The sequence below is a fragment of the Nitrospiraceae bacterium genome (assembly GCA_020632595.1).
Lineage (GTDB): Bacteria > Nitrospirota > Nitrospiria > Nitrospirales > UBA8639 > Nitrospira_E.
Genome location: JACKFF010000005.1, coordinates 57672 through 115342 on the forward strand (window position 1 = coordinate 57672; position 57671 = coordinate 115342).

The 57671-nt window shown below is 49.1% G+C and carries 52 protein-coding genes, 1 tRNA gene and 1 pseudogene (2 of these 54 cut by a window edge); 25 read left to right on the top strand and 29 right to left on the bottom strand.

The features are described from left to right. Positions 1-1508 carry the 3' portion of a phenylalanine--tRNA ligase subunit alpha gene (locus H6750_11005; GenBank protein ID MCB9774838.1) on the top strand. It extends 52 nt beyond the left edge of the window, so the window shows 1508 of its 1560 coding nt (coding positions 53-1560); its start codon lies beyond the left edge, outside the window; the stop codon is at positions 1506-1508. Between the two features lie 8 nt (positions 1509-1516). Then, positions 1517-3211: a phenylalanine--tRNA ligase subunit beta gene (gene pheT, locus H6750_11010; protein ID MCB9774839.1), complete on the top strand. Its 1695-nt coding sequence runs from the start codon at positions 1517-1519 to the stop codon at positions 3209-3211. On the opposite strand, the gene rplT is transcribed toward pheT, so the two are convergent. The 7 genes from rplT to H6750_11045 form a co-directional block, all read right to left on the bottom strand. Then, positions 3208-3576 carry a 50S ribosomal protein L20 gene (gene rplT / locus H6750_11015; protein ID MCB9774840.1) on the bottom strand — a complete coding sequence of 123 codons (369 nt, stop codon included), beginning with the start codon at positions 3574-3576 and terminating at the stop codon, positions 3208-3210. The two genes, pheT and rplT, sit on opposite strands and share 4 nt — an antisense overlap. A gap of 30 nt (positions 3577-3606) precedes the next feature. Beyond that, positions 3607-3801 (bottom strand): 50S ribosomal protein L35, encoded by a 195-nt coding sequence (gene rpmI, locus H6750_11020; protein MCB9774841.1) that lies wholly within the window; start codon positions 3799-3801, stop codon positions 3607-3609. A gap of 67 nt (positions 3802-3868) precedes the next feature. After that, positions 3869-4387 (bottom strand): translation initiation factor IF-3, encoded by a 519-nt coding sequence (infC, locus tag H6750_11025; protein ID MCB9774842.1) that lies wholly within the window; start codon positions 4385-4387, stop codon positions 3869-3871. Beyond that, positions 4384-6327 carry a threonine--tRNA ligase gene (gene thrS / locus H6750_11030; protein MCB9774843.1) on the bottom strand — a complete coding sequence of 648 codons (1944 nt, stop codon included), beginning with the start codon at positions 6325-6327 and terminating at the stop codon, positions 4384-4386. Before thrS ends, infC begins: the two co-directional genes overlap by 4 nt. A gap of 117 nt (positions 6328-6444) precedes the next feature. After that, positions 6445-6519 (bottom strand) — tRNA-Val (locus H6750_11035). A gap of 81 nt (positions 6520-6600) precedes the next feature. Then, a complete protein-coding gene (locus H6750_11040) occupies positions 6601-7089 on the bottom strand; it encodes a hypothetical protein (protein ID MCB9774844.1) in 489 nt (162 codons plus the stop codon). 220 nt (positions 7090-7309) lie between these two features. Continuing rightward, the gene (locus tag H6750_11045; protein ID MCB9774845.1) at positions 7310-8797 is read right to left on the bottom strand and encodes an SLC13/DASS family transporter; all 1488 of its coding nucleotides are present in this window, start codon (positions 8795-8797) and stop codon (positions 7310-7312) included. Positions 8798-8994: 197 nt separating this feature from the next. Between H6750_11045 and rfaE2 the strand changes: the two genes are divergently transcribed. The 3 genes from rfaE2 to H6750_11060 are packed head-to-tail and all read left to right on the top strand — an operon-like array spanning position 8995 to position 13934. Then, the gene (gene rfaE2 / locus H6750_11050) at positions 8995-9492 is read left to right on the top strand and encodes a D-glycero-beta-D-manno-heptose 1-phosphate adenylyltransferase (GenBank protein ID MCB9774846.1); all 498 of its coding nucleotides are present in this window, start codon (positions 8995-8997) and stop codon (positions 9490-9492) included. A 40-nt stretch (positions 9493-9532) separates the two neighbouring features. Then, positions 9533-13012: a transcription-repair coupling factor gene (gene mfd / locus H6750_11055; protein ID MCB9774847.1), complete on the top strand. Its 3480-nt coding sequence runs from the start codon at positions 9533-9535 to the stop codon at positions 13010-13012. Between the two features lies 1 nt (position 13013). Beyond that, entirely contained in the window at positions 13014-13934 is a 921-nt protein-coding gene (locus H6750_11060; protein MCB9774848.1) for a peptidyl-prolyl cis-trans isomerase, read from the top strand. Positions 13935-14000: 66 nt separating this feature from the next. Here the strand turns inward: H6750_11060 and H6750_11065 are convergent, their stop codons facing one another. The 6 genes from H6750_11065 to H6750_11090 all read right to left on the bottom strand — a co-directional run bounded on the left by H6750_11065 (position 14001) and on the right by H6750_11090 (position 20870). Beyond that, complete coding sequence (locus H6750_11065) at positions 14001-15254, bottom strand: argininosuccinate synthase (protein MCB9774849.1); 1254 nt, start codon at positions 15252-15254, stop codon at positions 14001-14003. 115 nt (positions 15255-15369) lie between these two features. Further along, a complete protein-coding gene (locus H6750_11070; GenBank protein ID MCB9774850.1) occupies positions 15370-16548 on the bottom strand; it encodes a dicarboxylate/amino acid:cation symporter in 1179 nt (392 codons plus the stop codon). Positions 16549-16640: 92 nt separating this feature from the next. Then, positions 16641-16913 carry a hypothetical protein gene (locus H6750_11075; GenBank protein ID MCB9774851.1) on the bottom strand — a complete coding sequence of 91 codons (273 nt, stop codon included), beginning with the start codon at positions 16911-16913 and terminating at the stop codon, positions 16641-16643. A 38-nt stretch (positions 16914-16951) separates the two neighbouring features. Continuing rightward, entirely contained in the window at positions 16952-18946 is a 1995-nt protein-coding gene (locus H6750_11080) for a hypothetical protein (protein MCB9774852.1), read from the bottom strand. After that, entirely contained in the window at positions 18939-20186 is a 1248-nt protein-coding gene (locus tag H6750_11085) for an ATP-grasp domain-containing protein (protein ID MCB9774853.1), read from the bottom strand. The genes H6750_11080 and H6750_11085 overlap by 8 nt, the downstream gene beginning before the upstream one ends. Before the next feature lie 117 nt (positions 20187-20303). Next, on the bottom strand, positions 20304-20870 hold the full coding sequence (locus H6750_11090; protein ID MCB9774854.1) for a GNAT family N-acetyltransferase: 567 nt from the start codon (positions 20868-20870) through the stop codon (positions 20304-20306). 553 nt (positions 20871-21423) lie between these two features. Here H6750_11090 and H6750_11095 point away from each other — a divergent pair. Beyond that, positions 21424-22890: a sigma-54-dependent Fis family transcriptional regulator gene (locus tag H6750_11095; GenBank protein MCB9774855.1), complete on the top strand. Its 1467-nt coding sequence runs from the start codon at positions 21424-21426 to the stop codon at positions 22888-22890. A gap of 128 nt (positions 22891-23018) precedes the next feature. Here H6750_11095 and H6750_11100 read toward each other — a convergent pair whose 3' ends face one another. The 3 genes from H6750_11100 to H6750_11110 all read right to left on the bottom strand — a co-directional run bounded on the left by H6750_11100 (position 23019) and on the right by H6750_11110 (position 26256). After that, positions 23019-24221 carry a pyridoxal phosphate-dependent aminotransferase gene (locus tag H6750_11100; protein MCB9774856.1) on the bottom strand — a complete coding sequence of 401 codons (1203 nt, stop codon included), beginning with the start codon at positions 24219-24221 and terminating at the stop codon, positions 23019-23021. 420 nt (positions 24222-24641) lie between these two features. Then, a complete protein-coding gene (locus tag H6750_11105) occupies positions 24642-25319 on the bottom strand; it encodes a YihA family ribosome biogenesis GTP-binding protein (protein ID MCB9774857.1) in 678 nt (225 codons plus the stop codon). 25 nt (positions 25320-25344) lie between these two features. Then, a complete protein-coding gene (locus H6750_11110) occupies positions 25345-26256 on the bottom strand; it encodes a hypothetical protein (GenBank protein MCB9774858.1) in 912 nt (303 codons plus the stop codon). Between the two features lie 239 nt (positions 26257-26495). Between H6750_11110 and H6750_11115 the strand changes: the two genes are divergently transcribed. Further along, positions 26496-27407 (top strand): hypothetical protein, encoded by a 912-nt coding sequence (locus H6750_11115; protein MCB9774859.1) that lies wholly within the window; start codon positions 26496-26498, stop codon positions 27405-27407. On the opposite strand, the pseudogene H6750_11120 reads toward H6750_11115, so the two are convergent. From H6750_11120 to smpB, 5 genes and pseudogenes are all read right to left on the bottom strand, one after another. Continuing rightward, positions 27404-27631: pseudogene (locus H6750_11120) on the bottom strand (SsrA-binding protein). The gene H6750_11115 and the pseudogene H6750_11120 overlap by 4 nt on opposite strands. A 364-nt stretch (positions 27632-27995) precedes the next feature. Further along, a complete protein-coding gene (locus H6750_11125) occupies positions 27996-28247 on the bottom strand; it encodes an antitoxin (GenBank protein MCB9774860.1) in 252 nt (83 codons plus the stop codon). A gap of 45 nt (positions 28248-28292) precedes the next feature. After that, positions 28293-28844 (bottom strand): hypothetical protein, encoded by a 552-nt coding sequence (locus tag H6750_11130; protein ID MCB9774861.1) that lies wholly within the window; start codon positions 28842-28844, stop codon positions 28293-28295. Continuing rightward, positions 28844-29434: a ComF family protein gene (locus H6750_11135; GenBank protein ID MCB9774862.1), complete on the bottom strand. Its 591-nt coding sequence runs from the start codon at positions 29432-29434 to the stop codon at positions 28844-28846. Before H6750_11135 ends, H6750_11130 begins: the two co-directional genes overlap by 1 nt. A 447-nt stretch (positions 29435-29881) precedes the next feature. Continuing rightward, positions 29882-30361, bottom strand: coding sequence for an SsrA-binding protein SmpB (gene smpB, locus H6750_11140; GenBank protein ID MCB9774863.1), 480 nt, complete (start codon positions 30359-30361; stop codon positions 29882-29884). Between the two features lie 144 nt (positions 30362-30505). On the opposite strand from smpB, the gene H6750_11145 reads away from it, so the two are divergent. Further along, positions 30506-31063: a DUF721 domain-containing protein gene (locus H6750_11145; protein MCB9774864.1), complete on the top strand. Its 558-nt coding sequence runs from the start codon at positions 30506-30508 to the stop codon at positions 31061-31063. Here H6750_11145 and H6750_11150 read toward each other — a convergent pair. From H6750_11150 to H6750_11185, 8 genes are all read right to left on the bottom strand, one after another. Next, on the bottom strand, positions 30987-31598 hold the full coding sequence (locus H6750_11150) for a hypothetical protein (protein ID MCB9774865.1): 612 nt from the start codon (positions 31596-31598) through the stop codon (positions 30987-30989). The two genes, H6750_11145 and H6750_11150, sit on opposite strands and share 77 nt — an antisense overlap. Before the next feature lie 176 nt (positions 31599-31774). Next, positions 31775-34276: a DNA gyrase subunit A gene (gene gyrA, locus H6750_11155; protein ID MCB9774866.1), complete on the bottom strand. Its 2502-nt coding sequence runs from the start codon at positions 34274-34276 to the stop codon at positions 31775-31777. A 100-nt stretch (positions 34277-34376) separates the two neighbouring features. Further along, positions 34377-36881: a DNA topoisomerase (ATP-hydrolyzing) subunit B gene (gene gyrB / locus H6750_11160; protein MCB9774867.1), complete on the bottom strand. Its 2505-nt coding sequence runs from the start codon at positions 36879-36881 to the stop codon at positions 34377-34379. Between the two features lie 56 nt (positions 36882-36937). Continuing rightward, positions 36938-38062 carry a DNA polymerase III subunit beta gene (gene dnaN / locus H6750_11165; GenBank protein MCB9774868.1) on the bottom strand — a complete coding sequence of 375 codons (1125 nt, stop codon included), beginning with the start codon at positions 38060-38062 and terminating at the stop codon, positions 36938-36940. A gap of 22 nt (positions 38063-38084) precedes the next feature. Further along, positions 38085-39437, bottom strand: coding sequence for a chromosomal replication initiator protein DnaA (dnaA, locus tag H6750_11170; protein ID MCB9774869.1), 1353 nt, complete (start codon positions 39435-39437; stop codon positions 38085-38087). Positions 39438-39742: 305 nt separating this feature from the next. Further along, positions 39743-40006, bottom strand: coding sequence for a hypothetical protein (locus H6750_11175; protein MCB9774870.1), 264 nt, complete (start codon positions 40004-40006; stop codon positions 39743-39745). 11 nt (positions 40007-40017) lie between these two features. After that, on the bottom strand, positions 40018-40362 hold the full coding sequence (locus tag H6750_11180) for a DsrE family protein (GenBank protein MCB9774871.1): 345 nt from the start codon (positions 40360-40362) through the stop codon (positions 40018-40020). 170 nt (positions 40363-40532) lie between these two features. After that, on the bottom strand, positions 40533-41783 hold the full coding sequence (locus H6750_11185) for a histidine--tRNA ligase (protein ID MCB9774872.1): 1251 nt from the start codon (positions 41781-41783) through the stop codon (positions 40533-40535). A gap of 188 nt (positions 41784-41971) precedes the next feature. Here H6750_11185 and rpmH point away from each other — a divergent pair, with 188 nt between their 5' ends. From rpmH to H6750_11270, 17 genes are all read left to right on the top strand, one after another. Beyond that, the gene (gene rpmH / locus H6750_11190) at positions 41972-42118 is read left to right on the top strand and encodes a 50S ribosomal protein L34 (GenBank protein MCB9774873.1); all 147 of its coding nucleotides are present in this window, start codon (positions 41972-41974) and stop codon (positions 42116-42118) included. A gap of 48 nt (positions 42119-42166) precedes the next feature. Further along, positions 42167-42457 (top strand): ribonuclease P protein component, encoded by a 291-nt coding sequence (gene rnpA, locus H6750_11195; protein MCB9774874.1) that lies wholly within the window; start codon positions 42167-42169, stop codon positions 42455-42457. Between the two features lie 6 nt (positions 42458-42463). Then, complete coding sequence (gene yidD / locus H6750_11200) at positions 42464-42676, top strand: membrane protein insertion efficiency factor YidD (GenBank protein ID MCB9774875.1); 213 nt, start codon at positions 42464-42466, stop codon at positions 42674-42676. 70 nt (positions 42677-42746) lie between these two features. Beyond that, positions 42747-44489 (top strand): membrane protein insertase YidC, encoded by a 1743-nt coding sequence (yidC, locus tag H6750_11205; protein ID MCB9774876.1) that lies wholly within the window; start codon positions 42747-42749, stop codon positions 44487-44489. A gap of 49 nt (positions 44490-44538) precedes the next feature. Further along, entirely contained in the window at positions 44539-45963 is a 1425-nt protein-coding gene (gene mnmE / locus H6750_11210) for a tRNA uridine-5-carboxymethylaminomethyl(34) synthesis GTPase MnmE (protein MCB9774877.1), read from the top strand. A 46-nt stretch (positions 45964-46009) separates the two neighbouring features. Further along, on the top strand, positions 46010-47872 hold the full coding sequence (mnmG, locus tag H6750_11215) for a tRNA uridine-5-carboxymethylaminomethyl(34) synthesis enzyme MnmG (protein ID MCB9774878.1): 1863 nt from the start codon (positions 46010-46012) through the stop codon (positions 47870-47872). Between the two features lie 118 nt (positions 47873-47990). Next, positions 47991-48650, top strand: coding sequence for a 16S rRNA (guanine(527)-N(7))-methyltransferase RsmG (gene rsmG, locus H6750_11220; GenBank protein MCB9774879.1), 660 nt, complete (start codon positions 47991-47993; stop codon positions 48648-48650). Between the two features lie 57 nt (positions 48651-48707). Next, positions 48708-49475 carry a ParA family protein gene (locus H6750_11225; GenBank protein MCB9774880.1) on the top strand — a complete coding sequence of 256 codons (768 nt, stop codon included), beginning with the start codon at positions 48708-48710 and terminating at the stop codon, positions 49473-49475. Next, on the top strand, positions 49453-50310 hold the full coding sequence (locus tag H6750_11230; protein ID MCB9774881.1) for a ParB/RepB/Spo0J family partition protein: 858 nt from the start codon (positions 49453-49455) through the stop codon (positions 50308-50310). Before H6750_11225 ends, H6750_11230 begins: the two co-directional genes overlap by 23 nt. 156 nt (positions 50311-50466) lie before the next feature. Then, positions 50467-50967 (top strand): polymer-forming cytoskeletal protein, encoded by a 501-nt coding sequence (locus H6750_11235; protein ID MCB9774882.1) that lies wholly within the window; start codon positions 50467-50469, stop codon positions 50965-50967. Between the two features lie 101 nt (positions 50968-51068). Beyond that, complete coding sequence (locus tag H6750_11240; protein MCB9774883.1) at positions 51069-51545, top strand: polymer-forming cytoskeletal protein; 477 nt, start codon at positions 51069-51071, stop codon at positions 51543-51545. After that, the gene (gene mnmA / locus H6750_11245; GenBank protein MCB9774884.1) at positions 51545-52696 is read left to right on the top strand and encodes a tRNA 2-thiouridine(34) synthase MnmA; all 1152 of its coding nucleotides are present in this window, start codon (positions 51545-51547) and stop codon (positions 52694-52696) included. Before H6750_11240 ends, mnmA begins: the two co-directional genes overlap by 1 nt. A gap of 132 nt (positions 52697-52828) precedes the next feature. Then, positions 52829-53368 carry an ATP synthase F1 subunit delta gene (atpH, locus tag H6750_11250; protein MCB9774885.1) on the top strand — a complete coding sequence of 180 codons (540 nt, stop codon included), beginning with the start codon at positions 52829-52831 and terminating at the stop codon, positions 53366-53368. Positions 53369-53371: 3 nt separating this feature from the next. Further along, positions 53372-54892, top strand: a complete 1521-nt coding sequence (locus H6750_11255) for a F0F1 ATP synthase subunit alpha (protein ID MCB9774886.1) — start codon at positions 53372-53374, stop codon at positions 54890-54892. A gap of 11 nt (positions 54893-54903) precedes the next feature. Then, complete coding sequence (gene atpG / locus H6750_11260; GenBank protein MCB9774887.1) at positions 54904-55779, top strand: ATP synthase F1 subunit gamma; 876 nt, start codon at positions 54904-54906, stop codon at positions 55777-55779. A gap of 71 nt (positions 55780-55850) precedes the next feature. Next, positions 55851-57308 (top strand): F0F1 ATP synthase subunit beta, encoded by a 1458-nt coding sequence (gene atpD / locus H6750_11265; GenBank protein MCB9774888.1) that lies wholly within the window; start codon positions 55851-55853, stop codon positions 57306-57308. Beyond that, on the top strand, positions 57308-57671 hold the 5' portion of the coding sequence (locus H6750_11270) for a F0F1 ATP synthase subunit epsilon (protein ID MCB9774889.1). It continues 92 nt past the right edge of the window; the window shows 364 of its 456 coding nt (coding positions 1-364); it begins with the start codon at positions 57308-57310; its stop codon lies off the right edge, out of view. The genes atpD and H6750_11270 overlap by 1 nt, the downstream gene beginning before the upstream one ends.

The following is a 57671-nucleotide window of genomic DNA, read 5'->3' on the forward strand; positions in this document are numbered from 1 at the left end:
TCCGTGAACTGGGGAAATACCCTCAGCCACTTTCAGACCTTCAACTTGCCAATCATACTGAGCTGGCCCCCTCACAAGTCAGCATGGCGGTCGGATGGTTGCTTACGAAACAACTGGTGAGCCTGTCGTCAGAAACCACAACGACGTATGTCTCCCTCACCACGATCGGTGCCCAATACCACCAGCCGGACTCTTCTCCACTTGAGTGGATTCTTCAGACAGTGAAAAGTGCCACTCATGAAGGTTCAGCACCAACCGTGAAGGATCTTCAAGGCACGGGGAAATTCCAACCCTCCGAACTAAGCCGGGCGATCGGAATTCTCAAGAAAGAAGGCGTCCTTCAGATGGGTGCAGGGGGAGTGCTGGAGATAACCAGCAAGGACAGTGTCACCGCAAGGGACCTGCGAAGTCTGCTTAATCAGGTTCAGGAAGGTGCACAACCCCTGGATTCGTTTGCATCCGATCAGCAGGCATTGCTTCGCCAATACGCCGTCAAACGGGGTAATACGCAGGAACCCTTTCGCATCGATGATCATACCGAACGGACCTACGTCCTGACAGATGAGGGCCGGAATCTTCTGCCTCATTTACGGGAAGGGGCCGCCCAAGAAATTTCTCAATTAACCCCGGAACTCTTAAAAGACGGATCCTGGCGTCACGTATCCTTTCGTAAATACTCCATCAACCTTCGCCCCCCTCGCCTGGCAGTCGGCAGGCGGCATTCCTATCGGGAATTTCTGGATACCGTGAAGTACAAGCTCACGAGCATGGGGTTTCAGGAAATGCGTGGCGAACTCATTGAGACGGAATTTTGGGATATGGACGCCCTTTTCATGCCTCAATTCCATCCTGCTCGTGCCATCCATGATGTATATTTTGTCAAAAATCCCAAGATGGCTAAGAAAATTCAGGAGCCATTTCTCAGCCAGGTAAGCCAAGTCCACCGTGATGGGGGAACGAGCGGATCGAAAGGGTGGAAATACGAGTATGACCCTGAGCGGGCGAAGCGCTTAGTCCTCCGTAGCCAGGGCACGGCTGTTTCCGCTCGGACCTTGGCACAGAATCCCCCGGTTCCCGGCAAATTTTTTTCCATTGCCCGGTGTTTCCGTTATGACAATGTCGATGCCACGCATGCCACGGACTTTTTTCAGGTGGAGGGGATAGTGCTTGGCTCCGATATCAACTTTCGAACACTTTTGGGACTCCTGCAATTGTTCGCCACGGAAATGGCACAAGCCAAAGAGATTCGATTTTTTCCGGCTTATTTCCCGTTCACCGAACCCTCGGTGGAATTGCATGTCCGTCATCCCAAGCTTGGATGGATGGAATTGGGTGGCGCCGGTCTTTTCCGATCTGAAGTCACCATCCCGTTAGGAGTGACGGTTCCGGTTATTGCATGGGGACTCGGGCTGGATCGAATGGCCATGATCGCCCTTGGGATACAGGATATTCGCGATTTATTCACTTCCGATCTAGAAGCGGTTCGCAATATGCGCCGTCATTTTTAGCTACGCCCATGCCAACCATTTCCATTTTCCAAAAAGATTTCTGTCGACTTGTTGGTCGTGATGCCTCTCTGTCAGACATTGAACAATGGATGCCCTATGTGAAAGGGGAGGTCAAAGACGTCTCACAGGAGACTGGTGAAATGCGCGTGGAACTTCAAGATACCAATCGGCCTGATTTATGGTGTGTGGAGGGGATTGCCCGACAAATTCGATCGGTGCTGAATAAAGGGATGCCCCCTTACGCCTTTTTTTCGGAGAAGAGGGGCGCCAAACGCCGGATTCAAGTGGCCCAGGGCATGGAAACCGTTCGACCATATGTCGCGGGTTGCGTCTCGATGGGATATGCCATGACGCCTGATGGCCTCGACCAGTGTATTCAAACTCAGGAAAAATTAGCCGACGCTTTTGGGCGAAAACGTGAGACCGTATCGATCGGCCTCTATCGTGCCTCCGCCATTGCCTTTCCGGTCACCTATGGCCTCGTGAAACCGGATGAGATTCGATTTACGCCATTGGGCTTTGATGAAAAAATGACCCCCCAGGAAATCCTCACCGTTCATCCCAAAGGCCTGGAATATGGATCCATTCTCGCTGGATGCGACCGGTTGCCGCTTCTTTGGGATTCAGATGGACAGGTATTGTCCTTTCCTCCCATCATCAATAGTCGTGAACTTGGTGAAGTGCGGTTAGGGGACACGGACTTACTTGTGGAAGTCACCGGAACCGACTTAAGTATGGTTGTCTTGGCCTTGAATATTTTTGCCTGCAATTTAGCCGATCGTGGGGCCACCATCGAATCATTGGACATTAACTATCCCTACAAAACTGAATTCGGCACGACCATTAAAACCCCACTGAGCATGAATCAATCCCAACGGATTTCCATGGAAGCCATTGAACAGGCCTTGGGAATGCCACTCGGTTCGGAAGCGATTCAGGAAGCCCTTGCCTCTTATGGATACCAGGTGAAAGCGACCAGGCAGTCCGTATCCGTCACCTTACCCGCTTTTCGAAACGATTTCATGCATGTGATGGATGTCGCGGAAGATGTGGCCATTACCAGAGGCTATGAATCGTTTTCTCCCATCATGCCACAGACCTTCACGGTTGGAAGTCTCTCGATGGAAGAACAAACCAGCGATCGTATGCGTGATCTTCTGGTCGGATTTGGATTTCAGGAAATATTTTCCAATATCATGGCTTCCCATCAGGAGTTGGTGGAAAGGATGCGGATTACTGATACCGAATATGCGCAACTGGTAGAAGTGGACAACGTCATGTCCCAAACCTATGCCTGCCTGAGACCTTCCATTTTACCGTGCCTGCTTCGGGTGGAAGCCCTATCACCTCGCGCGTTTTATCCTCATCTACTTTTTGAGGTGGGAGAAACGGCTCAACTGGATTTGGAGGCCAATGTGGGTTCTCGCACGACCCTGTCCGTTGCCGCCATTAGCGCCAATTCGGGAGCAAATTTTTCAGAAATTCATAGTTACCTGGATTTATTGATGTATTACATGGCGTGGCCCTACGAACTGGAGCCAGTCACTCATCCCTCATTTTTAGAGGGACGAGTCGGCCGTATCCGCTGTAATGGGCATGCAGTAGGATATATCGGAGAGTTTCACCCGGAAGTACTCGAATCCTGGCAAATCGATATGCCAACCTCCGGGTTTGAATTCGAGATCAGAAAGCCGGAAGCTTAGGCGGCGACGGGTTGTCCGTCTCCCTTGGTGAGGGTCACAAGGTGAGCAAAGCCTTGAGGATCGTGAATCGCCATTTCTGAAAGCATTTTTCGATTTAATAACACATTGGCTTTCTTCAGCGCATTCATGAACTGACTATAGGTGACTCCTTGCGCGCGAACAGCCGCGTTGATTCGGGTAACCCAGAGCTGCCGGAAATTACGTTTTCTCTGTTTCCGTCCAGTGTAGGCATACGCTTGCCCCTTATCCACTGATTCGGTAGCAGTCCGGAAAAGTTTACTTTTTCCTCCATATTGGCCGCTCGCCAGTTTGAGCCGCTTTTTCCGGCGCTGTCGAGTTTGTGGCCCACCTTTTACCCTTGGCATGACACGTTCTCCTTAATTTTTGAAATGTTACTACTTATAGGGGAGTAATCGAGACAGTGAAGTTTGGTCTTCCTTTCTGACCTCTGCTGAACCGCTTAGTCTGGATTTGACTCCAGGTGCCTTGGAAGTGAGGATATGACGCATTCCGGCCTTTCGCCGCATCCACTTGCCAGAGCCGGATCGTTTAAATCGCTTACTGGCTCCTGAGTGATTTTTTAATTTCATTTTTGCCATTTCTTATTTTCCTTTTTCAACGACCGGCAAACTGCCGGCTTTTCCTCAACTTAGCCAATTATTTTGGCGCGACCACCATGTAAAGATTCCGTCCCTCCATTCTAGGAGGACTTTCAATATTTCCTGCGCCCTTTAACTCCTCAATAACCTTCTGAATCGCTTTGAACCCAAGCTCTTGATTGGCCATTTCTCGACCGCGGAACATAACCGTAACTTTGGTCTTATTCCCTTCTTCCAGGAAGTCCCGTATTTGCCGGACTTTCGTCTCCATATCGTGCTTGTCTGTCCGAGGCCGAAATTTAACTTCCTTAACCTGGGTGGATTTCTGGTTAAGTCGCATGCGATGTTCTTTTTTGCTCTGTTCATACTTAAATTTCCCATAATCCATAATACGGCAGACCGGAGGGTCCGCGGTAGGAGCCACTTCCACCAAATCATATCCAATTTCCCTCGCCTGCCGAATCGCCTCGGATGTCTTCAGGATTCCAAGTTGTTCACCTTCAGCACCAATAACCCGGACTTCAGGATTTTTGATGAAATGATTAATACGTTGTTTGGGTGTCACCGGACGAGTCATTCGAAAAGTAAAGAACCCTTTTTAACAGCCTCGGGCATGTCTTCCCGAATCAGCGTCACCAAATCAATAATAGGCATCGTTCCCAAATTTTTCCCGTTCCTTTGCCGCACCGCAACCATCTTTGCTTCAGCTTCCCGATCCCCCACGATAATCATGAAAGGAATCTTTGCCTTTTCAGCCTCACGGATTTTAAGGCCAATCTTTTCATTTCGCAAGTCTAAGACGACGCGACAGCCTTCCTGACGAAGATTTTTTTCAACCTCTTGAGCATACCCTTGATGTTTTTCTGAAATTGGGAGGACTGTAACCTGAACAGGGGCCAACCAGACCGGAAAGGCACCCCCAAAATGCTCCAGGAGAATCCCGAAAAATCGCTCAATCGATCCTAGTAAAGCCCTGTGAATCATGATGGGTTGATGAGTTTTACCATCATCACCTACGTAGGTCAGCCCAAACCTTTCGGGATTATTGAAATCGATCTGAACCGTTGAGCATTGCCAGGATCGGCCTAAGGCATCCTGAATTTTGACATCGATTTTAGGCCCGTAAAAGACCCCTTCCCCCGGATCTTCCTGATATGAATAGCCCCCGTTTTTCAGGGCATTTTCCAACGCAAGGGTCGCTTGATCCCACTGATCGATCGTCCCCACAGCCTTTTCCGGCCGAGTGGAGAGAAACATCTTGAATTCCGTAAATCCAAAAGTCCCCAGCATGCTCGTAATAAACTTCAGGACCTTTTGGACCTCTTCACCCAACTGGTCAGGGCGGCAGAATAAATGAGCATCGTCCTGGGTAAATCCCCGAACCCGCATCAGGCCATGCAGAACTCCGGAACGTTCGTACCGGTAGACCGTTCCCAATTCCCCATAGCGGATAGGCAGATCACGATAACTGCGCAAATGTGATTTATACACCATGATGTGAAACGGGCAATTCATGGGCTTTAACTGATATTCACTGGACTCGACAGGCATGGAAGCGAACATATTTTCTTTGTAGAAGTCCACATGCCCGCTGGTTTTCCATAAATCCAACCGAGCCACATGCGGCGAATAGACCAACTCATACTGATTGGCTAAATGTTGTGTCCGCCAGAAATTTTCAATCAGCAGACGGATTTGTGCCCCTTTGGGGTGCCATAAAATAAGACCGGGTCCGGTTTCGTCCTGAATACTAAATAAATCGAGGTCTTTCCCGAGCTTTCTATGATCACGACGTTTGATCTCCTCTAAATTATCCAAATGAGCCTGCAAGGCTTCTTTAGAGGGGAATGATGTGCCATAAAGCCGCTGCAACATGGGATTTCGTTCATCCCCTCGCCAATAGGCTCCTGCGCTATTTAGAATTTTAAAGGCCTTGACATAGCCCGTGGCCGGGAGATGGGGGCCACGACAGAGATCAACGAAGTCCCCTTGGGTATAAGCAGATACCGGTTCTCCATCAGGAAACCCTTGAATAAGCTCTACCTTATAGAATTCACCACGATTTTTAAAAAATTCTATTGCCTCTTCCTTGGAGAACTCACGTCTTGAAACCGAAAGATTCCGTTTGATGATTTCCAACGCTCGAGCTTCGATTTTTTCTAAATCTTCCGGCGTGAACGGGCGCTCAAAGGCAAAGTCATAAAAAAAGCCCTCTTCAATGGCCGGACCAATTGTTAATTGTGCGGAAGGAAAACACTCCTTCACCGCTTGGGCCATAATATGCGTACTACTGTGCCGATAAATTTCTTTGCCTTCTGGGGAATCAAACATCAACGGCTGCAAGGTTGAATCGGTCTCAAGGGAAGCCAGGAGGTCTATTTCCACCCCATTGGCCTTCACAGCAAACACCTCAGGTGGCACGGCTCCCTTCAGCCTCTCTAGTGCCGCTTTCGCCGAAATTCCTTTGGGAAGAGGCTGGCTACTTTCGCCTTGCAGTGATACCTGAATAGATTCCATTGGAGTAAAAACACCTAATAAAAAAGGATTTACATTCCCTGATAAACGCAAGAAAAGGCACCATTCCCCTCAATCAAGGAAGCTGGATACCTGTCAGGCTTTTTTGGAGAAAGATAATGGTAGGCGCGGGCGGTATTGAACCGCCGACCTCTACCGTGTCAAGGTAGCGCTCTCCCCCTGAGCTACGCGCCTATATCTTACCGGCCATATGCTAGACTGCATTGCCGAGCTTGTCAAGAAATGGTTATTTTTCAAGGGGAAATGGAAAGACGATCAAACAGAATCCGATTCCGTCTTTTTGCGTTTTCCGGCAGTAGATTGCTTTAACTGATTGACGGAGATTTGAAATTCTGTAATCTTTTTCCTGAGAGTATTGCGATTGAGGCCAAGAAGCCGAGCCGCTTTGATCTGATTGCCATGCGTTTCTCGTAAGGCCAGTTCAATCAGGGGCCGTTCAACGGCTCTCATTAAGGTAGGATAGAGGTTTTTCCCTGATCCGACATTCATTGCTCGAACAAAATCCCCCAATTTTTTTTCCACATAACTGGCCAAGCTCACATCTTTCGGATCGATAGCCCCCTCTTTCGATGGTTGATCTCCCATAACCTGCCGGATCTGATTCATGGTACTCCAGGCGGGCAAGGGACCGGCATAGATAAATGTCTTGGACAAATTTAATTGGCCATTCAGTGCCGACAAGGCAGGAAAAAATTTCTTTCCGGATTCATCCAGAATCACGCCGGTAAATTGTTGAGAGCGCATGGCTGCTTCCAGAGAAGAGCAGTCATCCAACACCGTAATGGTGTTCTGGAGATCAGGACCTTCAACCCGCGACCTGAGATCAGGATCCTGGGTTAATAGAGCAAACCGTATGTGAGAAGGGTTCACAGACACGTTATTAGGGTCAGGTGAAATGCAAGCGAGGATTATGTCGGAACATTATTTAAAAATCAATTGAGGTCTATCTCCTAGGTTGAGAAACTCAAGCAATTCCCAAAAGTGGACCCACTATACGTAATGTGCCCCAAATCAACACGCCACCAATGGCATCCAACAACAATCCGGCTTGCACCATTCGGAGAATCGGAATTTTCCCCGTTCCATACACAATGGCATTCGGAGGAGTAGAAACCGGCAACACAAATGCCAGACTTGCAGCCATACACGCTCCAAGGACCGGAGGGACAGGAGAAAAATTGGCCGTGTGGGCTATGGCGATGAGCACCGGCACAATCATGCTGGTGGCTGCGGTATTCGACGCAAGCTCCGTGAGAACCAGGGCCGTCAGAATGGCCACACCCGTTAATCCCCAGATAGACTCGATCCCAAACATAGCCACCATACCCTGGCCAATCGCTTTCGCCAATTCGGTTTCCACCATCAGCTCCCCAAAGGCGATGCCTCCTCCGAATAACAGGATCGTTCCCCAATGAATATTGGCGGCTTCTTTCCAGGTTAAGGTGAATTTCCCCTGCCGAAAGTCCAAGGGCAGAAGAAACAAAAGCCCGGAGGCAAAAATAGGCACCAATTCTTTCGGCAAATGAGCACGAACCCATTGCACGACGGCATGATCCCCTTCCAACCATATTGAGAGCATGGCCGGGAGTAGCCACAGCAGGACAGCCAGCACAAACACCGCAAACGTATATTGCTCCCCTCGAGTCCAGGGAAGAGGGCCCGAAATCTTGAGAACAGAAGATTCTTCATGAAAAGACGACTGAGAAGGGGGAGGATGTAACCAATACAAAAGAGTAAACATCACGAGCAGCATCACACTCGCCAACGGCAATCCAATCAGCAACCATTGGTCGAATGAAATCGTGAAATTGGCTTGCTGGGCTAATAGCCCCACCCCGATTAAATTTGGCGCGGTGCCGACGAGAGTGGCCACCCCTCCAATACCGGCGCCATAAGCCAGACACAGCAAAAACCCGGTCTCAAAGGTGTTCAAATTAGGATGGCCCTGCCGAAGCGCCCGCAATACACCAAGCGCAATGGGTAGCATGACCGCCGTTGCCGCAGTATTGTTAATCCACATAGACAGGCCGGCAACAGCCAAACTCATAGCCATCATAATACGAATAGGATTGGAACCCACACATTTACGTGACAACAGCCAATTGCCAAACCGGCGGTCCAACCCATGCACGGAGAGGGCCTCCGATATGAAGAAACTCCCAATAAACAGGAAGATGATAGGGTGGGCATAGGCAGAAAACACGGATTGCATGTCTCCTAACCCTGCAACGACACACAATCCACAGCCCAGCAAAGCGGTAATGGGCAGAGGAATAGGCTCCGTAATCCACATCACCACGACCCAGCTTAAAATTGTTGCCAGAATTCTCGCGGGGTCGGACAGGGATTCGGGAAGCAGCACAAACATCAACCCGGCAATGAGCGGGGCGGCAAAGAGACCAAATTGATGCGCCGGAATGGCGGTATGGGGACCTTGACCGGATTGGCTCATGCAGCTCTTGAAATGGACGCGCTCAGGCTTAGGACATCCGGTTTGGCCTGAGACCGCGACCGCATATCCTGTTTTCCTATGTGCCGAAGTGGCTTGTTGGGTAACCTCTCTAGGATTTGGCGTATACAGCAGGTATCATACAGAAATGGGGATATGTGAGATAGGGACCCCGGGAAAGGATTCAACAATTTATCCTTATGCAATCAAAAATTCATACCTTGGACAGTCTCTTACAACGCATTTCGATTCATCAGCAGGCGGGGGAATCCATTGTCTTTACGAATGGGTGTTTTGATTTGCTGCATATCGGACATACGCGATATCTGGCGGAAGCCAAACAGTTGGGAGACCGATTAGTGGTCGGAGTCAACAGCGATCGTTCAGTCCGTCACCTGGGTAAGGGGGCGAACCGACCAATCCAAACCGATGCCCAACGGGCAGAGGTCATTGCCGCATTAGGTTGCGTAGATTACGTCATACTCTTTGACGAACCGGACCCCTTGAAACTCATCAAAGCCATCCAACCCAATGTCCTTGTAAAAGGAGGAGATTGGACTCCGGAACGGATTATCGGAAAAGATTTTGTGGAGGAACGGGGAGGACGTGTGCGAACGATTCCACTTGTCTCCGATGTTTCGACCACAACGATTATTGAACGAATTCTCACCACGCATGGAATAAGCCCATCCTGCTAGTCCGCACGTCGAGAACCTTTTTCGTGGTGTATATCAGATTATGAACGTCCCTTCCGTCTTCCATCATTTTGCACACCAGCTCCGCACGGTCGTTCCAGCGATCCCGGAACAGACGCCCCCGCCCTGTCTGCTTAGTACGCAACAGGCCTGCCTCGCCCTGGCCATGACCCTGTTCACACTTCCGGAGAAAACGACCGCCGGCCCTGACAGCCAAACACACCTCATCATCACGCCCACACAAGAACAAGCCGAAGAATTGTATGAAGATTTGGAATTTTTCTTCTCGTTCATCAGGCGGGATCGCGAGACACTGGCATTGTTCCCTCCATGGGCCACCATTCCCTATAACCCGGCACTGCCGGCCCACAGCGTTATTTGTCAGCGCGTTCGGTCTCTCCACCGGTTGTCTCGGGGTGCAAGCACGGTCGTCGTGAGCTCACTCCCGGCCATCTTGCATAAACTGCTTCCGCCGGAAGTCTTCGCTCAAGCATGTTTTTCCCTCAAGATAGGGGAGACGTGCGAGCGTGAGGTGCTTCTTCGTTCCTTAATCCGGCTAGGGTATGAACGTGGATCGTTGGCTGAAGTCCCCGGCGAGTTCAGTGTACGTGGCGGTATCGTGGATATTTTCTCCACAGCACAGGACCATCCAGTCCGGGTTGAGTTTCTTGGGGATACGGTCGAATCCATCCGGACGTTTGATCCCTCAACTCAAGAATCCATCACCCATCTCAAGGAAACCTGGGTCTTACCCACTCGGGAGTTCATTCCTCCTGATTCCGGGCAACCGGATAGCGCTATCGAACACATTCCGGCAAGCATTGAATGGGATCTTCCCCGGTATTATCCAAAACTTGTCACACTGTTTGAGTACATTCATACCCCGATCACCGTCTCTTTCTACCGACCGGTAGATCTGGATGCTGCGGCAGCGCAATTTTGGAATGCATTATTAGAAACATGGGAACACCTCCAGCCTGGCCAGGGGGGCACCTCCGCTCACGCTGACCCCGATCAACTCTATGAAATGTGGGAAACCATTAAAACCTATACCAGCATGTGTCCAACCGTATGGTGGGATAGCGTGGCTCCTGATACCAGCACCATGCCCTGTGTGCCTGTTTCCTTACAGGCTCAGTCTCCCGGCAGTGTCGGAGTAGGCATTCGCGGGCTTCCCTTTAAGGAAACCCTTTCCAAGCTGGACCAATTGCGGGCAGACTCCGAGATCTTTTTTGTCGCTCGCAGCCCGGGACAGGTGGAACGCCTATTGTCTCTCTTGCATGACCACGGCTTCCCCGCCAACAAGTGGCAACACCCCTTCCCCCAACCGGCGACGGATGCCCGCGCACCCTTTTACTGTCTTGAAGGAGACCTCTCGGCAGGGTTCCTCTCACCTGACGGACACATCGCGTTCGTCACCGAGGAAGAGTTATTTGGGAAGGGCATCCGGCATCGTCCCCACACAAAATCCCCCACCGCCAAATTTTTCTCCTCGCTGGAGGATCTGAAAGAAGGCGATCTCGTCGTCCATCTTCAACATGGAATTGGACGGTATCTGGGTTTGCGCCGGTTGGAAGTGCAGGGCTTTACCAGTGATTATTTGCTCCTGCAATTCGGTGGAACCGATACCCTGTATGTCCCGCTGGACCGCCTGAATCACATCCACCGCTATCGGGGAGCGGAACAACGGGCCCCGCGACTGGACCGCCTGGGAGGCACGGCTTGGGGCAAAACCAAGGCGAAAATCAAAAAAGGCATCGAGGATATGACCGAGGAACTCGTTGAACTCTATGCCAATCGGGAAGTCGCCAGACGGAGCGCGTACCAGGAGGATACGCTTCTGGTTCAGGAATTCGAAGCGGGCTTTGAATATGAAGAAACTCCGGACCAACTGCGAGCCATTGAAGAAATAGGACGGGATATGGAATCCCCAAAACCCATGGACCGCCTGGTCTGTGGAGATGTGGGATACGGCAAAACCGAGGTCGCGATGCGTGCCGCCTTTAAGGCGATCCAGGCCAACAGGCAGGTGGCCGTCCTGGTTCCCACGACCTTGCTGGCTCAACAACATTTTGAAAATTTTTCAATACGGTTTGCCCCATTCCCGGTCAAAATCGGCATTTTGTCACGCTTTCAGTCAGCCAATGAGATCAAAGCTACACTCAAAGACTTGGCAAGCGGGGTGATTGACATTGTGATCGGGACGCACCGGGTCGTGCAGAAAGATGTCGTTTTTAAACAATTGGGCTTGGTGATTATCGACGAAGAACAATCGTTTGGTGTCCGCCATAAAGAACGGCTCAAGCAACTCCGGACCCAGGTCGATGTTCTCACGCTGTCCGCGACCCCTATCCCCCGAACTCTGCAGATGGCCTTTTCAGGAGTCAGAGACCTATCCGTCATTGAGACCGCGCCTCCGGGTCGTTTGGCGGTGGAAACCCAGGTCCTCCGGTTTGATGCGACCGTGGTACGGGAGGCTATTGCCCGGGAACTCGCTCGTGGAGGGCAGGTATACTACGTGCACAATCGAGTGGAAACCATGGAGCAGACGGGTGCCTGGTTACAAGATCTGGTTCCGGAAGCACGGGTATTGATGGCCCACGGCCAAATGAACGAACATTTATTGGAACGGGTGATGTTACGATTTTTTCACCAGGAGGCCGATGTGCTGCTGGCCTCGGCCATTATCCAATCAGGTTTGGATATTCCAAGCGCAAACACCATTCTGATTGATCGGGCGGATTTATTCGGGCTCTCCCAGCTGTATCAACTTCGCGGACGGGTCGGGCGAAGCGGACAACAGGCCTTTGCCTACCTCTTCATTCCGAACGAGGAAACTCTGAGCACCGACGCACAAAAACGCATGAACGCCATTCAAGAATTTGCGGAACTCGGCTCCGGATTTCGGATCGCAGCCGCTGACCTGGAAATCCGGGGTGCGGGAAATTTACTCGGGAAACAACAGTCCGGCAATATCGCCGCCGTCGGATTGGATCTATACTTACAAATGGTGGAACAGGCTGTTCAGCAGCTTAAAGGCCAGGAAGTGGAAGAAGAATGGGAACCCACTCTTCAACTTGACGTTTCGGCCTTCATTCCCGAGGAATATGTGGAAGACCCCTCCCAGCGCCTGGGACTCTACAAGCGGTTATCCGGGAGTGACCGGTTAGGGGATTTGGCTTTATTATATGGGGAGACACTTGACCGGTTTGGATCGCCTCCTGCCGCCATGGAACGACTATTTGAAGTCATGCAAATCAAAGTGTTGGCCAAGGCCCTGCAACTCGAGTATGTCGAAGTCCGGGGAGGACTGATGAGCCTGCGCTTTCATGAACGGGCCAAACTCCCGGAACAGGGAATCCGTGCTTTGATGGACAAATGGAAAGATCGCCTGGACTGTCTTTCACCTCGTGCCTACCGTTTGACCCTGCCGGAGCAGGATTGGGCATCCATGTACCCCAGGGCCAATACGATTTTACAGGAACTCCAGCAGTCGATGGCCAAAGAGGAAGTGAGAACATGACGTGAAGAACGTGTGTGTATGCCTGAAAGACCGGCCTTTTCAGACGCTCACCATCTGGGTAGTGGCGAGCCTTCTCTTCTTTCCCGGGGTTAGCTTGAGTCTCACCGACCGCATTATTGCCGTGGTGAATAAAGAGGTGATCACGTGGTCTGATCTTGAAAAAGAATTACGCGATGAGTATAAGCGCCTGAACGCCAAATATCACGGAGAGGAACTGAACCGGCGATATTTCCAGAAACAACGAGAAGTCCTGAACCACTTGATTGATGATCACCTCATGATTCAAGAAGCTCAAGCCAAGGGGCTTTCTGTCACTCAGGAGGAGATCGATGAAGCCTTACGGCGAACTCCGCTGCCACCCACTCAAACCGAAGAAGAATTCGGGCATCAAATGCTCCTCAAAAAACTCTTTGACTTCGAGATTCGCCGGAACATTGTCATAGAGGAAGAAGAAGTCCGGCGGTATTATGAGGCCAACTCATCGCTATTTCTCTCACCGCCCCGGTACCGACTCCAGCAAATTCTGTTAGCCGGACAGGAAGGCTATGAACGGGAGAAAGCCAAGAATAAGGCCCAAACCATGTATGCGGCCTGGACACCGAATACGACGTTCGAGGATTTCGCTACCAGGCATTTCGAGCGAATTCATGAATTAGGCTGGATGCAGGAAAACGAATTAGTAGCCCCCCTGAAGCAGGTGGTCAAGGAATTGAAACCGGGACAGATCTCGGCCCCGATTGAAACCCTCTTAGGTTTCCACCTCATCATGGTAGAAGAAATTCAAGAACCCCAGCCGTTCCCGCTTGAAGTCGTGGAGCGGGATATCCGTGGGATGCTTACTAAGCAACGATCCGAGGAAGCCTATCGAAATTGGCTTGCCGATATCAAACAAAAAGCCTTCATCGATGTGAAGCTGAAATAGAGGTATTCATTTCCCCGCTGATCGTTTAAGACCTTCTCCCGTCACGAATCCCTGTCATACGCCTTCTTACACCTGATCTAAGCGCCGATAGGTCTTTTGGGCCAGATTGTAAATCTCAATAAAACCTGCAGACGCATTCTGGTTGAAACTCGCATCTTTATTAAAAGTGGCCAAGTTGGCATCGAATAAGGAATAGGGGGATGTCATCGCGACCACATCAGCTTTTCCTTTAAACAGCTTTACCTTTACCGTTCCCTTCACACGCTGATTGGCGGAATCCTGAAAGGCATGGATGGCATCCATTGACGGATCAAACCATTTAGCGCCATAACAGGTGTACGCCCACTTTTCATCAATGATTTTTTTCAGTTCGTTTAAATCTCGGGTATTGACGAGTTTTTCCAGATTAAAATGCGCTTTGATCAGAATTTCTGCTCCCGGAGCTTCATACACACCACGAACTTTCAATCCCACCAAGCGATCCTCCGTCAAATGCACAATGCCTATCCCATGCCTTGCCCCTACCGCATTGGCACGTTCAATGACCTGGCAAAGGGGCAGATCCTTACCATTGATTGAACAAGGGATTCCTTTGTTGAACCCGACTTCGACAATTTCCGGTTCATCCGGTGCCTGTTCCGGGGGAACGCACACCTGCAGAAACTTTCGTAAATCAGGAATGCGGGCCGGATCCTCGATATCCCCTCCCTCATTAGTCGAGCCCCACATATTATCATCATGGGAATACAGGTACTCTTTAGTTTGTTTAATGGGGATATCGTGTTGTTTGGCATAATCAATTTGTTCATCCCGGCCCATACTCCATTCACGTACGGGCGCGATCACTTTCATCGTGGCATCCAATGTCGTGATGTAATTTTCAAAGCGAACCTGATCATTTCCTTTTCCCGTAGAGCCGTGAGCTATGACCTTGATTCCCCGTTCCTTGGCCACACGCACGGCAATTTCCGAGAGTGTCACTCGGGCAAGGGGAGTCGACAGAGGATACCCTCCCTGGTAATCCGCATTGGCTTTAATGGCGCGAGACAGCAGTTTTTCAGCAAATTCCTCCCTGGCGTCAATGACCACCGCCTCTTCCGCACCGAGCCTGATCGCCTTGGCTTTTACCGCCTCAAGATCCTCATGTAATTGGCCCACATCGACCGTAAGCGCCACGATGGAACAGGCATACGCTTCCTGAATCCATTTGAGCATAATGGAGGTATCCAGCCCTCCCGAGTACAGCAAAACACACTTATCAAACGTTCCCTTTTTGGCTTCGTGAGATGCAATTTTCTGATACGTAATTTTTGATTCCATGCCGTGTTCACCTAAAATGAGGTTGTGTATATTTATTCAGCCCTCACCATTTGTTCAAACGGAAGAGCTCACTGTTGAAGGGGATAATAACCCAAGAAGATGAGGGAATTCGATATTAGGCGGTGATATATCGATCGACTACGGCGGCCCCAACGGCATCCCCCCAGACATTGACTGCGGTCCGAAACCGATCGATCAACCAGTCAATGGCCAAGAGGAGCCCCAGGCCCTCGAGGGGAAGCCCGACTGCCTGAAAGACCACGACCATCGTCACAAGCCCAGCTTCAGGGATCCCTGCAGCGCCAATGGCAGACACCGTCGCCACCACAAACAGGACAATAAGCGCTTCTCCACTTAATGCAATCCCCCAGGCTTGGGCGATAAACACTGCGGCCACTGCTTCATATAATGCCGATCCATCCATATTGACCGTCGCACCGACTGGAAGGACAAACCGGCTTGATCGACTGCTCACACCGGCACTTTCGACCCCCTCCATGGTCAGAGGCAAGGTTGCAGACGAGCTGGCCGTGGCAAACGCGCTGGTGAGGGCCGCGCCCAGGGAACGCATAAAGGCCAAGGGATGACGTCGACCGGCCACATGCAAAATAAGCCCAAGAATCATTCCTGCATGGATCGCCAATCCCAGAAGTACCGTAACCGTGAATAACCCTAAACCAACTAAGAGCGCGACAATTCCGTCAAGTCCACCGGCACTCGCTAAACGCCCTGCCACCAGGCCAAACACACCAATGGGACCGATCCACATCACAAGGTGAATCAACTTCATAATCGCCCCGAATATCCCTTCAAAAAATCTGAGCACCAATGTCCCAGTTTCCCCGACCGTCGTCAGAGCCGCCCCGAATGCCAGAGAAAAGATGACCAATGGCAGCAATTCACCCTGTGAAGCGGACGCGAATAAATTCGGGGAAAGAAATCCCTTTATGAGATCCAGCCATCCGATGTTCACCGCCGCTGCCAATCCGGCAGGGGCCACCGCTGCGGCAATATCGGCTCCCACACCGGGTTTTATAAGACTGACCAGAATCACCCCCAGCAAAATTGCCATGCCTGAGGTGATCAAATAGTACGTAACTGTCGCTCCTCCCAATTTACCCAATTGGCGAATATCGCCCAGGGATCCAACCCCCTGGATAATCGAAGCCACAATCAAAGGCACCACCAGCATCCGCAACATCCGCAGCCAGAGTTCACCAAGGACTTCCACATGGATAGCGGCTTCCGGAGCCAGGGCCCCGAGCACCCCGCCGGCGACCGCACCGGTCACCATGAGCCACACAAGGGGACCATGACCATTTCCACGAGCTACAGGAAGGAGTTGTTTGGTAATGGGACGAACCTGAATTTAGGAAGAGATAAAAGTTACTTGGTCTTTTTAGCTATTTTCGATTCCGCCACTCGGGTACCCGAAGTGTTGATATTGGTCTGCCTCACAAGGTCATCGAAATTATCGAGGGAAATAATGGGCTCGAGCTTGTGATGCAAGAAAATCAGAGCCCTGGAGGGTTCCACACCAATCTGCCAAATAAGATCCTGGTCCGGTTTAATTTCTTGCAAATAGGCAATGGCAGCGGCATTGATAATTGTCTTGCGCTCCCCTGTCAGTGTCGATTGCCTGACTTGTAAAAAAGACATACTTCACCACCCCTTCCAAAATTCAGAGGCCCATAAAATTATAACCAGGTGAAGGCCTGTCCCCATCCTTCCTTCGCATGTGCGGTCACATCGGCGATGATTTCGGCCGGAACGGCTTTGGGGTCCCCAACTTCCATCTGATTATAGTGAAACGCATAGATATGAGCGGCAAAATGCTCGAAGGGCAATGACGATTCTCCTGGAATTTCCCAGTGACCGACCACAGACGGCTCAACCCCTCTTCCCCAATTTTGACGGCCCTCGTTGTTGGGATTGAAAAAATAGACACGAACCTTGCCTTCTTCATCCTCGGCCACACGCTGGATGGAGACGGCATGATAACCTAAAAAAACCCCGTGAACATTAGTAATGAGAAGCCCGACAGGATTGGGATATACCAAATCATGACCCCCGTCATACAACGGGTGATGAGTGGCATAAAATAACCGTAAAAAATCTTCGTACCCGGAAACGGTCTGATTAACCATCGTAATGGAAGCCAGACTGGTCGCCACCCATCGACCGTACAAAGCCGGATTCACCCATTTGTGTGGGTCCTCACCCCGTAAAGCCGCACGCTTCATCTTTTCATCGTAAATCCGGTCGAGGTGAGGCACCAGAATGCGTGAGACTGGATCGACCTTCAAATCAAATTTTCCTTCCGCAACTCCTCCCCCGATTTTGCCGGATAAAATCGGCGCTCCCTCAAACATAAACTCAACCGTGTCATCCCGAGCCGCGCTGGTCAGTAATTGGAGCAAATATCCAGGATCATGGAGACTCCAAAGACTCAGGGCTCGAGCACCCTGACAGGTCGGATTGTTTCCCTGCCCCACTCCCAACGGCTGCCCTAACATGGCGATGGCACCACCCACAATGGCCGCATTAGCCGTAATCCCACTCCCGCGAGGCAGATGTTTCTTGGTCACTTGTTGGGCAGTAGAACATAATTCAAGATTAAGCAATTTGGTCAGACCATCAGCGACCTCTGGTCGTGCCAGCAGCATTCGCTCCAACATCTGTTGAAATCCATAAATGATCCAACTGGTGGCGGGATGAATGGTCAGGCGCATCAACTCAAAGACCTTTTCCCGATATTGTTCCATATGGGCCTGGGCAACCTCGGTTAAATCCAAGGCAGTTGCCAGGATCCCAGTTTCCTCTCGTTTGAGGGCATGCTGAAGGAACGCGACATGGTATTCGCTGGATAAACCGGTCAGGGTCAATAATTTTCCAACGACCTTCGCCTCATTTTCTATCTCATGTGTGGTGGCTTTGGCCAAGAGTTTGAGATAGTTCGTGGGAGAGCCGGCTTTTTTGGCCAGTGGTGTGGGAGGACCCGTGGCCTTGAGGTATCGGTCGAGTCTGGCGGCTAACTTGGGATCAGGATCCCCCTTGATGTTTTCTGCCTGCTCGATCATTTTGAGGGTGAGGCTCACATCAATTGGTCGCTGAGCCACTCGCGCATCGATGTCATCAAGAACCTGTTCCAGCAACCCTTCCGAGGAAATCTCATGCTTAATCATGGCTAATATTCTGTGCGCCCGTGCATGGACCTTCGGACGAAGACGAGACTCCTCGGTCTCACTGCCATACAACAAATCTAGATTAAGCCCCATGACTGTCCGTAAAAAGGTTAGGGCTTGCTCTGCGGAAAATTTCGGGTGCGTCGAGTCACCTGCTGCAATGGCTAAAACCCGAAGTTCACTCAGCATTTCCAAAGACGAATACTGGCCTTCGGCACGTAGTCCCGCGCTCACTAACCCCGGCAGAAGCCGGTCGGGGTGTTCCCAGGGTCCGGCATGAAAGACCCCAGCGGAGTCAAAGCGATGGGCCTGTTCTCTCACGAATTGCAGGCCTGCGTCGGTTTCAAATAAATCCGTGGCACGCCGAATGACCTCCGGCTGGTATTTGGCCTTCACAAATGGGGTCGCCTGTTCCAAGGCCTCAAGGGCCTGAAGTAAGGCTTGCTCCTGTCGCGCAGTAGCGGCCTGCAATTCAGTCTGAGGGGAGCCCTCGGGGGAATCACTCATAGAAGTCATACTCCTCATAACGCTGGACGAGCTCACGCAGGGTTTCCGGATCTTCTCCAGCCAGGAAAACGGTTCCATAATGATTACCGAATCCCACGCGCTCTGCCACTTTGGCGGTAACAGGTTCAAACATGGTATGCCGGTCCATATAGGGATGGGCTTCCAATTCCTTAGGAAACTGAAGTTGATGAACGCTGGCTTTCCGAGGATACACCATTAAGTTGGCCGCAAAAATTTTATGGTCTTTTTCCTTTGGGAAAAACCGGTCTAATTCTGTTTTGGAGGTATTGGGATCGGAACATAACAACAGAGCCGCATACGGATTAAAGCCATGGGCACGCTGAATGAGTTCGAAAATATGGCCGCCGGGAACACGGGCCGCCACCTCCCCGAAGTGTAACTCCCCTTCCTGGTCCAAGAAATATTCCGGATGAATCATACCATTCACGATGCCAAATGCCTTCATGAGTTTTTCAATCGCCTTACGAATTTTTGTCCGGTGCTTACTGAGCCTTGGCGTTTCCGGCACGATCTGGGAATAACCCAAATGCACGTACTCGGTAATATTCATAAATTCGATTTTCCCTTTATGGATAAAGGCTTCGACCGAAAATTCCTGCCCGGCCAAATGGCTTTCGGCCAGACACGGAAAGGCATCGTCGGGAAGGGAGGTGATGTCTTCTCGGCTGCGAACAAACACATGGCCCACACTGCCTGCCGCCGATAGAGGTTTCAGATGAACCGGTTCTGGCGCTTCCTCCTGCAAGCGGAGTCTTGCCTCATTGATGTCATCAAAAAATGCGAGAGCTTCCTCCCGCGAGCGAATCTCCTCAAACACGCCCACTCGAATACCGTTCATTTGGGCATTGCGCTTCATCATGGCCTTGTCACGGAACAAGAGAGCCCGTTGAAAGGCACGAGGGTCTTTAAGCAGCCGTGTATTGAGTGACCCGGCCCATTCCACCGTTTCTTCATACAGGGGCACAGCATGACTCACCCCTCGCTCAAGCAATTTTTCATAGAGTCGGTCGGAGTTCTGATTGTGGACATAATAGTCCCAGGTCACCACATCAACTCCATCCTCTTTCAATGCGATATCAAAACCCTCCGGCACCACGGCGACGAAGGGAATATTGTGTTCCTTTGCGGCTTCCATCGTTTCCAGGCTATAGCCGAGCAGAGCCACCGGCGCCCTCTTTCCTACCTTGGATTTCTTGACCACTGGTGCGTTCTTTTCCATGCAGGCCTCCTTTAGTGGGGGACATATCGAATAGACTCCTCCATCCTGTCCCCGCTTGCAGACAAATGGAAGAACCCATCAGCAATAATGATTCGCTCGTTTGTGAGGAAAGGTGTGTTAGAACAGATATTGGTACAGTTCAAAACCCTCTTCATAGTAGGGTTTCAACCAACCGCCCCGCCACTCTAAGACCTGGTCACGAGTGGTCGCAATGCATTCAAAGCCGAACCGGCGATAGGAGCGCGTGGCCCAGAAGGCCTTGGGATGGGCAATTAACACCATGCCGCGTTTTCCCTCGCGCCAAGCCACATCACGGACGTGATTAAGCAATTGAGGCCCAAACCCTTTGCCGGTTTGGTGATCATAGACATAAATATATCCGATATAAAACATATCTCCGACTGACTGTGTAGACACGATGCCTACCGGTGCCTGCTCTTCCCGCCCGATATAAAACTGCCGCCGCTCAAACTCTCTTTCTCCCCAGGATTCATCCACCTCATGCTGTGCCATATCCTTTTCATGAAGAAAGGGCCGGTACCAGTCGGCAGAAGACCTGAGGATATTGGCCGCAATCACCATCTCATGACGTTTGGCCGGCTTAATGTCCAGGCCTCGATGAATGATTCTCCTTCCGCTTCTTCGATGTAGCCGTTCCCCAATTTCCGTTTGATTTTGCATCATGAAGATCGATCCTTTTTTAAAAAAAAATTGTACCGCGGGCTCATACTCCTCACGAGTCGAGCCTGAGATTTATTGCCTATTGGTGTACTAATTCTTAGAGGAAAAATTGGTGTGAGCATCCGTTCGTTCACACCGGTATTTTCACATTGCGTAAGATCTGTCAAATTTTGAATGTTTGTGACGAAAACAGACGGCCCACATCACTTCGTTTTCGTAATTTAGGAGGGCGAATGGGAATGTGCTGCATAGCATATTCCCACTGCCCCATCACAGGTTTTCAGGCGCAACCAGTCAAAATGGTCTTGGCCCGATCACCGAATTGCATTTAAAACAGACCCCTCACAGACAGTCAGACCGTTCATGTTTTGGTAATTTCTTATGGCAATCGAGAAACTTACTCGATCCATACCTCAATATACCTATACATCTCGCAAGACCTGTTCCATCAGTTAACCCGTTGATATTTGTGATTTTGTGGAATTTTGGGACTGTTGTGTCCCTATATTTGGGACAGACTTGACTCATTTAAAAATTATGAGACACTATTGTCTCAATGACAGAAACTTCTTCCATAGTAATCATGGGTTCCCCGGATCTGGAAAAGGACTTAAGTCGTGAAGGCCTTGGAGTGGTGCGGCTGGAAACCCCGGAAAATGTGAAAACCTTGGAGATTGGTTCTCAGACACGCCTGGTCATACTCGATGGACAGTACCTTGGAGACTCCCTTGTGTCTGACATGATGGTGACCATACAAGAACACAGACCCTATCTTGATGTCTTGGTGTTTAAACCGGGAGCCGATGCAGCCTATGTCCATTCGGTTCTGAAAAACGGGGCATCGGATGTGATTTATGAGGATTCACATGAAAAACTGCATCAAGCCATAGAGGCCATTCAGACCAATCAAAAGTTTTCTCCGGATACACCGGATTTGCGTGATACCCGCAAAAGACTGGGCAGCTTTGAAGGCATTCTCAGCCGTAACGGAGTCATGTGGGATATTTTTGAAACCATTACCCGCACGGCGAGCTCTGACGCCACCGTATTAATTGTGGGGGAAACCGGAACGGGTAAAGACTTGCTGGCCAGGGCGATTCACCGGCAGTCGGGGCGAACCGGGAGATTTGTGGCGGTCAATTGCAGCACGATCAGTCCGGAAATTATTGAATCGGAACTGTTCGGCCATGAACGCGGGGCTTTCACTGGAGCCCACCAACAAAAGCAGGGATTATTTCGGTATGCCGATGGCGGCACTATCCTTCTGGATGAGATTGGGGATATGCCGGTTCAAACCCAACTCAGTCTTTTGCGGGTATTGCAGGAACAGACGGTGAGACCGGTTGGATCTCATCATGAAGTGCCAATTGATGCGCGTGTCATTGCCGCGACGAACGCCTCGTTGGCCAACGCCGTTCAAACCGGTTCCTTTCGCGAAGACCTCTTTTACCGGTTGGATGTCATCCGGTTAGAAGTGCCGCCCCTACGGGAACGACGGGAGGATATCCTCTATATGTTCGGGCATTTTCTCAAACGGGTGTGTGCCGACTATGGAATGGACTGTCCTGAATTGCACCAATCCTTTATGGATCTGCTCTTAGAGCAGTCCTGGCCAGGCAATGTGCGACAACTGGAGAATCTCACCCAACGCCTGGTGTTAAAAGGACATACCCGGGAATTAACTGCAGAAGATCTGACGGAGGTGCTGTATTCCCAGGATATTCCCGGGTCTTCTTCGGTTTCCACCGTCTCTGAAACAGAAACCGTCAATCAACCTCTCCAAAGCCACGATGGTCCCTCTCCCTCCATTAACCCTGCCCTGACGCTGGCGGCCTACCTCGAGCCACATCTCACCATTCTCGAGAAAGAGTATTTGGAAACCGTGCTGTCCGAAAATAGTGGTCGCATTGCCGAGTCGGCCAATCAGGCCGGTATAAGCCGACGAACGCTCCTGCGCAAGCTCAAGGCCTACAATATCGACAAACAATATTTTCGACAAAAGAATTCAGGATCAAAAGAATAATCTTATTTTCCAGGATGCTGAGGATGCTGATGTGGCGATACACCATTTCCTTCGCTTAACTGGATGTTTGGGGTGGAACAGGGAGGGTCATTATTTGAAGTTAGAGACCCGCACACCTGGCTTCTCGCTCAACGCTTGTGAAACGCCTTCGCGAGATTCTCACCGGCTTGTTTGAGGACCTGGCTCGTTTTGGCAAAGGCAAAACGGACGAGGTGTTGTCCCAGATCTGTCGCCTGGTAATAAAACGCGCTGCCTGGAACCACCGCCACCTTCGCCTCGGTAATCAACCGGGTGGCAAACGATTGGGAATCACCCTGATGTTCCCAAGGCCCATAGTCGGCTAAAAGGTAATAGGCCCCTTGAGGTACATAGGGCTTAAACCCACTGTCGGTCAGCATCTGCATGGTGAGGTCCCGACGCCGAAGGAATCTCGCTCGTAGGTCGGTGTAGTAAGTCTCGGGTAAACCCAAAGCCGTAACCGCCGCGTATTGAAAGGGCGTCGGCGCGCAGATTGTGAGGTAATCATGAACCGTGCGGATCGCCGTTGTCACATCCTTTGAAGCCAGGACATACCCTAGACGCCATCCCGTCGCCGCGTAGATTTTTGACAGGCCTCCGGTAACGACCAGACCTTTCCAGTCGGGCGCCAGCGTCGCCGGGGCAATATGCCGATAGGGTTCGTAGTACAAATGATCGTAGATTTCATCGGTTACCACATAGATCCCATGCTGGTCAGCCAGAGCCAGGATGGCGTTCAGTTCCTCCCGCGTGAACACATGGCCGGAGGGGTTATGGGGAGTATTCAGAATTATGGCTCTGGTGCGAGGGCTGATGGCTGACCGAAGTTCATCCAGAGGTACCGCGTAATCAGGGGGACGGAGCGTGACAAACCGTGGCGTCCCGCTTGCAAAATACACAGCCGGAACGTAATTTTCGTGGGCAGGTTCGATGATAATGACCTCATCGCCACTCTCGACTAAGGCCAGCATGGCCGCCACGATCGCTTCCGTCACACCACAAGTAATGGTGATCTCTGTCTCGGGATCAAAAGTCAAACCATGGCGTTCATGCACATGATCGGCAATGGCTTCCCGTAACTCTGCCAATCCCCAGGTCACCGAATATTGATTGTAATCATGGGCAATGGCATCGATTGCGGCTTGCTTCACCACAGGTGCGGTGGGAAAGTCGGGACGGCCTTGAGCCAGATTAATCGCCTCATACTCCATGGCAATCCGCATATTTTCGCGAATCTGCGATGGCCCGATCCGATCAAGTCTGGAGGGAGGGTTGAAGGTCATGGGTGTATTGGTATCACCAAACAATGGCATGGCTTTCCTTCATATTGAGAAATAAATAAATACACAGAAAAAGCTGGCGATTCCATTCGCCGGCCGTGCATGAATACACAACATATGGAAAATTAAAGGACCCGTCAGAATAGGAGATCTCAGGCAGGTTCTTCAACTTCGACATGAAACCAGAAAGGAAGGATTAGGGGATAAATTCAAAAAGAATGTCCTTGGGATGCTGTTGAATTTTTCTCATGTCTTGCATTTTCATCACTTGATGAGTGACAGAACCCCGAACACGGAAAAATAAGGGAGTATTCAAAAAGGCGCGTCCAGACCTGCCCTGAGTCCTGCCGAAGGGAAGGCCGCAGCCGTTTGGGCAAGCGGAGCGTACGGAGGAGTACGTGAGCACGACCACGCGGCGAGCACGCCGCTGGCGGCCATTTTCAACACTCCCTTTTAGGGAAGGGGAGCGTCCAGGGTAAGCACCTCCCGCAACTGGTCAAGCAGCTCTTGCCTGCCTTCCCCGGTGTAGGCAGACAGGAAAAGCGGATCCTCCTCCATGCCCAAACCCTCACGCAATTCACGAAGCGCAGCCTGGCGGTGCCCCCTTGTGACCTTATCCGCCTTGGTGGCCACCACCATCACGGGTATTTTCAACCGCATGAGCCACTCGACCATCGCCCGATCCGATTCCTGCACCCGGCGGGAATCCACCAGCACCACCACACCCTGTAAATTCTTGCGTGTCCGCAAATATTCTTCAATCAGGGGACCCCAGAGCTCTCGTACCCGTTCAGGCACTTTGGCAAATCCATATCCGGGAAGATCCACCAGCATAAACCGGGGACCGTTCGTGGCAATCTCAAAAAAGTTAATGGTTTGTGTTTTCCCCGGAGTCTTGCCGACCTTGGCCAACCCTTTGTGATTCACCAAACAATTGATGGCCGACGATTTCCCGACATTGGAACGGCCGACGATGGCCACTTCTGGAAGGGTCGGTTTCAGAAATTGCTCGACGGTCCCGCAACTCGCCTTAAATTCAGCAGAAAATATTTTAAACGCTCCCACGAATCGTTCCTCTTTTTCATGTACACAGACTAACAGAAAAGTTCTCGCCCATCCTCCGTGGCCCATCGACAACCCATGGGGCCATCATATCTTAGGAAGCCACCGTTTCCCTATACCATTCGTTAAACAACCGGCTGCCTGCTGAAAGCGTGGCTTCTTCATCTCGAATCCAACGACTGACCAGTCCCAACGCACAAAGCGTATCGGCAACGGGTTTGATCGTCGGCAGTCCAAGCGCCCGCGCCACCTCTCTTGGGTTCACCGGTTTGTCGCCTTCAATCACATAGGCCAGCACTTGATGTTCGAGGGGTTCCCGCAGTTGATCGAGACAATCCTGGAAAAAGGGGTAAAGAGAAATTTTCGCCTCGCTGACAATCTGTTCCGTCGAAACATGGAGTCCTTCACGCAGGAATGCAGCCTGCAACAGCTTGAAGTTATAGGGATGGGTCCCTGCATAGGTGAGGATGGTGGAATGTTGTTCGGTGGACAGGTCCGGATTGAATAACTGTTGGGCCTCTTTTTCCAAAAATACCGCCAACGGGATCAACTTCAGTGTGTGTGGCAAATCGCCTCCTCTCACGACCTCCCGCCATGCCCGTCCTCCGGCAAAGACCGTGGACCCTCCCGGCAAAAGATCGATATCTGAAAGCGAACGAGCCTTCCCTTCAACCAGTTGGTCACAATTATCAAGGAGAAGAATGGTGTCAGGATTTGGCGGGCGGGAATGGAATCGTTTCCAATCAGCCTCGTCGGCCACATCAACATACAACGCTGACGGCCCAGGGGACTTGGAAGATGGCCCCGCATGATTCAATTGCCAAGCGAGGTGAAGCAATAAAGAAGTTTTTCCTAACTTGGGGCCCCCAACAAGGCTCAAAGATTCCCCTCGTTCCAACCGCCGTAACATATTGCGGACTAATCCCTCTCGACCCCTGAACGCTCCAGGCCGAAAAACCGGCGCCGCCGGATCCGGTGAAGAGAGCTGATCATTGGGGTTGGACATAACAGGGAGTGTAGAAGCTCACGCCATGGTTGGCAACGAAAAGCAAAAGTCAGGAGATCCTGTGTATGCCGCAACACGTATCAAGGGGGATGGATGAATTATCAGAAATCCACCATAAAATACTCTATAGCGCTCTTTTCGAACAAGGTTGACTGAATCGAAACTTTGTAGAAAATTCTCGACGATGGAAGTGACTCCACTGTCGACTGAATCATTTTTCATAAGTTATATTACTAACCATGTCACTTCTGGAGGATATTCAAACAGCTGCAGTTGATGAAAGAAGCGACTTAGGCACGATACTCAGAAAGTGCAAACTCCTAGCGGCTCGCTTAGGCAGTCAGCCTTTAGAAAGCTGGCTCATTTATGAATCAAATGGATATCCCCCAGAAGTTCAAGTTCCTGACTATCGAGTATGGTGTCTTAACCTCAAGGGCCACTTTTTTGGATCATTTGGTTCTGCTGTTCAGAATGCTCCCATTCCATTGATGTGTCTTCCCGAGAATATAAGGAATAATTATAAAAACTATGAATGTAGACAAAGCATTGCCAGCCTTGAGGCAATGTTAAAAAAAGATGATGGTGGAGGGACATTCCAGCTTGGCACAGGAGACTTAGCTGTAATCCTTGGAACCAAGGTTTATGAAGGGCAAAATTGTGTTCAGGCTTGGGCAGAGGTTGGCCCCGGAACTATCATTGAACTTCTAAACGTAGTACGCAATCGGATCTTGGATTTCACTTTAGCCATTTGGAAAAGCGAACGCCAGGCAGGTGAATTAAATCAAAATCCCGAGCACCAAATTGCACCGGCAAAAATCGAACAGATCTTCAATACAACAATTTACGGCGGTTCTGCCAATCTTGTAGGTACAGCGACCGAATCCTCGATCGTATATAACATTGTTAATAATGATTTTTCTTCCTTAGAGCGCGCGCTGCTGGACAAAGGGGTGCTCACAGAGGACATTATAGAGTTAAAGGCCGCCGTAAATTCCGATCCACAACCTGTATCCAAAAATGCTTTTGGCACTAAAGTCTCTCAATGGATTGCAAAGATGGTACAAAAAGCGGCGGACGGAAGTTGGGATGTGGGAGTTGGCGCAGCAGGTGGTTTATTGGCTCAGGCAATCGCTAAATACTATGGCTTTTAAAAGTATGATCTAAAAACAATCAAACTTGCCATATGATTAGGACAGACTTCTAGGAGCGAGACTCTTTCATCGCGCGGTCGATTTCGCGACCGGCTTCCCGCTTTTTTGATGGTCTCCCGCCGGTCGTAATTTTTCTTCCCACGCCCAAGGGGGAGTTCCAACTTGACCCGCCCTCTGTCATTGAAATAGAGGCGAAGCGGGACGAGAGTGAGTCCTTTATCTGATTAATGGCCTGCATGTTAGCCAAAATAGGCGGTGATACACCGCCATCATGATAGTCGATTTTTGAGACGCTGCATTAAATCCATTCGCTCATGAAACACTGCGATAATTAGAGGACACTCACTATCACGGGTACAATAGAAAATGTAATGGTGCTCACAGTGGGTAAACAGCAGGTCTTGTCTGTGGTCGAGAAGGGCTCTTGGCGGAATGCGGCCGTGTGCAATCTGTTGAAATCGATTTGATAAGTAAGGTTTCGTAACTCTTGGCCTGTTGGAGTCCCCATGTGTCCTTCCTATACCGGGCGATGCCTTTTAGGTCTTCTTCAGCAAGAACGGCAAGCTCATAATCCGTGTCCTCCAACATTTAGGGCTGGGTTTCTTTATAGACTTCTTTAAAAATTTCCCCTACGGTCCTTCGGCTCACTTGTCCGGCTTTCGCGGATTCAATCCGTTTATCCAAAAGCATTTCCAGCTCTTTTAAATCCAGCTCCTCATTGGAGGATGCCGGGAACAGGCGTGAAACCACATACTCTCGAATACTCGTACCCGTGAGGGCGGCCATTGCCTTGATTTTTTGATGTTGCTCTTGGGTGAGTTCGATAGATAATCGGCTCATATCTATTTCTTCCATGAAGGGACTCTATTTATGAATATTCAGAAACTAGATAAGGCTTAACTGACTTGGAAAAGACCCAACCCTTTTCGTAAGACCAATCTTATTATCAAAAACACGTCGGTCTTCTAGGCTGCATTTTGAGAGAAGTGATTTGATATCATCCAATGATTGGATATTGAAAAATTCTTTCTTTGGAGAAAAATAGATGGCGACTTGTTTCCCGCGTTCAACAAGATTTAATGCATTATTTAGCGTGCCTTTGCTGACACCGTCCCATAACATCAAGCCATAATCAGCTTCCTCACTCATCGCGGTATCTTTAGCCGCGTAAAACTTAAAATTCTTTTCATTTCCATTGATCGAGATATGCCGTGTTTCCCATTGACCTATATTGTTTCGACATTCCGACCCAGAACAAAATACTGTGACATGCCGATAGCCCCTGTCAGCTAAATAGGTTTGCATGGCTTTATCGGCCCCATTGGCATCGCCTATCAGCACATCAAGATGCTGTTCCATCACATTTTCAAGACGCTTCCGAATCAGCTCGTTAAGCGCCTTTGTTTTACGTGAGCCACCTAAAAATACGGTTTTCATTATTGATTGCTCCTGGTCTTCGTCATAGAAAGGGCATAAACGGCTTTTGGCTGCCCTTCCTCAATAAGACAACGACAAACTTCCTGTAAGGTGGCTCCAGACCGATATAAATCATCCAATAACAAGACCCGCTGTCCTATGACTTCCTGTATGAATACTTTATACGCTCCCGTTAAAAGTTCAATTCGTTGATTATAATCTGTAACATTCTTTAGGGGTGGGAGATCTTTGACTTTCACTATGGCGGATGAAGACACAGGTACCGCAATTATGCCTCCAATTGCTTCGGCTAGTAACACCACTGGTTGTTCTTTTCGAGCTGTTGTAGCCGGAACAGAAACAATAACGTCAATATTCCATCCCTGTGAATTTATAAACTCAGCTGCCGTTACCGCCAAGGCTTTTACAGCCGTTTTATCTTTATTATATTTCAGACCATAGAGAAGTTCGCCTACCTGTGACCGCTTTGTATTGTACCGGGCATTCCCAAATTGATCCTCACCTAAATAGTCACTGCTGACCGTATGAACATCAAGTGCATATCCTTCTTTCCAAGGACCAATGAGTTTTTTGGGGTTAATATCGAGCATTTGTTACTTTCCATCGAAAGTTTATCTTATCCACCTAGGTTTAGGAAGCCGTGGCTGCCATGATCGACGACGAGGAAAGAGATTATCATTCTAAGAAATTCCTCGGTTCGATGGCGGAGATTTTCGCAACTGTTTAAAATAGCGCAATGATATTCAACCAGAAAGTATGAATCTGAAGGAAGAAATCGCGGTAACATTTAGTTGTGGTTTTCCATGTCTGATGAAGAAAAATGCCTAAAAACTGGGATGAAGCCAATCCATCTGAGGGCGTTTATCAAGACCGAAGTGCTTGTTGAACTTGAACTTAGGGTCACGAAAGCTGTGGAAGTTTTAGATATGCGCCCTTTTGGCGCAATATTCTCAAATAGCCTCAAACTGGCCATACAAGCCTCTACTAAACCGCTGCCATTGGCAAGCCAACGATTGCCGGACAAGTGCGACAAACACCTAAGACCGCGACTCTTTCATGGCGCGGTCGATTTCGCGGCCGGCTTCCCGCTTTTTGATGGTCTCCCGCCGGTCGTAGTTTTTCTTCCCTCGCCCAAGGGCGAGTTCCAGCTTGACCCGCCCTCTGTCATTGAAATAGAGGCGAAGCGGGATGAGGGTGAGTCCTTTCTGTTTGACTTTTTCGGCCAACCGTTCGATTTCTCTCTTATGCAACAGCAGGGTTCTGGCGCGTAGCGGCTCGTGATTCATTTGATTGCCGTGGCTGTAGGTACCGATATGGCAGTTGTGCAGAATAGCTTTGCCATTAATGATGGCGGCGTAACTCTCCTTCAGATTCAGGCGTCCCTCCCGTAAGGCTTTGACTTCTGTCCCGACCAGGACGATACCGGCTTCGACCTTCTCTTCTATCATGTAGTCATAGAAGGCCTTGCGGTTGGTGCTGAGGACTTTATTGGATGGGTCCGTTTTTTGTTTGGCCATAGCTAATTATATCTTGATGTATGGAATGATTTGGCTGTCATTTTTACTTTTTCCGTCCATTGCCTGCCTTGTTTAAATGATCTCTCCCTGAGGTCGAGATGACAGAATGGGTATAAACGCCAAACGGATGAATCAACACAGACGATGCGATACAATACCCGCACAATGAGTTCCTTTGAATCGATCCGGAGTCTTATTCAAGATTTTTCCAAAGGAAATCCGCTCGGGCTCAAACTGTCTGAGGCCCAACTCCAACAGGAGTGGGAACACCTTGTGGGTGCGACGATGGCCAAACATTCCTATCCTGAGAGTATCCGCTTTAAAAAATTGCATCTGGTGGCGGATAACTCGATTTGGCTTCAGCAGCTCATGTTTCTTAGGCCGGCCATTTTGGAAGCCATTCATTCGATGATGCCGGAACTGGCCCTCACGGAGGTTGTCTTACGCATCGGTTCCATTCCACAAGCCCCGCCTCAACAGGATCCACCACCCCAAGACCCTCCTGATTTTGTCGGCGAACCGTCACCCTTTGCCACCGGCTTAGCCAAACGCCTGAGTAATCCTGACCTCCAATCCATCCTCTCTCAGACTATCACTAAAGCCCTTGCTGAATCACCGCCCTCGGCTAGTGAGCCGGGGAAGAGGTCTGAGCATGAGGACTTGCCTCCTCCCACGTCTCTTGAAACACCCACTGCATCGTAAGCGTTCGATCTTTTGACCCGCTCCGGTTCCAGGGGCCGATCCATCCCGCCTGACCGTCCGCATCGGCACGATACCCGGCTCGCACAGCAGCTTCAAAGTTTTTCCGAAAGGTTTTTTCAAAATCGTCATCGACCTCATTGGCGACATACCGATGAAGGTTATCCGGCTCCGTCCAAAATGGATCTGAAAAAATGATGATTTGTAAGGCTTGATATCGTCCGCGAGGATCGTCAGGCGTGGTGGGGCGGATTTTCATGTCCGCGAAATCACGCGTGGCCCTGCCGACATCGCCAAACCGCCTAACCAGGGTTTGTATTTCGGGATCACTGGTATAGGGAGGCACGTGGACGGCCACCAGCGATCCCTCCTGGGCTCCGATACTATAGGGCGGGATGGACCGGTCCGGCCGGGAGAGGAACATCCCGAGAGAGATGACAAAAATCCCCCCGATCAAAATGCTCAATCCCATTATGACGATGGGATCAAACTTTTTGCGTCTTGGTGGTTGTTCAGGGGCTTCGTGAGGGAAATCCAACCTAAGACCTTCCCACAGGCAATCGCTTCTTACTGCTTCCTCCTGTGAGCCGGGGAAGGTGTAAGCGGGGGAGAGATTGAAGACGAACACGCAGGTGAGATGACCGTTCCTTTTCTCTGGTCATCTCGGAACACCCCGGCGTCTTCGGTTTGCTGTTCTGAGAGGGTCGCGTGAACTTATTCGGTTGGGGCGGCCGGTTCATCTGGCATCTCGCCATTGAGGTCATCCGGTTCGGGTAGATCGCCTTCATCTGTCTCGGCGAGCTTGGCGACGCCCACCACACGATCGTCATCGGGCAAGTGGATCAGTCGTACCCCTTGGGCATTGCGTCCGATTTCTCTGATATCTCCCATGCGGGTGCGAAGGATCATGCCCTCTGCGGACATGAGCATGATTTCATCGGATTCCCAGACTTGATGGAACGAAATGGCCGGCCCGTTTTTCTCCGTGACTTTGACGCTGATGACGCCTTTGCCGGCCCGTGATTGGAGCCGATATTCCTCTACCTGTGTGCGTTTACCATACCCGCGTTCGGTGACGGTCAGAATGGAGGATTGCGTTTGACTGGTAATCGTCACCATCCCGATAACCTCATTGCTCGCCGCCAACGTGATGCCCCTGACTCCACGGGCCGTTCGTCCCACCGGACGGACATCTTCCTCACGAAAGCGAATGACAATGCCCATTCGAGTGCCCAGGAGAATTTCTCTCGTGCCATCCGTGATATCCACGCCGATGAGCCGGTCGCCTTCCTCCAGGGTCAACGCAATAATCCCGCCTTGCCGGGGATGACTGAATGCAGCCAGATCGGTTTTTTTGATATAGCCTTTTTGCGTCGCCATCACGACATACTGGTCTTCGGCAAACACCCGGACCGGCAGGGTCGCGGTGACCCGCTCGCCCTGGCTGATGGTCAACAAATTCACAATGGCTTTCCCTTTGCTGGACCGCCCGACATCGGGCAATTGATACACTTTAAGCCAGTACACGCGACCGGCATCGGTAAAGAACAGCAGATAATCATGGGTTGAGGCGGTAAAGATTTGTTCAACAAAGTCCTCTTCTTTGACCCCCATGCCGACTTTCCCTTTGCCACCCCGGCGTTGGGCCCGGTAGATGGAAACGGCATTCCGCTTAATATAACCGGCATGCGTAATGGTCACGACGACTTCTTCCTCCGCGATGAGATCTTCCATTTGTAACTCGGCTTCGGCAGGAAGGATCTGTGTTCGTCGCTCATCGGAATATTGTTCTTTGATTTCGACTAATTCCTGTTTCACGATTTGTCGCACCATCGCATCGGACGCTAATATGGTGCGCAAATGGGCAATGCGGGAGACCAGTTCGTTATATTCCTGGGTAAGCTTGTCCTGTTCCAGTTGGGTCAAGCGTTGCAGCCGCATTTCCAGGATGGCCGTGGCTTGCACCTCGCTTAAGGTAAACTGGCTCATCAGGCCTTGCCGAGCGGTTTCCGGAGAAGACGCTCCACGGATGAGAGCAATGACCTCATCCAGGAACTCCAGGGCTCGTCTCAAGCCTTCTAAGATGTGGGCGCGTTCTTCAGCTTTGCGAAGATCATACGCCGTCCGGCGAATCACCACCTCTTTACGGTGTTCAAGGAACGCGGCCAAAATCTGTTTGAGGGTCAGCACCTCCGGACGGTTCCCCACCAGAGCCAACATGATGACCCCGAAGGTCGTTTGCATCTGGGTGTGTTTATAGAGTTGATTCAGTAAGACCGCTGCGTTTTCGTTTCTCTTGAGTTCGATCACCACGCGGAGTCCATCCCGGTCGGATTCGTCGCGAAGATCGGAAATTCCTTCTACCCGTTTTTCGTGGATGAGTTCGGCAATCTTTTCTATCAGCTTGGCCTTGTTGACCTGGTACGGCAGCTCCGTCACGATGATACGGGACCGCTCGGTACGTTCATCGACCTCGATTTCGGCTTTCGCCCGAAGAGACAGGAGACCTCGTCCCGTTTCATAGGCGTCTTTGATCCCTTGCGTGCCATAGATAAATCCGGCGGTGGGGAAATCGGGCCCCGGAATGCATTCCATGAGTTCGCGAATGGTCACCTCGGGCCGTTCAATAAGGGCAATCAGCCCGGAGACGACCTCGCCTAAATTGTGGGTGGGAATATTGGTGGCATACCCGACCGCAATTCCTCCTGCTCCATTCACCAACAGATTCGGAATACGAGCCGGTAACACAATGGGCTCTTGGGACGACTCATCGTACGTCGGGGTAAAGTTCACGGTCTCCCGGTCAATATCGACCAGCATTTCCTCGGCCAGCTTGGTTAAGCGGGCTTCGGTGTAGCGCATGGCTGCGGGCGGATCGCCGTCAACCGAGCCATAGTTTCCCTGGCCATCCACAAGGGGATACCGCATATTGAAATCCTGGGCCATACGAACCAACGTGTCGTAAATGGCTGAATCACCATGCGGGTGATAGTTACCCATGATTTCGCCGACAATTTTTGCGGATTTTCTGTAGGGCTTCCCGGCAGCCAGACCCATTTCATTCATGCCATACAGGATGCGCCGATGAACCGGCTTGAGCCCGTCTCGCACGTCCGGCAACGCCCGCCCGACAATGACGCTCATGGCGTAGTCCAAATAGGACAAACGCATTTCATCTTCAATGGCGACTTGCGTCAGACGTGGTTCAACCGGCATACGTCACTCCTCGAAAGGGCACATCACCCTTCATGATCTGCACTTTGACTTGTTTACTGTGGCTCAACATTGGGGTCACACAACAAAAAGCAGGCACCGACTAAACATCCAAATTTCGAACTTCCAGGGCATGCTTTTGAATGAAATTCCGGCGGGGCTCGACCTCATCACCCATCAAAATGGTAAAGATTTCATCCACTCCCGTGGTATCTTCCAAGGTCACCTGAAGGAGACTCCGGGTCTCTGGATTCATCGTGGTGTCCCACAATTGCGTCGGATTCATCTCGCCCAATCCCTTGTATCGCTGAATGGACATGCCCTTTTTCCCGGTTTCTAAAAACTCTGTCACAAGATCCTGACTGGTGGAAAATTCCGTTTCGATCTCTTTGCGCTTTAAGCGGTAGGGTGGTCGCCCCAGGCCCAAGGCCGAAGGAGCAATTTTTTGTAATTCCCTGAAATCTGCCGATCCCACCATGTCGTGAGTCAGATTCAAAAATTTCTGACTGCCATTCCCTGCGACCCGACACAGGATATGGTGGGCCTGATGCTCTTCATCGGTCTGAATCGTCAGATCCACGGTTCCTTCGGGGAATGCGAGGCGTAGCCGGCGTGTGGCTTCCTCGATCAATACTTCCAAGTCGCCACGGTTCTTTAACAAATCTTTGGTGAGTTCCGGAAAATCTACCAATACACGGAGCAGCGCCGGCTCTATTTGCTTTTGCCCCTGACGGGTTAAGAGCCCTTCAAAGGCCACCAGCTTATCTAATATCGGGATAAGTTCATCCCTGGTCACAAATGCGTTTTGTTCCGGAAGAAAGAGTTGAGTATCCTCCACGGCAAGATTAGACAAATAGCTATTCATCGCCGCTTCGTCTTTGAGATACTTCTCGCCCTTTCCTTTTTTGACTTTAAACAAGGGAGGCTGGGCAATGTAGATATAGCCCCGCTCGATCAGTTCCGGCATTTGCCTGAAAAAGAAGGTCAGGAGGAGAGTCCGGATATGGCTTCCATCGACATCCGCATCGGTCATGATAATGATTTTGTGATAACGGGCTCGATTGATATCAAAGGCGTCTTTATCTTCCTTGCCTTTTTCTGCATCCTCCCGTGGCCGACCGATTCCGGTTCCGATGGCCATGATGAGCGTTCGAATTTCCTCACTGGCGAGCATTTTATCGAATCGAGCCTTCTCGACATTCAGAATCTTGCCTTTGAGAGGAAGGATCGCTTGTGAACGTCGATCACGCCCCTGCTTTGCCGATCCGCCGGCCGAATCACCCTCCACAAGATAGAGTTCGCTGAATTGTGGATCCTTTTCGGAGCAGTCGGCCAATTTTCCTGGAAGTGACCCGCCATCCAACGCCCCTTTTCTTCGAATCAGTTCTTTGGCTTTTCTTGCGGCTTCCCTGGCCCGTGCGGCATCCACAGACTTTCCGACGATTTTTTTTGCCACCGAGGGATTTTCTTCCAGGTACGATCCCAAGGCTTCATTGACGGCCGACTCCACAATGCCCTTGACCTCACTATTGCCTAGTTTGGCTTTGGTTTGCCCCTCAAATTGCGGATTGCGGATTTTCACGCTCACAACGGCGGTTAACCCTTCTCGAACATCTTCTCCGCTCAGCGATTCCGAATCCTTTTTAAACAAATCATTGGCGGTAGCGTAACTATTGATAGTGCGCGTCAAGGCCGATTTAAATCCGATGAGGTGCGTGCCGCCCTCACGGGTATTAATATTATTGGCAAAAGAATACAGATTCTCTGAATACCCTTCGTTATATTGAAGAGCCAACTGGAGAATCATCTCGGGTTTTTCCACTTCCACGACAATGGGAGGATGAATGGGGGATTTGGCCTCATTCAAATGTTCCACAAAGGAGACAATCCCTCCTATGTAACAAAACACCTGCTCCTTTTCTTTGCCCGTCCGGTCATCCCGTAAACAAATCTCCAAGCCTTTATTGAGAAAAGCCAACTCCCGAAGTCGTTGAGCCAGGACATCAAAACTGAATTCAACGGTTTCAAAAATAAGGGGATCGGGCTTAAAAATAATTTTCGTTCCGCGTTTTTTAGTGATCCCTGCGACCGTTAATGGAGTCTGCGGCTTTCCACGATGATACCGTTGTTCGTAGACTTCTCCATTCTGCCAAATTTCCAACTCCAGCCATTCCGAGAGGGCATTCACGACCGATATGCCTACGCCATGTAACCCACCCGAGACTTTATAGGCACCCTCCTCAAATTTTCCGCCCGCATGAAGGACGGTCAAGGCGACTTCGGCGGCCGATTTTTTCTGGGTGGAATGCATGCCGGTGGGAATCCCTCTTCCATTATCCGATACCATGACACTGCCATCCACTTGGAGCACGACCTGAATTTCATTTCCATACCCGGCCATGTGTTCATCCACACTATTATCAACAACCTCATACACCATATGATGCAGACCATCGACCCCCGTGCTGCCGATATACATGGCCGGTCGTTTTTGAACCGCTTCCAGTCCTTCAAGGACACGGATCTGATCGGCATCGTACCGAGCATCCGAATGTTGGCGGTCTGCAGAGGGGGCAGATTCTTGGCTAGGGTTTTTTGGGGATTCCATACAATTTTAGGCTTTAACTGCGTGTGGAAGAAGAAATGTCTGTTGGGTCAAATCCGTCAAACCTTCACGGGCATCACCACGGCTTTGAACGTGGGATTACCCTGCTCCTGAATCAAACACGGGCTTAAGGGTGTTTCCATTTGAAGGGTCAGCGTTTCTGTTTCAATGACGGATAATACATCCAGGAAATACCTGGCATTGAATCCCGTGGAAAAACTTTCTCCCACAAATTTAGCCGGGATGTCTTCATCCGCTTCCCCTAAATCCGGGCTTTTTGAAGAAAGATGAATGTGATCGGGATTGATAGACAGTTTCACGGCATGGGCTTTATCTTTCGAAAGGATTGCCACTCTTCGAAGGGCACCCTCCAGATCGGACTTGTTGACGGTAACTTTTTTGGGGCTATCTTTCGGGACCACCTGCTGGTAGTTGGGATACGTCCCTTCCATAATCCGGGAGGTTAAGACCAACCCGCTTTTCCGAAAGATCAACATATTTTTCGTAAACCCAAGGAACGGTTGTTCGTCGTCTTCCTCCAAAAGTCGCCGGATTTCTATGGCGGCTTTTTTGGGAATAATGACCTTAATTTCTGCTGAGGGGATAGCGGCTTTCTCGGGAGTTACTTCCTGCTCGGCCCAGGCCAATCGATGTCCGTCGGTTCCCACCAAACGAAGCGTCACCGAGGTTCCCGAAGGGATCAGGGTGAGAAGAAGACCGTTTAACACATATCGCGTATCTTTTTCCCCCACGGCAAAGACGGTCTTTTTCAGAAGCTGCAACAATCCCTGGGCGGGGAGCGCCATCAACCCTTCCCGTTCAATAGTTGGGAGGGCAGGGTAGTCCTTGCTGGGTAAGCCCACCACACGAAATTGGCTTTTTCCAGCCTTCACGGTCACCCAATTATTTTCCCCCACGACCAATTCAATCTCGGAATGCCTGATTTCCTTCAAAATATCAAAAAGCGTTCGTGCGGAAAATGTGACCGACCCTGGCTCATGGACCGTGGCTTTATAAAGACCTCTCATGCCGATTTCCAAATCGGTGGCCACAATATCCAGACCTTCCGGTTTGGCTTCCAACAGAATATTCGCCAGGATCGGCATAGTATTCCGCTTCTCCACCACTCCCTGTACGCGTTGGAGTGCGGTTAACAAATCCTCCCTGGTTATTTGAATTTTCATAGGTGTCCTATAAACGGTGGTGTTATCCCTTGCCGATTTCTTCTTTCAGGCTTTCAATTGTGGCTCGAAGAGTAGAATCCGTTTCCTGAGCCTTCTGCATTTGCTTACAAGCATGAATAATTGTTGTATGGTCTTTCCCCCCAAAGTCTCTTCCTATTTCCGGAAAGGAGGAGTCCGTCATATCGCGGCTGAGGAACATCGCAATTTGACGGGGAAACACTAAGGTTTTCGTTCGTCGCTTCGACTTCAAGTCGGATATCTTGACATGGAACCTGTTGGCGACCACTTCCTGTATATCCTCAGTCGTGATCACCTTCCGTTTTCCACCAAGAAGATCACGGAGGATGTGTTTGGCCATGTCTGCAGTGATTTTTTGACCCGTGAGAGATGCATAGGCGCCAAGTCGAATTAATGCCCCTTCAATTTCACGAATATTGCTCTTTAAATTCGCCGCCAGCAACTGGATGACTTCCTCATTGATGGCGATACCTTCTTCCTCCGATTTTTTTCGGAGAATGGCGATTCGAGTTTCAACATCAGGTGGTTGAAGATCGGCAATCAGTCCCCACTCAAAGCGGGACCGAAGCCGCTCTTCCATTGAAGGCATTTCTTTGGGAAACCGATCACTCGACAATACGATCTGTTTTCCCGCTTCATAGAGAGAATTAAATGTGTGAAAAAATTCCTCCTGTGTCCGTTCTTTCCCTGCTAAAAATTGAATATCGTCAATAAGCAGCATGTCCACATTTCTGTATCGCCTTCTCAATTCAATCATTTTGTCATAGCGGATGGAATTAATGACCTCATTCGTGAATTGCTCCGTTGTGACATACGCAATACGAAGATCGCCATGATCAGCAATATAATTTCCAATGGAGTTGAGAAGATGCGTTTTCCCCAACCCCACCCCGCCATAAATGAATAAGGGGTTATACGCTTTGGCCGGTGATTCTGCGACAGCGAGACAAGCGGCATGTGCAAATTGATTGCTCGCTCCCACGACAAAGTTTTTAAAGGTATATTTGGGATTGGGAAGAGGTTGACGTCTCACCCGTTGAAGTTGAGCGGGCACGCGGTTTTCTCGCACTTCAGTTTTGAGTTGAGGCGATGGTTCTCCGTCTCCATCCTGCTCTTTCATGACAAAAACAATCTCTGCCGGATTTACCCCTTCGACATGCTGAAAGGCCTCTTTCAGTAAATCTTTATAGTTTCGGCCTAACCATTCCCCAAAAAATCTATTTGGAACACGGATATGAACTTGATCTTCCGTAAGACTCTCTAAAACCAACGGTTGAAACCATGTTTCAATTGTGTCATCTCCCACCCGAGGGCTGACAAAATTCAACACGTCCACCCAAACTTTATCATTGTTAATATTAGGTAAATTCAACTTATTCACAATATTATTCACAGATGTTAATAGTAACGGCACCGAGTATGAGTCTGCCCTACATTGTTAGACACTTTCTAGTTCCTATCAACACCCTCTACCATAAACTTCATGTCCTCTATCCACAACTTCCACGACGATAAATTTAAACCTCAAATCATCCTCTTTACCCACATTCAAAGGAGTTTGGAATTTCAAAAATCGTTATCCCCACTATTCCCTATCCCTACTACCACTACTCCTACTATTTCTTAGTCTTCTTTTATAACAAAGAAGAAGAAGAGGGATAGTTATATCACCAAAGCCAAATCCGCCAAAAATATTTTTTCCAAAAACCCCTGATAGGAAATAGGCTCATATGATGTAGAATCTTCTTCACTTTCTCCTTCACTGCGTAAAACAAAAACCTTAGAGCTTGGTAAGTGCTGTAAGTCCAGTCCATTTTGAAGAAGCAAAACGGAAGGATCTATTTCCGAAACAGGAGAATCCATTTCCGGAAGGAACGTATTCCAGTCGTACTGGTTTTTTGTACAGATATATAAAATGTTTCTCATTGGGGGCACCGTTAAAAGGTTAAAACGCGATCAGCATGAGAAACGAGTGAAGCTATCTGAGATGGGGATGACTCTTGAATGGTAAATTCCTGATCAAGGGCAAAGGTCTTCCCGCTCCCTATAGGGACCACAATCGGCAATTCTAAATTTTTGATAGCCGGGAGATATTTTTCCAGGATTTCGCCATCAGGAAGGTCATCGGCCTCATCAGAAATTAAATTCCTGGCATTTTCTAAAAGAATAATCTTTATCGGATTGGGACCGGTAGATAATCCCAACGCAATTCGCATAGCTTCAGAGGCCCGATGGGTACGGGTGGGGTCTTCTCGAATAAGGATAACCAGATTTTTTGGCATCCCTTATTGATACCTTGGATTATTACGTAAAATGCTGGACTTATTAATGAAATTTATGGAGGATAATTTTTGAATAAAAAATATCATTTCCTATTGAAAAATAAGAAAAAAACCCTAACATCAGGTGGGAAAAATGTCAAGAAAAAACCCAAGATATCTTGTCGCGCTTTTCATGAGGCTAAGGATTGAATTTTTTGAGAAATTTCTTTTAGGTTCACGGATTCCTGAGTTTTGGTCGTCATGTTCCGGATGATGGCCGTTTCTGAACGGGCTTCATCGTCCCCGAGAATAATGGCGTATCCGGCTCCAAGTTTATCCGCGGATCGAAGGAGAGATTTTAAATTGACACTTTTATAGTCTGTGTCTGCCCGTATGCCGAGCTCTCTGAGTTCGTTGAGAAGATTAAAAGCTATTGGTTTGGCTTTCTTTCCAAATCCGGCTACAAAAAATAAAGGAATCTTAGGGGAGGCGATTTGTTCGGGAAGAAGGAGAGCCACTCTTTCTAGTCCAACGGCAAATCCGATAGCAGGGGTGGACGGACCTTGAAGTAGGGCGACCAATCCGTCATAGCGGCCTCCAGCCCCAATGGTGCTCTGAGCCCCTAAGTGTGGTGAAGTAATTTCAAAGGTCGTGCGGGAGTAATAATCCAAGCCTCTTACCAAACGGTAGTTTAAGGAAAATGGGATTTCTATGGACGTGAGTCCATCGAGAACGCTTTGGAAATGAATGGCGGATTCGGGGGAGAGGTGGTCGAAAAGAGTTGGAGCGTCCTTTGTCGCTTCCTGACAAATCGGGACCTTACAATCGAGAATCCGTAGGGGATTCGTAATGTACCGACGCTGGCAGTTACCGCAAATCGTTTCTAACCTAAAAGAAAGGAACTGTTTGAGTTCCCGAATATAGTTTACACGATCTTGTGTATTGCCAATCGAATTCATTTGCAAAGTGAGATCTTTAAGCCCCAGCGAACAAAAAAACCTCCATAACAGGGCAATTACTTCGACATCCATAAAGGGATCTTCGGTCCCGAACGCCTCAACTCCAAATTGGTGAAATTGCCGGTATCGACCTGCTTGCGGTCGTTCATGACGGAACATCGGGCCAAGATAATACAGTTTTCGTGTAGAGGGTGATTCCAGAAGATGGTGCTCCAACACAGCTCGCACTACTCCGGCCGTACCCTCAGGACGTAACGTCAGAGAACTCCCATCTCGATCAGGAAAGGTATACATCTCTTTCTCTACAATATCGGTTTCTCCTCCAATACTCCTGGCATAGAGTTCAGTGGATTCGAAAATAGGAATACGTATTTCAGAAAATCCGGATTGGGCGGCAAGGGTATGGGCTAATGTTTCCATATACCGCCATTGCGGGGTTTGTTGAGGCAAAATGTCCTTAAGACCCTTAATGGAGCGTAACACGGTAAGCCTTATTCTGTTGAAGTAAAATAGGGAAAAGAGAATCCGACTATATCTTCCAGCCAGAATCCAGTCAACGAATCCATGGGGTAGTGTGTCAGTTTGGGAGAGAGAAAATTCGTTTGACTCTTGCTCTTTCCCCCCATAAAATGGCGTGTTCATAAGAAATTGCCTAAAAGGAGAATAATGCCGTGTCAATGACGTATCGACAGCCCTCTAATTTAAAGAGAAAACGAGATCATGGCTTTAGAAAGCGCATGAGCACTAAGAATGGGAGAAAGGTCCTTGCCCGTCGACGAAAGAAGGGCAGGTACCGCTTGACGGTTTCTGATGAGTAAGGGGAGGGCTTCCCGTTTTTTTTAAAGAAAAAATATGAATACGATGGAGTGAAAGCCAATGGGTCTGTCGTGCGGAACCCATTTTTTACCCTCCTGGTCAGTCGTGTACCCAATCATGATCCGTCTCGCATAGGAATCGTCGTCGGTCGACGACTGGGGAAAGCCGTCACGAGAAATCGGCTGAAACGGATTTTTCGTGAACTCGTCAGAGAATCGCAAGCTGGAATGGCTGGTGGTTTTCACTGCATTGTTTACCCAAAAATCATGGTTTTGGGGGTGAAGTATCAGAAGATTGGGGAAATCTGGAAGGACACCTTAGTAAAAGCCGGTATTCTATAATAACAAATGATTGGCTCAATTTTGAAAAAAATTATTGCATTCTATCAATATGGGATTTCCCCGTTCATGGGAACCTGTTGCCGTTTTGAACCGACATGTTCTCATTATGGCTTTGAGGCTATCCATAAACATGGTGCAATGAAGGGTTTGGTCTTAATGACTGGTCGAATTCTCAAGTGTCATCCATTCCATCCTGGGGGACTGGATCCGGTTCCCTGAACACTGAATATTTTGCCTCCGTTTGATTGTTAATTACCATCAGCTTTAATGGGACTCACGAGTTAGAAAAATGGAAAAGCGCGTCGTCCTTTTCCTTGTTCTTTCCTTAGGGATTATCTTTGGGTATGACCTGCTCCTGAAGGAGTTGGGATATTCTCCCTTCTCTACCAGTCCGATCATCGATCAAGAGCTTACAACCAATTTGCCGAAAAAAGGGTCGGATGTTGAAACTATCCCCTCCTCTTCTTTATCTGAACCCCCTTTAATATCCTCCTCCATTCCTTCTGCTGAGCCATTGGTTACTGAAGAGGTTGTGGTTGTGGAGACCCCACTTTTTCGAGCTGATATTTCCGGCCACGGAGGAGTCATCACCTCCTGGGAGTTAAAAAAATATCTCACTCAGACAGAGGAGAATATTCCCGTTCAATTGGTATATCCAAATGGACAGTTTCCCGGGCCACTCACGGTTCAGATCAAGGGAAACGAAGCGGAGACACAGCGTCTTCGTCAAGGGAACTTTCAGGTTCAAAAGGATTTTAACGAATTGGATGAATCGCATCCCACCGGAAAAGTGCTTTTAACCCATTCCTCTTCTGAATCCGACCTGTGGATCCAAAAGGAGCTCACCTTTCATTACGATTCCTATGTGGTGGATATCATCATTCGCACCAGGGGGATTTCAAGTGACATTGATGTGCTTTTGGGTACCAATTTTGGTGTGGTGGAATGGGCTCAAGGGTTCATTGGGTTACTGGGATCTGCCTGGATGGTCGGGGATGAAATGGAAAAATTATCTCCTGATGCCGATGCTCCGATTCTGCGACGCGATGGTCCCGTCAAGTGGTTGGCCCTTCAGGATAAATATTTTATGAGTGTGTTTATCCCGGAAAATGCAAACGGCCTGTATTCTAAGCTTGAAACAGAAATGGTTGTCTCTGCCGGCATGTCATTTCCGGGTGGATCTGGGGAACAAGTTCATAAGACAAAATTGTACGCCGGTCCTAAAAAATACGATGTCCTTAAATCTTTCGAGATCGGGTTGGAAGATACCATTGATTTTGGATGGTTTATTTATGGCAGTTGGAGCATTGTGAAAGCCGTGGCGAAACCGCTGTTTTCAGTTTTACGGTTCATTTATGACTATACTCATAATTATGGTGTGGCCATTATTTTACTGACCTTAGGGATTAAGTTGTTATTTGTTCCTTTACAATACAAAAGTTACAAGTCCATGCAAGGGATGCAAACCATCCAACCCAAGGTTCTGGCCCTTCAGGAGAAATTTAAAGATAACAAGGAAAAGCTGAACCAGGAGCTGATGAAGCTCTATAAAGAACATAAAGTGAATCCAGTGGGTGGATGCCTTCCCATGGTGTTGCAGATGCCGGTGTTTGTTGCCCTGTTTAATATTCTGTATATGACGATCGACCTTCGCCAGGCCCCGTTTATGCTGTGGGTTACAGACCTTTCTGCCCAAGATCCATATTATGTGCTGCCTGTACTGATGGGAATTTCTATGGTCGTCCAACAAAAAATCATGCCCACCACGATGGATCCCACTCAGGCGAAAATGATGATGATCCTTCCTGTAGGATTGACTTTTCTATTTGTAACCTTTCCCGCAGGTTTAGTGTTATATTGGGTAACTAATAATGTGCTGACGGTGACACAGCAGTTTGTGACCGACAGGTATATTTTGAAAAAACCGAGAGGTGGGTCTACGGATCAATCTCCCAAGGGGAGCGAACCTGCTTTGGAATCCGGGAAAAAGAAACGTCCGTCATCCTCATCTGGCTCCTCCTCTAAATCCTAATCCTGCCTCTGTCTAAGCTATGGGCTCTTTAGACGACACCATCTGTGCCGTGGCAACCCCCGTGGGCGAAGGGGGAGTGGGAATCGTTCGTGTCAGTGGCACTCACGCCTTTCCTGTTGCCTCAAGTATTCTTCGATTACGTTCGGGTAAACCTCTTGAACAGATCAAGCCCTACCAATTGTATCTGGGCCAATTTATTTGGAACCCTCGGGAAACTCGAGGAAATCTGGGAAGAGATATTCCCTCGGTATTGGATGAGGTCCTGGTTGTGACGATGCGAGCCCCACGGTCCTATACCGGAGAAGATGTTGTTGAAGTGCATGCCCACGGAGGACCGGTCATTGTGAACGGCATTTGCGAAGCCTTAACGCAGGCTGGCGCTAGGTTGGCTGAGCCTGGGGAGTTTACGAAGCGGAGTTTTTTGAACGGGCGGATGGATTTAACCCAGGCGGAAGGGGTTTTAGATACCATACGCGCCAATTCTCTTCAGAGTTTAAGGATGGCCCAAGAGCACCTACAGGGGCGGCTATCTATGGTCATCCAACATCAACGGGACCGTCTCGTGAAACTTGTTGCCCACCTGGAAGCCGGAATGGATTTTGTGGATGATGAAATTCAGTTCATTGAACAAACCGAGCTCAAATATACTATACAGGAGGTCTTGCGAGAAATATTGCAATTGTTGGATTCCGCCGAAGAAGGCCGAATGATTCGAGAAGGCATTCGCACCGTGATTATCGGAAGACCCAATGTAGGAAAATCCAGTTTGTTAAATGGCATACTGGGAACCAATCGAGCTATTGTATCTCATATTCCGGGGACAACTCGTGATGTTCTCGAAGAGGCTATTATGGTGGAAGGAGTCATGATACGGCTCTTTGACACTGCCGGATTACGAGAAACGACGGATGAATTAGAAAATGAAGGAATGATTCGCGCCGCTCAGGCTATTGAAGAAGCTGACGTGTTGATTATGGCATTTGATCGAAGTTCAGCACTTAATGAAAAGGACCTATTTTTCATTGAAAAATTTTATGAAAAGCCTTCGGTGATGGTGCTCAATAAAATTGACTTGCCGGCCAAATTTTCTCAGAAGGAACTGCAGGATATTGTCAGCCAAATTGAAAAAAATTCTGAAAATAGTCCTGTGGGGGAGAAGAGGTATGTCGAAGTCTCAGCTTTAAGCGGTGAAGGTCTTGATATGTTAAAAAAAGCCATCAAAAGCCTGGCTGTTGGTGGCCATTATGAGGCCGGTGATTCGGTGCTCGTTTCACGGCTGAGACATAAGATGTTACTTCACAATGCGGGAGAGGCCTTGAAAAACGCTTTAATGGCCATAGATGATGGGCTTTCAGCCGAATGTGTTGCATTAGAATTACGGATGGCATTGAATTCTCTTGGAGAAATCGTCGGCGCCATCACGAATGAGGAAATTTTAGATAAAATTTTTCAAGAATTTTGCATTGGGAAGTAAAAGGCTTTCCTAGAAAATTGTTGGTAAAAATTTCAGAATACAACCAATGAGTAAAGAATGTGACATTGTCGTTGTTGGAGGAGGTCATGCCGGGTGTGAGGCTGCCCTCGCGGCTGCCAGGATGGGATGCAGGGTGGTGATGCTGACCATTGACTCAAAAAAAATCGCCACGATGCCATGTAATCCCGCTGTGGGAGGGATTGGGAAGGGCCATCTCGTCAAGGAAATCGATGCTCTCGGTGGAGAAATAGGATGGAACACCGACCAGTCAGGCATTCAATTCCGTGTGCTCAATATGAGGAAAGGACCGGCTGTGCGTGCCACCAGGGTCCAGTGTGATAAACAGCTTTACGCCCATCGAATGCAGGAGACACTAAGCAGACAGGATAATTTATCAATTATTCAAGGCACAGTTGATCGGATTCTGACACAGGGCGGGGCGGTCAGTGGCGTCATGACCAATCGCGGCGAAACTATTTTCACTAAAGCGGTTGTTCTGACCTCGGGAACATTTTTGAAAGGTCTTCTGCATATTGGATTGAATCATCTTCCCGGCGGAAGGGCCGGTGAGCCATCTGCGGAGAATCTATCGGATTGCATGAGAGACTTTGGATTTGAAATTGGACGATTAAAAACAGGAACTCCTCCGAGAATAGATAGAGATTCAATTGATTTCAGCGTCATGATTCCCCAGCCTGGGGATTCGGTCCCTCGACCATTTTCTATTCGAACCACTCACATTCCCAACACACAAATTCAATGCCATATTACCTATACGAATGATGAAACACACCGAATTATAAGGGAAAATCTTGATAGGTCTCCTATGTACTGTGGAATCATTGAGTCAACGGGGCCTCGCTATTGCCCATCTATTGAAGATAAAGTGGTCAGGTTTTCTGACAAAAACAGACATCAGATTTTCATGGAACCTGAAACCCTTGATTCACGCTCATTTTACCCAAATGGGATTTCTACCAGCTTGCCGGTGGACGTGCAGCAGGCCTTTGTCCGCACCATACCTGGTCTTGAGCAGGCGGTATTTCTTAGACCCGGCTATGCGATTGAATATGATTACTTCCCGCCACGACAACTTCATGAAACCTTGGAAACGAAACTTGTTAAAGGACTCTTTCATGCCGGGCAAATTAATGGGACATCGGGCTATGAGGAAGCTGCCGCACAAGGCATTATGGCTGGGATTAACGCTGCTCTTCAGGTGAAGGGTGAGAGTCCCCTTATTTTAGACAGGTCTCAGGCCTACATAGGTGTTTTAATTGATGATTTAATTACAAAAGATGCGCGTGAACCCTATAGAATGTTCACCTCAAGAGCGGAATATCGGTTGCTTCTCAGGGAAGATAATGCTGACCTCCGTTTAACGGAGCACGGATATCGTATCGGGCTTGTATCTGAGAGAACATTTAATGCCTTGCAGGAAAAAAAGGGAAAGATCGAGCGGGAAATTCAGCGACTTCATTCCACTGCTCCAAGATCATCCGGGTTGGGCCTTGAGGATATGATTCCAATGGAAAACTTTGCCCCCAATTCGTCACTCGCGCAACTCCTTCGAAGGCCTGAAGTTTCCTATCATCATTTGGCTCAGTTTTTAAATGGAACAAAAGAGGATAATCCTGATGTAGTCGAGGCCATTGAAATAACCATCAAGTATGAGGGGTATATTAAGCGACAGGAGCAACTAATTGGACAATTTAAAAAGCTTGAGCATCGTTATGTTCCAGATAACTTTAACTATGATGATATCAAAGGGTTTTCACGAGAAGTTGTCGAAAAGCTAAAGAAAGTGCGCCCTTCATCAATTGGGCAGGCCTCACGAATTTCTGGAATGACTCCTGCCGCCATTTCACTCCTCCTTGTTGCTGTAGAAAAACATAAAAAGGCCAGCTAGTTCTATTGCCTTATCTTCACTTCGGCCAAGCTTTGGCTTAACTTCTTCAGCTATTCCAACTTACAAAGACCAATGGATTTTCCTTATTTTATGGTTCATGAAAGATGAGATGTTCCACGTGGAACAAAGCGATCAATCTTTTAATTTTCTAGATCATTTCATGCAGGGGGCTCAAAAGCTTGGGCTTTCCTTCTCCGAGGAAATACTTTGTAAATTTGGTCTGTATTTTGATGAATTGCGTCGTTGGGACCGTTCAATTAATCTGACCGGTCTTCGCACAGAACACGAGCGGACCGTTTTGTTGTTCGTCGATTCATTGGCGGGACATATGGCGCTTCGCAATGATCAAGATGCCAGGATTGTTGACATTGGGACTGGTGGGGGATTCCCTGGCATACCACTTAAGTTGGCGTTACCTGCTCTTGATGTTGTATTACTGGAACCAAGGTCCAATAAGACTGCTTTCCTTCATAATATTATTGGGAAGCTTGAATTAGTAAATGTTTCGGTTGTACAGCGTCGTTTGGAAGACGTTGATTGTATGGCGGTGTACGAGGAAAAATGTGATGTCGCCATTTGCAAAGGGGTTAACGTAGACCACATCATTCCGCATCTTGACCGAATTTTGAAAAAAAATGGAAAACTAGTTGTATTTCGATCAAAAAATATTGACAATCATTCCAGGCCCAATGGGATGGTAGTGTTTGAAGAATTATCCTATGATTTACCGTTTGGGTATGGAAGCCGCGTCTTATCTGTTTTGAAATTTGAATCATAGTCAGGGTATTTCCATGTTCCACGTAGAACAATTGCTAATGTTGTTTATTGGATTATGTTGAAACAGACCATTGCTATTGCCAATCAGAAGGGAGGAGTTGGAAAAACCACGACGTCTATCAATCTTGGCGCGGCTTTGGCTATATCTGGAAAATCTGTTTTATTAATTGATTTGGATCCCCAGGCCAATGCGACTAGCGGATTGTCAATTGAACCTCAGGGCGCAACCATTTATGAATGTTTAATGGATAGGCGCTTGGTTGAAAGCGTAATTTTACCTACTAATATAAACGGATTTAGTGTGGTGGCCTCAAAGGGAGATTTGGTTGGGGCTGAAATCGAATTGTCCAATATCCAGGACCATCAAACTATTCTGAAAAATGTGTTGGAAGGAGTTGTGGGCTTCGATTTTATTATTATTGATTGTCCGCCAGCCTTCGGGCTCTTGACAATCAATGCTCTTGTTGCAGCCTCTGCCCTGATCATACCCGTGCAATGTGAGTATTATGCCATGGAAGGATTGGGTCGTTTGTTGGGAAATGTCGAAAGGATTCGGGAGTCATTTAATCCGCAGCTGGCCATTCAAGGCATTGTGTTGACGATGTATGATTCAAGAATTAATCTTTCGCGCCAGGTGCAAGAGGAAATTCGGGGATTTTTTGCGGAGAAAGTCTTTCAGACTGTTATCCCAAGGAATGTGGCGTTGGCTGAAGCGCCCAGTCATGGGAAGGCGGTTTTATCCTATAATGCCGCGTCTAGTGGAGCCAAGGCATATCTTGACCTCGCCAAGGAGATTTTGAGGAATGGAAAAGAAAGCGTTAGGTAAAGGACTGCAGGCCCTACTTCCGGAAAAAAAGACTCTTGTCTGGAAAGTGGAGCAGGATGGTCAGGCGGTCTCCATGATTGCACTGGATCAGATTCTCCCGAACCGCTATCAGCCCAGAACGACATTTTTGGAAGCAGAATTAGATGAGTTAGCGCAATCTGTCAAAGAGCATGGCGTCCTGCAGCCTATTGTCGTCAGGAGAAAAGGCGATGGTATGTTCGAACTCATTGCCGGGGAACGCCGGTTTCGAGCGGCAAAAATTGCCGGGCTGCAGACCATTCCTGTCCTGGTGAGGAATTCCAACGATGAAAAGGCCTTGGCGATTGCGTTGGTTGAAAATATTCAACGTGAAAATCTCAATCCTATTGAGGAAGCCAAGGCCTATTCCCGGTTAATGGGGGAATTCGGCTTAACTCAGGATTTGGTTTCACGCTCAGTGGGTAAGGATCGTTCATCCATCGCGAATATTGTAAGGCTGCTCACGCTGCCAAAGGATGTCCAAGAGTATATTGAGGCGGGGTTGATCAGTTTAGGTCATGCGAAGGTGTTAGCGGGCCTGCCAACTCCAGCAGCACAAATCCAGCTTGCACGGAAAATTGTTTCCGAGCAACTCTCTGTTCGCCAAATTGAGCAGATGATTACCCTGCAGAGAAAAGGTAAAGGCTCTAAATCAAAAAAAGAGGAACCCAATAGATTTCGAAACCTGGAAGAACAATTTCGAAAACGCTTGGGCACTAAGGTCCAGGTAAAGGCGGGGGTCAGGGGAGGGCAAGTCGTCATCCATTATTTTTCCGATGATGAACTTGATCGGATTGCTTCATTGGTTATGGAATAGAATTTGAATAATCTAACGAATGGCTTCAGAGCGAATGGGCTCTCCTTTAAGATGTCAGAGGATCATGATGATGGCAAATGGTCGAGCTAATATTACCGCGTATCGAGTCAGGCAAGAAGGAATTGGAGCACACAGTTATCGAGGAGGGAGAGGCTCATGTTTTTCAAAAAAAACGAAGAAAATACTCAGGATAGGGCAGAAATGAGTCAAGGTCAGGAGAAGGAGTCAACTGTGGTGGATAGTCCGGTGCCCTCAGCCAGTCAGCAGGAATCAGGGGATATTATCGCCTTTGTTGGGGAAGAGGTGACCTTTAAGGGAACCATTCGGTATCAGGGCACAGTTCGAGTGGATGGCCGCCTGGAGGGTGAAATATATACCGACGGCAATTTAATTATTGGGCAAAAAGCGGTCATCGCTGCCAAGATTCATGCAGGAACCATTATGTGTCAGGGACAATTAACGGGGGATGTCGAAGCCAAGCACCGCGTTAAATTATTAACCCCGGCTGTCTTTGAAGGGACAATTACCTCCCCCCTTCTTTCGATAGATGAGGGAGTGGTGTTTAATGGGACCTGCAATATGCCCCAAAAAATTGAGCGAAAAGGCAAAGAAGCCAAACTTGTGATTTCGGTAGAAGAAGCCGTGAAGGTGAAATAAAGCAATCTTCTGCAAAAAATAGGCGGCTAGCTCCCAGCTGGACATGGAGATCCTAGCGTGCAACTTGAGGGCTCTTTACTGGATGAGAGGAGGAACGATGTATGTGGGGTGAAAAAGAAAAGAAAAAGGAATTAGGATTTGGGCAGGAATTTTATACATTTTTGGGAAAAGGTGTTGATTTTAAGGGCAAAGCTCAATTTGAGGGCACAGTACGGGTGGATGGCAACTTTGAGGGGGAAATCACGATTGATGATACCCTCATCATTGGTGAAAGTGCCGTGATCAAAGGGACCATTACAGGTGGAACCATTGTGAACAGTGGCCGGATTGAGGGTGTGATTACCGCAAAATCAAAAATTCAACTCCTAAAGCCGGCGGTTCTCATTGGTGATGTCCATACCCCCATTTTTGCCATGGAAGAAGGCGTATACTTTCAAGGGGAATGTGATATGGGTTCGGCTCCAAAGTTAGAAGCGCCTATGGATAATAAAATCCTCTCCAATGGACAAGGCAAAACGATTCCTAAGGTTGAGCAAAAATTAGAAAAAAAATTAGAAACTGAGCCGTTGAGTCGCTAATGTCTTTCTCTGAATCCAAAAGGGTTGTCTTAGGAATGAGCGGCGGTGTGGATAGCTCCGTGGCTGCCAAATTATTGAAGGAACAGGGGTACGAAGTTATCGGGGTCACATTGAAAGTCTGGGAGGAAGAAGATGACACTTCCGTTTCCAAGCGTTGGCAGGAGCGGGGATGCTGTAAGGTGGGAATGGCCAGACATGTGTCAGAATTATTAGGGATCTCTCACAGGGTCATCGATACCCGTGAACGTTTTCAAAAGGGAGTCATTGAGGATTTCATTGGAGGGTATCTCCAGGGAACCACGCCTAATCCCTGCGTTCGGTGTAATGAACGCGTAAAATTTGGAGGTCTCTTCCAGGTGGCCGATGAACTTAGAGCTGATTATATTGCGACCGGCCACTATGCCAACATCAAACACGATCAAGGAGGGACCCCTTTTCTGGTTCGTGGGAAGGATGCCAAAAAGGACCAATCATATTTTCTCTATCGAATACCGCCCAGGTGGCTCTCAAAAATGATATTTCCTTTAGGAGACATGGAAAAACCTGACGTCTGGAGGGAAGCGGAGGCCATGGGTCTGCCGGTGGACGAACTTAAGGAAAGCCAGGAAATTTGCTTTGTGACGCAGGGTGATTACCGACAATTCCTCAAGCAGCATGCACCTCAGGCTTCAAGTCCCGGAACATTTGTGGATGAAACGGGTAAGGAGCTTGGCCAGCATCAAGGCGTGGCTTTTTATACGCCAGGCCAACGAAAAGGATTGGGTGTTGCCGGAGGAAGCCGTTTGTATGTGCAGCGAGTCCTTCCCGACATGAATATGGTAGTCCTGGGTCCGGCCGAAGATTTAGATTCCAGTGAATGCCTGGTTTCAGACTTGAATATCTTCTCTCCAGAGTCATTGGAGCATGCAAGTAAAATTGAGGTGAAATTTCGGTATAGTTCCCCACCAGTCCCAGCTGCTTACCGATGGTCAGATTCCACTTCGATCACAATAAGGTTTGATGCGCCTGTTCGGGCTTTGAGCCCAGGCCAGTCAGCGGTTTTTTACCTTGGAGATCGGGTCTTGGGAGGTGGAATCATTCAAGGTCCAACCCCAAAGAAAATTATGCAGATGTGCGAAGAAACCAACCCAGCTGCACGTACCCAAGAATAATTGGGAATCAGAAAAAAATCCCTTTACATACGCTCTTTCCGGTTGACAGGCTGCATCACTCATGCTAGTTTCACCCGCTTAACACACGCCCAATTCCGTTCAACACGTGGCTGCCTGGAATCTCTGTAAACTGTGAATAAAAGCACCATTGGGCGCCGGTATGCATCGGCGCTTTTCCAACTGCTCGATAAGTCGGGTATTGAACCCGCACGAAGTGCCTTAAGCGCCTTGCAGCAAGGCTTGGAGGAAACCCCCGCCTTGAAGCATGTCCTCGCTTCACCAGTCTTTAATTTTGAGGAAAAACAGGCTGTCCTGAATGAATTGAGTCAAAGGATGAAAGCCCCTCCGGTCATGCGGGATTTCCTCACTCAACTGTTGAAAAAGAATCGAGCCATGTTGCTCCCTGAAATTTCAGAGGCATTTGCGGAATTAGCCGATCAACAACAGGGAGTTCAGCAAGTCTGGGTTGGCTCGGCCAAACCATTACAAACGGCCGAGAAAGAAAAGATCAAGCACGACTTGTCTCAGACGCTGCACCATGGAGTCGAAGTGGCCTTTGAGGTAGATCCCCATCTTATTGCGGGATTGAGAATAAAAATTGGCAGCCGGGTATTTGATAATACGGTGTCGGGTCGACTAGCCGGTATGCATGATCAGTTGACGAAGGGATAATCCATGCAGATCAAAGCAGAAGAAATCAGCTCCATCATTAAGGAAAAAATCAAGGGATTCGAGCAACGGGTTGATGTCAAAGAAATGGGCTACGTCATCCAGGTGGGTGACAATATCGCCAAAGTTTATGGTTTAGAGGGGGCGATGGCAGGAGAGTTGTTGGAATTTCCTGGTGGAGTGTACGGAGTGGCTTTGAACCTTGAAGAAGATAGTGTCGGAGCGGTGCTCCTGGGCGAAGATGTGGGTATCCGTGAAGGAGATCCGGTGAAACGTACCGGACGAATTGCCGAGGTCCCGGTTGGGGAGGCACTGGTTGGTCGTGTTGTCGATGCCATCGGGAAGCCTATTGATGGGAAGGGTCCCATCAATACCACGGAGACACGTCTTATCGAAATTCGGGCACCAGGCGTGGTTGATCGGCAATCGGTGGGAGAACCTCTTCAAACGGGGCTCAAGGCCATTGATGCCATGATTCCGGTGGGTCGAGGCCAACGAGAGTTAATTATTGGAGACCGTCAGACCGGAAAAACCGCTATTGCGGTTGACACCATTATCAATCAAAAAGGCCTGGGTGTGTTTTGTTTTTACGTGGCCATTGGACAAAAACGATCGACGGTAGCTCGAGTGGTAAAAACCTTGGAAGATCATGGAGCCATGGAGTACACCACTGTGGTGTCCGCCACCGCCAGCGATTCAGCGTCGCTGCAATTTTTTGCACCGTATGCCGGTGTGACCATGGCCGAATATTTCCGTGACAATGGGAAACATGCGCTTATCGTGTATGACGATTTGTCCAAACATGCCACCGCCTACCGCCAGCTTTCTCTGCTTCTTCGACGTCCCCCAGGACGTGAAGCCTATCCGGGCGATGTGTTCTTTTTACATTCCCGATTATTGGAGCGGGCTGCGAAGATGAGTGATGAAAAAGGCGCTGGGAGTTTGACGGCATTGCCGATTATCGAAACGCAGGCAGGTGACGTCTCCGCCTATATTCCCACCAATGTGATTTCTATTACTGATGGACAGATCTATCTGGCAGCTGACCTGTTCTATTCCGGTATTCGGCCGGCGATTAACGTGGGGTTATCAGTTTCCCGGGTTGGAGGGGCTGCCCAAATTAAAACGATGAAGCAGGTGGCTGGAACTCTCCGGCTCGATTTGGCGCAGTATCGGGAAATGGCTGCCTTCGCGCAATTTGGCAGTGAATTGGATAAAGCCACGCAGGCTCAATTGGCTAGGGGTGCGCGCATGGTGGAACTGTTGAAACAGGAGCAATATAAGCCCCTGGCTGTGGCCGATCAGGTGTTGTCGATTTATGCCGGGGTGAACGGGTTTCTTGATAATGTTCCCGTGAATAAAATTCGGGAGTTTGAGCAAGGCCTGTTAGCCTATATTAAAGAGAAACACCCCAATATGCGGGAAGAGGTCGTAACCAAAAAGAAGATTGATGAGGAATTTGGGGGTAAATTAAAAAGCATTATTTCCGAATTTAAACAGTCCAAAGGCTACGATCAAGCCGTGTAAAGTTTTTTGCTATGCCAAGTCTTCAAAGCCTCCGACGAAAGATTGCGTCTGTCAAAAACACGCAGAAGATAACCAAAGCCATGAAAATGGTTTCTGCGGCTAAGTTGAAACGCGCGCAGGATCGAATTTTCGCCGCTAGGCCCTATGCTCATCAGTTACGAGAAGTCATGGGAAACCTGAGCGAACGGGTCAATCGCGCCTCTCATCCTCTTCTGCAACGACGTGACGGGAATACGACTGAACTTCTGGTGGTTACAAGCGACCGCGGGCTTTGCGGGGCTTTTAATACCAATATTCTCAGGCAGGCCGTTGAATTTTTAGAGGAGCAGGCCAGCCAGGGGAAGCAGGTCTCGGTCAGTTTGGCCGGAAGGAAATCTATTGATTTTTTCAGACGACGCCATTGGAAGATTCGTCAACAATGGGGAGGGGTTTTCGATCGGCTCAGTTTTGAGCACGCCCTGGATATCGGGCAAAACATCGTTTCTCAATATCATGAAGGCACCTTTGATCAACTGTATGTGGTCTATAACGAATTTAAATCGGTCATGCAGCAGCAGGTGATCGTCGAAAGGCTGCTCCCAATTGAATCGGTCCAGGAGTCCGGCGAAAGGGAGAAGCCGGCGACGGGTGGGGGTTATTTTTATGAACCCGATGAAAATGAATTGTTAGCCACCTTATTGCCTAAGCATTTTGAAATACAGACGTATCGCGTCTTATTAGAGTCGGCTGCTGCGGAACAGGCTGCACGAATGACGGCCATGGATGGGGCCACACGTAATGCCGGAGAATTAATCAAAAAGGTCACCTTATTTTATAACAAAACACGCCAGGCCGCGATTACCAAAGAATTGATGGATATCGTGGGAGGCGCAGAGGCCCTGAAATAAATCGAAGGTTGATCCTGGCCGGGCACGGGGTCCCGTGTACCGTTCACCAATCTTTTTCAACCAAGGAGTCTATGGTGGGTACGGATGTCGGAAATGGAAAAGTCATTCAAGTCATTGGACCGGTGGTGGACGTGGAGTTTCCTCCAGGAAAACTTCCTAATATTTTTAATGCATTAACGATCACCCATAGATCGGAAGATCAAGACGTACAGTCAGGCATTCAGGTCACATTGGAAGTGGCCCAACACCTTGGGGAAAACCGTGTAAGGGCCGTGGCAATGTCTTCGACCGATGGATTGGTCCGTGGTTTAGAGGTGAAAGATACCGGTGCACCGATTTCTGTTCCTGTTGGACGGGAAACCCTTGGACGGGTCGTCAATGTTTTGGGTGATCCTGTTGATGGATTCGGAGCCGTCAAAACGGAAAAACGGTGGTCTATTCACCGTTCGGCCCCTGCATTAGAAGACCAGGAAACCAAAACAGAAATATTGGAAACCGGAATTAAAGTCATTGACCTGTTGGAGCCCTATGCCAAAGGGGGAAAGGTCGGGTTGTTTGGTGGCGCCGGTGTGGGAAAAACCGTCATCATCATGGAACTTATCAATAATATCGCCCTTCACCACGGCGGGTTTTCAGTCTTTGCCGGAGTCGGTGAACGAACTCGGGAAGGTAATGATCTTTGGCATGAAATGCAGGAGTCCAAAGTCATTGATCCCCATGATTTCTCCAAATCGAAAGCCGCTTTGGTTTATGGTCAAATGAATGAGCCCCCTGGAGCGCGTCTCCGCGTGGGCCTTACCGGACTGACCATCGCCGAATATTTCCGTGATGAGGAGCATCAAGATGTGCTGCTCTTTGTCGACAACATCTTCCGATTCACTCAAGCGGGATCCGAAGTTTCCGCCTTGCTCGGTCGAATGCCATCAGCCGTCGGCTATCAACCGACTTTAGGTACGGAGATGGGAACCTTGCAAGAACGGATTACATCGACCAAGAAGGGATCCATCACCTCGGTTCAAGCGATTTATGTCCCGGCTGATGACTTGACTGACCCAGCTCCGGCAACGGCGTTTGCCCATTTGGATGCCACTACCGTGTTGTCCCGGCAATTGGCCGAGTTGGGCATCTATCCTGCGGTCGATCCATTGGATTCCACCTCAAGAATTTTAGATCCCCATATTCTGGGAGAGGAACATTACCAAGTAGTGCAACGGGTGCAAGGCACCTTGCAACGTTATAAAGATCTCCAGGATATTATCGCAATTTTAGGTATGGACGAATTGTCGGAAGACGACAAACAAATTGTGGCCAGGGCGAGGAAACTCCAACGGTTTCTCTCTCAGCCCTTCCATGTGGCAGAAGCCTTTACCGGCTCTCCAGGGAAATATGTGAAACTCGTTGATACCGTTCGAAGCTTCAAAGAAATCGTGGATGGAAAATACGATGATCTTCCGGAGCAGGCCTTCTATATGGTTGGGCCAATCGAAGAAGCCATCGAAAAAGCTGAAAAACTCGGATACAAACGATAATGGCAGGTGCTGGCGTGACGGCGTCATCAGGAAAGATTCTTTTGGAGGTGGTCACCCCCGATCACCGGTTGCTCAGTAAGGAAGTCGATTACGTTTCGGCTCCTGGAAGCGAGGGGGATTTCGGTGTCCTGCCCGGCCATTGTCATTTTCTGACCACCCTGCGGATTGGCGAACTTCAATACCGTATTGGAGAACAGACTGCATACATGGCTGTGCTCTGGGGGTTTGCTGAAGTGACGCCGACTAAGGTGACGATTCTGGCAGAAATTGCCGAAAAAGCAGAAGACATTAACGTGGAACGGGCCGAGGATGCTGTTCGAAAAGCGGAAGAGCGTCTGGAGCGTGGTGGGCTACCCTCGGAAG

Bases quoted from the DNA above. Each gene is read 5' to 3' on its own strand.
- pheT (MCB9774839.1), top strand. From the start codon at position 1,517: ATGCCAACCATTTCCATTTTCCAAAAAGATTTCTGTCGACTTGTTGGT.
- rplT (MCB9774840.1), bottom strand. From the start codon at position 3,576: ATGCCAAGGGTAAAAGGTGGGCCACAAACTCGACAGCGCCGGAAAAAG.
- rpmI (MCB9774841.1), bottom strand. From the start codon at position 3,801: ATGAAATTAAAAAATCACTCAGGAGCCAGTAAGCGATTTAAACGATCC.
- infC (MCB9774842.1), bottom strand. From the start codon at position 4,387: ATGACTCGTCCGGTGACACCCAAACAACGTATTAATCATTTCATCAAA.
- thrS (MCB9774843.1), bottom strand. From the start codon at position 6,327: ATGGAATCTATTCAGGTATCACTGCAAGGCGAAAGTAGCCAGCCTCTT.
- H6750_11040 (MCB9774844.1), bottom strand. From the start codon at position 7,089: ATGCGCTCTCAACAATTTACCGGCGTGATTCTGGATGAATCCGGAAAG.
- H6750_11045 (MCB9774845.1), bottom strand. From the start codon at position 8,797: ATGAGCCAATCCGGTCAAGGTCCCCATACCGCCATTCCGGCGCATCAA.
- rfaE2 (MCB9774846.1), top strand. From the start codon at position 8,995: ATGCAATCAAAAATTCATACCTTGGACAGTCTCTTACAACGCATTTCG.
- mfd (MCB9774847.1), top strand. From the start codon at position 9,533: ATGAACGTCCCTTCCGTCTTCCATCATTTTGCACACCAGCTCCGCACG.
- H6750_11065 (MCB9774849.1), bottom strand. From the start codon at position 15,254: ATGGAATCAAAAATTACGTATCAGAAAATTGCATCTCACGAAGCCAAA.
- H6750_11070 (MCB9774850.1), bottom strand. From the start codon at position 16,548: ATGGTGACCGGTGCGGTCGCCGGCGGGGTGCTCGGGGCCCTGGCTCCG.
- H6750_11075 (MCB9774851.1), bottom strand. From the start codon at position 16,913: ATGTCTTTTTTACAAGTCAGGCAATCGACACTGACAGGGGAGCGCAAG.
- H6750_11080 (MCB9774852.1), bottom strand. From the start codon at position 18,946: ATGAGTGATTCCCCCGAGGGCTCCCCTCAGACTGAATTGCAGGCCGCT.
- H6750_11085 (MCB9774853.1), bottom strand. From the start codon at position 20,186: ATGGAAAAGAACGCACCAGTGGTCAAGAAATCCAAGGTAGGAAAGAGG.
- H6750_11090 (MCB9774854.1), bottom strand. From the start codon at position 20,870: ATGATGCAAAATCAAACGGAAATTGGGGAACGGCTACATCGAAGAAGC.
- H6750_11095 (MCB9774855.1), top strand. From the start codon at position 21,424: ATGACAGAAACTTCTTCCATAGTAATCATGGGTTCCCCGGATCTGGAA.
- H6750_11100 (MCB9774856.1), bottom strand. From the start codon at position 24,221: ATGCCATTGTTTGGTGATACCAATACACCCATGACCTTCAACCCTCCC.
- H6750_11105 (MCB9774857.1), bottom strand. From the start codon at position 25,319: ATGGGCCACGGAGGATGGGCGAGAACTTTTCTGTTAGTCTGTGTACAT.
- H6750_11110 (MCB9774858.1), bottom strand. From the start codon at position 26,256: ATGTCCAACCCCAATGATCAGCTCTCTTCACCGGATCCGGCGGCGCCG.
- H6750_11115 (MCB9774859.1), top strand. From the start codon at position 26,496: ATGTCACTTCTGGAGGATATTCAAACAGCTGCAGTTGATGAAAGAAGC.
- H6750_11125 (MCB9774860.1), bottom strand. From the start codon at position 28,247: ATGAGCCGATTATCTATCGAACTCACCCAAGAGCAACATCAAAAAATC.
- H6750_11130 (MCB9774861.1), bottom strand. From the start codon at position 28,844: ATGAAAACCGTATTTTTAGGTGGCTCACGTAAAACAAAGGCGCTTAAC.
- H6750_11135 (MCB9774862.1), bottom strand. From the start codon at position 29,434: ATGCTCGATATTAACCCCAAAAAACTCATTGGTCCTTGGAAAGAAGGA.
- smpB (MCB9774863.1), bottom strand. From the start codon at position 30,361: ATGGCCAAACAAAAAACGGACCCATCCAATAAAGTCCTCAGCACCAAC.
- H6750_11145 (MCB9774864.1), top strand. From the start codon at position 30,506: ATGCGATACAATACCCGCACAATGAGTTCCTTTGAATCGATCCGGAGT.
- gyrA (MCB9774866.1), bottom strand. From the start codon at position 34,276: ATGCCGGTTGAACCACGTCTGACGCAAGTCGCCATTGAAGATGAAATG.
- gyrB (MCB9774867.1), bottom strand. From the start codon at position 36,881: ATGGAATCCCCAAAAAACCCTAGCCAAGAATCTGCCCCCTCTGCAGAC.
- dnaN (MCB9774868.1), bottom strand. From the start codon at position 38,062: ATGAAAATTCAAATAACCAGGGAGGATTTGTTAACCGCACTCCAACGC.
- H6750_11175 (MCB9774870.1), bottom strand. From the start codon at position 40,006: ATGAGAAACATTTTATATATCTGTACAAAAAACCAGTACGACTGGAAT.
- H6750_11180 (MCB9774871.1), bottom strand. From the start codon at position 40,362: ATGCCAAAAAATCTGGTTATCCTTATTCGAGAAGACCCCACCCGTACC.
- yidD (MCB9774875.1), top strand. From the start codon at position 42,464: ATGATTGGCTCAATTTTGAAAAAAATTATTGCATTCTATCAATATGGG.
- yidC (MCB9774876.1), top strand. From the start codon at position 42,747: ATGGAAAAGCGCGTCGTCCTTTTCCTTGTTCTTTCCTTAGGGATTATC.
- mnmG (MCB9774878.1), top strand. From the start codon at position 46,010: ATGAGTAAAGAATGTGACATTGTCGTTGTTGGAGGAGGTCATGCCGGG.
- H6750_11230 (MCB9774881.1), top strand. From the start codon at position 49,453: ATGGAAAAGAAAGCGTTAGGTAAAGGACTGCAGGCCCTACTTCCGGAA.
- H6750_11235 (MCB9774882.1), top strand. From the start codon at position 50,467: ATGTTTTTCAAAAAAAACGAAGAAAATACTCAGGATAGGGCAGAAATG.
- H6750_11240 (MCB9774883.1), top strand. From the start codon at position 51,069: ATGTGGGGTGAAAAAGAAAAGAAAAAGGAATTAGGATTTGGGCAGGAA.
- mnmA (MCB9774884.1), top strand. From the start codon at position 51,545: ATGTCTTTCTCTGAATCCAAAAGGGTTGTCTTAGGAATGAGCGGCGGT.
- H6750_11255 (MCB9774886.1), top strand. From the start codon at position 53,372: ATGCAGATCAAAGCAGAAGAAATCAGCTCCATCATTAAGGAAAAAATC.
- atpG (MCB9774887.1), top strand. From the start codon at position 54,904: ATGCCAAGTCTTCAAAGCCTCCGACGAAAGATTGCGTCTGTCAAAAAC.
- atpD (MCB9774888.1), top strand. From the start codon at position 55,851: ATGGTGGGTACGGATGTCGGAAATGGAAAAGTCATTCAAGTCATTGGA.